At 69.6% G+C, this 55,369-nt stretch carries 58 protein-coding genes; 34 read left to right on the top strand and 24 right to left on the bottom strand.

Annotated features, from left to right (window positions below; genetic code table 11):
• Positions 1–135: 135 nt before the first annotated feature.
• Complete coding sequence (locus ABZ348_RS08135; protein WP_358930560.1) at positions 136–360, bottom strand: hypothetical protein; 225 nt, start codon at positions 358–360, stop codon at positions 136–138.
• A gap of 12 nt (positions 361–372) precedes the next feature.
• Complete coding sequence (locus tag ABZ348_RS08130; protein ID WP_358930558.1) at positions 373–1,638, bottom strand: inorganic phosphate transporter; 1,266 nt, start codon at positions 1,636–1,638, stop codon at positions 373–375.
• A gap of 269 nt (positions 1,639–1,907) precedes the next feature.
• Between ABZ348_RS08130 and ABZ348_RS08125 the strand changes: the two genes are divergently transcribed.
• The 3 genes from ABZ348_RS08125 (at position 1,908) to ABZ348_RS08115 (ending at position 6,037) form a co-directional block, all read left to right on the top strand.
• On the top strand, positions 1,908–2,570 hold the full coding sequence (locus ABZ348_RS08125; protein WP_358930556.1) for a class II aldolase/adducin family protein: 663 nt from the start codon (positions 1,908–1,910) through the stop codon (positions 2,568–2,570).
• A 674-nt stretch (positions 2,571–3,244) separates the two neighbouring features.
• Complete coding sequence (locus ABZ348_RS08120) at positions 3,245–4,372, top strand: alpha/beta hydrolase (RefSeq protein WP_358931064.1); 1,128 nt, start codon at positions 3,245–3,247, stop codon at positions 4,370–4,372.
• A 201-nt stretch (positions 4,373–4,573) separates the two neighbouring features.
• Positions 4,574–6,037: a hypothetical protein gene (locus ABZ348_RS08115; RefSeq protein WP_358931063.1), complete on the top strand. Its 1,464-nt coding sequence runs from the start codon at positions 4,574–4,576 to the stop codon at positions 6,035–6,037.
• 64 nt (positions 6,038–6,101) lie between these two features.
• Here the strand turns inward: ABZ348_RS08115 and ABZ348_RS08110 are convergent, their stop codons facing one another.
• Positions 6,102–6,512 (bottom strand): VOC family protein, encoded by a 411-nt coding sequence (locus ABZ348_RS08110; protein WP_358930554.1) that lies wholly within the window; start codon positions 6,510–6,512, stop codon positions 6,102–6,104.
• A gap of 331 nt (positions 6,513–6,843) precedes the next feature.
• Here ABZ348_RS08110 and ABZ348_RS08105 point away from each other — a divergent pair, with 331 nt between their 5' ends.
• The 3 genes from ABZ348_RS08105 (at position 6,844) to ABZ348_RS08095 (ending at position 10,106) form a co-directional block, all read left to right on the top strand.
• Positions 6,844–8,442 (top strand): ABC-F family ATP-binding cassette domain-containing protein, encoded by a 1,599-nt coding sequence (locus ABZ348_RS08105; protein ID WP_358930553.1) that lies wholly within the window; start codon positions 6,844–6,846, stop codon positions 8,440–8,442.
• Between the two features lie 499 nt (positions 8,443–8,941).
• The gene (locus ABZ348_RS08100) at positions 8,942–9,163 is read left to right on the top strand and encodes a helix-turn-helix domain-containing protein (RefSeq protein ID WP_009337982.1); all 222 of its coding nucleotides are present in this window, start codon (positions 8,942–8,944) and stop codon (positions 9,161–9,163) included.
• 139 nt (positions 9,164–9,302) lie between these two features.
• A complete protein-coding gene (locus ABZ348_RS08095) occupies positions 9,303–10,106 on the top strand; it encodes an enoyl-CoA hydratase/isomerase family protein (protein WP_358930551.1) in 804 nt (267 codons plus the stop codon).
• A 27-nt stretch (positions 10,107–10,133) separates the two neighbouring features.
• On the opposite strand, the gene ABZ348_RS08090 is transcribed toward ABZ348_RS08095, so the two are convergent.
• Positions 10,134–10,847: a hypothetical protein gene (locus tag ABZ348_RS08090; protein ID WP_358930549.1), complete on the bottom strand. Its 714-nt coding sequence runs from the start codon at positions 10,845–10,847 to the stop codon at positions 10,134–10,136.
• Positions 10,848–10,994: 147 nt separating this feature from the next.
• Here ABZ348_RS08090 and ABZ348_RS08085 point away from each other — a divergent pair, with 147 nt between their 5' ends.
• Genes ABZ348_RS08085 through amaP form a run of 5 tightly spaced genes read left to right on the top strand, consistent with a single transcriptional unit; the run spans position 10,995 to position 13,306 of the window.
• Positions 10,995–11,477 carry an Asp23/Gls24 family envelope stress response protein gene (locus ABZ348_RS08085; RefSeq protein WP_358930547.1) on the top strand — a complete coding sequence of 161 codons (483 nt, stop codon included), beginning with the start codon at positions 10,995–10,997 and terminating at the stop codon, positions 11,475–11,477.
• Positions 11,478–11,519: 42 nt separating this feature from the next.
• Positions 11,520–11,711, top strand: a complete 192-nt coding sequence (locus tag ABZ348_RS08080) for a hypothetical protein (protein WP_329016855.1) — start codon at positions 11,520–11,522, stop codon at positions 11,709–11,711.
• 6 nt (positions 11,712–11,717) lie between these two features.
• Positions 11,718–12,107: a hypothetical protein gene (locus tag ABZ348_RS08075; RefSeq protein WP_358930545.1), complete on the top strand. Its 390-nt coding sequence runs from the start codon at positions 11,718–11,720 to the stop codon at positions 12,105–12,107.
• A complete protein-coding gene (locus ABZ348_RS08070; RefSeq protein WP_358930543.1) occupies positions 12,104–12,721 on the top strand; it encodes a DUF6286 domain-containing protein in 618 nt (205 codons plus the stop codon). The genes ABZ348_RS08075 and ABZ348_RS08070 overlap by 4 nt, the downstream gene beginning before the upstream one ends.
• 6 nt (positions 12,722–12,727) lie before the next feature.
• On the top strand, positions 12,728–13,306 hold the full coding sequence (gene amaP, locus ABZ348_RS08065; protein WP_358930541.1) for an alkaline shock response membrane anchor protein AmaP: 579 nt from the start codon (positions 12,728–12,730) through the stop codon (positions 13,304–13,306).
• Between the two features lie 57 nt (positions 13,307–13,363).
• On the opposite strand, the gene ABZ348_RS08060 is transcribed toward amaP, so the two are convergent.
• The 5 genes from ABZ348_RS08060 to ABZ348_RS08040 all read right to left on the bottom strand — a co-directional run bounded on the left by ABZ348_RS08060 (position 13,364) and on the right by ABZ348_RS08040 (position 18,238).
• Complete coding sequence (locus ABZ348_RS08060; RefSeq protein WP_358930539.1) at positions 13,364–14,119, bottom strand: SDR family oxidoreductase; 756 nt, start codon at positions 14,117–14,119, stop codon at positions 13,364–13,366.
• A gap of 4 nt (positions 14,120–14,123) precedes the next feature.
• Entirely contained in the window at positions 14,124–15,917 is a 1,794-nt protein-coding gene (locus ABZ348_RS08055; RefSeq protein ID WP_358930537.1) for a glycoside hydrolase family 15 protein, read from the bottom strand.
• A 113-nt stretch (positions 15,918–16,030) separates the two neighbouring features.
• Complete coding sequence (locus ABZ348_RS08050) at positions 16,031–16,846, bottom strand: SURF1 family protein (RefSeq protein WP_358930535.1); 816 nt, start codon at positions 16,844–16,846, stop codon at positions 16,031–16,033.
• 102 nt (positions 16,847–16,948) lie between these two features.
• Complete coding sequence (locus ABZ348_RS08045) at positions 16,949–17,182, bottom strand: hypothetical protein (protein ID WP_250921879.1); 234 nt, start codon at positions 17,180–17,182, stop codon at positions 16,949–16,951.
• Positions 17,183–17,236: 54 nt separating this feature from the next.
• Positions 17,237–18,238, bottom strand: a complete 1,002-nt coding sequence (locus ABZ348_RS08040) for a DEDDh family exonuclease (protein ID WP_358930533.1) — start codon at positions 18,236–18,238, stop codon at positions 17,237–17,239.
• 389 nt (positions 18,239–18,627) lie between these two features.
• Between ABZ348_RS08040 and ABZ348_RS08035 the strand changes: the two genes are divergently transcribed.
• The 3 genes from ABZ348_RS08035 to ABZ348_RS08025 all read left to right on the top strand — a co-directional run bounded on the left by ABZ348_RS08035 (position 18,628) and on the right by ABZ348_RS08025 (position 21,101).
• Positions 18,628–19,299 carry a VIT family protein gene (locus ABZ348_RS08035; protein ID WP_358931061.1) on the top strand — a complete coding sequence of 224 codons (672 nt, stop codon included), beginning with the start codon at positions 18,628–18,630 and terminating at the stop codon, positions 19,297–19,299.
• A 168-nt stretch (positions 19,300–19,467) separates the two neighbouring features.
• Positions 19,468–20,412, top strand: a complete 945-nt coding sequence (locus ABZ348_RS08030; RefSeq protein ID WP_358930531.1) for a sterol desaturase family protein — start codon at positions 19,468–19,470, stop codon at positions 20,410–20,412.
• Positions 20,413–20,456: 44 nt separating this feature from the next.
• Complete coding sequence (locus tag ABZ348_RS08025; RefSeq protein ID WP_358931060.1) at positions 20,457–21,101, top strand: lysoplasmalogenase; 645 nt, start codon at positions 20,457–20,459, stop codon at positions 21,099–21,101.
• A 158-nt stretch (positions 21,102–21,259) separates the two neighbouring features.
• Here the strand turns inward: ABZ348_RS08025 and ABZ348_RS08020 are convergent, their stop codons facing one another.
• On the bottom strand, positions 21,260–22,792 hold the full coding sequence (locus ABZ348_RS08020; protein ID WP_358930529.1) for a S8 family serine peptidase: 1,533 nt from the start codon (positions 22,790–22,792) through the stop codon (positions 21,260–21,262).
• Between the two features lie 275 nt (positions 22,793–23,067).
• Between ABZ348_RS08020 and ABZ348_RS08015 the strand changes: the two genes are divergently transcribed.
• From ABZ348_RS08015 to moaA, 3 genes are all read left to right on the top strand, one after another.
• Positions 23,068–23,448: a DUF485 domain-containing protein gene (locus tag ABZ348_RS08015; RefSeq protein WP_358930527.1), complete on the top strand. Its 381-nt coding sequence runs from the start codon at positions 23,068–23,070 to the stop codon at positions 23,446–23,448.
• The gene (locus ABZ348_RS08010; RefSeq protein WP_358930525.1) at positions 23,445–25,082 is read left to right on the top strand and encodes a cation acetate symporter; all 1,638 of its coding nucleotides are present in this window, start codon (positions 23,445–23,447) and stop codon (positions 25,080–25,082) included. Before ABZ348_RS08015 ends, ABZ348_RS08010 begins: the two co-directional genes overlap by 4 nt.
• A gap of 256 nt (positions 25,083–25,338) precedes the next feature.
• On the top strand, positions 25,339–26,328 hold the full coding sequence (gene moaA, locus ABZ348_RS08005; protein WP_358930523.1) for a GTP 3',8-cyclase MoaA: 990 nt from the start codon (positions 25,339–25,341) through the stop codon (positions 26,326–26,328).
• Positions 26,329–26,368: 40 nt separating this feature from the next.
• On the opposite strand, the gene ABZ348_RS08000 is transcribed toward moaA, so the two are convergent.
• The gene (locus ABZ348_RS08000) at positions 26,369–26,602 is read right to left on the bottom strand and encodes a hypothetical protein (protein ID WP_358931058.1); all 234 of its coding nucleotides are present in this window, start codon (positions 26,600–26,602) and stop codon (positions 26,369–26,371) included.
• Positions 26,603–26,813: 211 nt separating this feature from the next.
• Positions 26,814–27,188, bottom strand: coding sequence for a DUF3099 domain-containing protein (locus ABZ348_RS07995; protein ID WP_358930521.1), 375 nt, complete (start codon positions 27,186–27,188; stop codon positions 26,814–26,816).
• Between the two features lie 214 nt (positions 27,189–27,402).
• Between ABZ348_RS07995 and ABZ348_RS07990 the strand changes: the two genes are divergently transcribed.
• A complete protein-coding gene (locus ABZ348_RS07990) occupies positions 27,403–27,678 on the top strand; it encodes a GlsB/YeaQ/YmgE family stress response membrane protein (protein WP_358930519.1) in 276 nt (91 codons plus the stop codon).
• A 133-nt stretch (positions 27,679–27,811) separates the two neighbouring features.
• On the opposite strand, the gene tyrS is transcribed toward ABZ348_RS07990, so the two are convergent.
• The 3 genes from tyrS to ABZ348_RS07975 are packed head-to-tail and all read right to left on the bottom strand — an operon-like array spanning position 27,812 to position 32,045.
• Positions 27,812–29,074, bottom strand: a complete 1,263-nt coding sequence (tyrS, locus tag ABZ348_RS07985; protein WP_358930517.1) for a tyrosine--tRNA ligase — start codon at positions 29,072–29,074, stop codon at positions 27,812–27,814.
• Positions 29,075–29,130: 56 nt separating this feature from the next.
• On the bottom strand, positions 29,131–30,525 hold the full coding sequence (locus tag ABZ348_RS07980) for a metallopeptidase TldD-related protein (RefSeq protein ID WP_358930516.1): 1,395 nt from the start codon (positions 30,523–30,525) through the stop codon (positions 29,131–29,133).
• Positions 30,522–32,045, bottom strand: coding sequence for a TldD/PmbA family protein (locus ABZ348_RS07975; RefSeq protein WP_358930514.1), 1,524 nt, complete (start codon positions 32,043–32,045; stop codon positions 30,522–30,524). The genes ABZ348_RS07980 and ABZ348_RS07975 overlap by 4 nt, the downstream gene beginning before the upstream one ends.
• A gap of 231 nt (positions 32,046–32,276) precedes the next feature.
• Here ABZ348_RS07975 and fabG point away from each other — a divergent pair, with 231 nt between their 5' ends.
• From fabG to ABZ348_RS07960, 3 genes are all read left to right on the top strand, one after another.
• Positions 32,277–32,996, top strand: a complete 720-nt coding sequence (gene fabG, locus ABZ348_RS07970; protein ID WP_358877587.1) for a 3-oxoacyl-[acyl-carrier-protein] reductase — start codon at positions 32,277–32,279, stop codon at positions 32,994–32,996.
• Positions 32,997–33,001: 5 nt separating this feature from the next.
• On the top strand, positions 33,002–33,775 hold the full coding sequence (fabI, locus tag ABZ348_RS07965) for an enoyl-ACP reductase FabI (protein WP_358930512.1): 774 nt from the start codon (positions 33,002–33,004) through the stop codon (positions 33,773–33,775).
• Between the two features lie 206 nt (positions 33,776–33,981).
• Complete coding sequence (locus ABZ348_RS07960; protein ID WP_358930510.1) at positions 33,982–34,329, top strand: hypothetical protein; 348 nt, start codon at positions 33,982–33,984, stop codon at positions 34,327–34,329.
• Positions 34,330–34,352: 23 nt separating this feature from the next.
• On the opposite strand, the gene ABZ348_RS07955 is transcribed toward ABZ348_RS07960, so the two are convergent.
• A complete protein-coding gene (locus ABZ348_RS07955; protein ID WP_358930508.1) occupies positions 34,353–35,027 on the bottom strand; it encodes a FadR/GntR family transcriptional regulator in 675 nt (224 codons plus the stop codon).
• A 98-nt stretch (positions 35,028–35,125) separates the two neighbouring features.
• Here ABZ348_RS07955 and ABZ348_RS07950 point away from each other — a divergent pair, with 98 nt between their 5' ends.
• The 4 genes from ABZ348_RS07950 to ABZ348_RS07935 all read left to right on the top strand — a co-directional run bounded on the left by ABZ348_RS07950 (position 35,126) and on the right by ABZ348_RS07935 (position 37,789).
• Positions 35,126–36,490: an MFS transporter gene (locus ABZ348_RS07950; protein WP_358930506.1), complete on the top strand. Its 1,365-nt coding sequence runs from the start codon at positions 35,126–35,128 to the stop codon at positions 36,488–36,490.
• Between the two features lie 4 nt (positions 36,491–36,494).
• Entirely contained in the window at positions 36,495–36,614 is a 120-nt protein-coding gene (locus ABZ348_RS07945; RefSeq protein WP_358930504.1) for an SGM_5486 family transporter-associated protein, read from the top strand.
• A gap of 155 nt (positions 36,615–36,769) precedes the next feature.
• Complete coding sequence (locus ABZ348_RS07940; protein ID WP_358930502.1) at positions 36,770–36,970, top strand: hypothetical protein; 201 nt, start codon at positions 36,770–36,772, stop codon at positions 36,968–36,970.
• A gap of 258 nt (positions 36,971–37,228) precedes the next feature.
• Positions 37,229–37,789: a histidine phosphatase family protein gene (locus tag ABZ348_RS07935; RefSeq protein WP_358930501.1), complete on the top strand. Its 561-nt coding sequence runs from the start codon at positions 37,229–37,231 to the stop codon at positions 37,787–37,789.
• A 121-nt stretch (positions 37,790–37,910) separates the two neighbouring features.
• Here the strand turns inward: ABZ348_RS07935 and serB are convergent, their stop codons facing one another.
• Entirely contained in the window at positions 37,911–39,137 is a 1,227-nt protein-coding gene (gene serB / locus ABZ348_RS07930) for a phosphoserine phosphatase SerB (RefSeq protein WP_358930499.1), read from the bottom strand.
• A gap of 403 nt (positions 39,138–39,540) precedes the next feature.
• Here serB and ABZ348_RS07925 point away from each other — a divergent pair, with 403 nt between their 5' ends.
• Complete coding sequence (locus ABZ348_RS07925; protein WP_358930497.1) at positions 39,541–42,054, top strand: FHA domain-containing protein; 2,514 nt, start codon at positions 39,541–39,543, stop codon at positions 42,052–42,054.
• Positions 42,055–42,142: 88 nt separating this feature from the next.
• Here the strand turns inward: ABZ348_RS07925 and ABZ348_RS07920 are convergent, their stop codons facing one another.
• The 3 genes from ABZ348_RS07920 to ABZ348_RS07910 form a co-directional block, all read right to left on the bottom strand.
• A complete protein-coding gene (locus ABZ348_RS07920; RefSeq protein WP_358930495.1) occupies positions 42,143–42,880 on the bottom strand; it encodes a transglycosylase SLT domain-containing protein in 738 nt (245 codons plus the stop codon).
• 244 nt (positions 42,881–43,124) lie between these two features.
• Positions 43,125–44,276: an S-adenosylmethionine:tRNA ribosyltransferase-isomerase gene (locus ABZ348_RS07915; RefSeq protein WP_358930493.1), complete on the bottom strand. Its 1,152-nt coding sequence runs from the start codon at positions 44,274–44,276 to the stop codon at positions 43,125–43,127.
• Positions 44,277–44,461: 185 nt separating this feature from the next.
• Complete coding sequence (locus tag ABZ348_RS07910) at positions 44,462–45,157, bottom strand: SDR family oxidoreductase (protein WP_358930491.1); 696 nt, start codon at positions 45,155–45,157, stop codon at positions 44,462–44,464.
• 201 nt (positions 45,158–45,358) lie between these two features.
• Here ABZ348_RS07910 and ABZ348_RS07905 point away from each other — a divergent pair, with 201 nt between their 5' ends.
• The 3 genes from ABZ348_RS07905 (at position 45,359) to ABZ348_RS07895 (ending at position 47,569) form a co-directional block, all read left to right on the top strand.
• Positions 45,359–46,504 (top strand): GAF domain-containing sensor histidine kinase, encoded by a 1,146-nt coding sequence (locus ABZ348_RS07905; RefSeq protein WP_358930490.1) that lies wholly within the window; start codon positions 45,359–45,361, stop codon positions 46,502–46,504.
• Positions 46,497–47,141: a response regulator transcription factor gene (locus tag ABZ348_RS07900; protein WP_358930488.1), complete on the top strand. Its 645-nt coding sequence runs from the start codon at positions 46,497–46,499 to the stop codon at positions 47,139–47,141. The genes ABZ348_RS07905 and ABZ348_RS07900 overlap by 8 nt, the downstream gene beginning before the upstream one ends.
• 182 nt (positions 47,142–47,323) lie before the next feature.
• Complete coding sequence (locus ABZ348_RS07895; RefSeq protein WP_358930486.1) at positions 47,324–47,569, top strand: chaplin; 246 nt, start codon at positions 47,324–47,326, stop codon at positions 47,567–47,569.
• 200 nt (positions 47,570–47,769) lie between these two features.
• On the opposite strand, the gene ABZ348_RS07890 is transcribed toward ABZ348_RS07895, so the two are convergent.
• Entirely contained in the window at positions 47,770–48,576 is an 807-nt protein-coding gene (locus ABZ348_RS07890; RefSeq protein WP_358930484.1) for a hypothetical protein, read from the bottom strand.
• A 135-nt stretch (positions 48,577–48,711) separates the two neighbouring features.
• On the opposite strand from ABZ348_RS07890, the gene ABZ348_RS07885 reads away from it, so the two are divergent.
• The 4 genes from ABZ348_RS07885 to ABZ348_RS07870 all read left to right on the top strand — a co-directional run bounded on the left by ABZ348_RS07885 (position 48,712) and on the right by ABZ348_RS07870 (position 52,155).
• Positions 48,712–49,503, top strand: coding sequence for an ABC transporter ATP-binding protein (locus ABZ348_RS07885; RefSeq protein ID WP_358930482.1), 792 nt, complete (start codon positions 48,712–48,714; stop codon positions 49,501–49,503).
• A gap of 273 nt (positions 49,504–49,776) precedes the next feature.
• Entirely contained in the window at positions 49,777–50,205 is a 429-nt protein-coding gene (locus tag ABZ348_RS07880; RefSeq protein ID WP_358930480.1) for an NfeD family protein, read from the top strand.
• A 136-nt stretch (positions 50,206–50,341) separates the two neighbouring features.
• The gene (locus ABZ348_RS07875; protein WP_358930478.1) at positions 50,342–51,316 is read left to right on the top strand and encodes an SPFH domain-containing protein; all 975 of its coding nucleotides are present in this window, start codon (positions 50,342–50,344) and stop codon (positions 51,314–51,316) included.
• Between the two features lie 59 nt (positions 51,317–51,375).
• Positions 51,376–52,155: a sulfite exporter TauE/SafE family protein gene (locus ABZ348_RS07870; RefSeq protein WP_358930476.1), complete on the top strand. Its 780-nt coding sequence runs from the start codon at positions 51,376–51,378 to the stop codon at positions 52,153–52,155.
• 52 nt (positions 52,156–52,207) lie between these two features.
• Here ABZ348_RS07870 and ABZ348_RS07865 read toward each other — a convergent pair whose 3' ends face one another.
• The 3 genes from ABZ348_RS07865 to ABZ348_RS07855 form a co-directional block, all read right to left on the bottom strand.
• The gene (locus ABZ348_RS07865) at positions 52,208–52,717 is read right to left on the bottom strand and encodes an HNH endonuclease (protein WP_358930474.1); all 510 of its coding nucleotides are present in this window, start codon (positions 52,715–52,717) and stop codon (positions 52,208–52,210) included.
• A gap of 189 nt (positions 52,718–52,906) precedes the next feature.
• Positions 52,907–53,443: a YbhB/YbcL family Raf kinase inhibitor-like protein gene (locus ABZ348_RS07860; protein ID WP_358930472.1), complete on the bottom strand. Its 537-nt coding sequence runs from the start codon at positions 53,441–53,443 to the stop codon at positions 52,907–52,909.
• 52 nt (positions 53,444–53,495) lie between these two features.
• Positions 53,496–54,278 (bottom strand): sporulation protein, encoded by a 783-nt coding sequence (locus ABZ348_RS07855; RefSeq protein WP_358930470.1) that lies wholly within the window; start codon positions 54,276–54,278, stop codon positions 53,496–53,498.
• 85 nt (positions 54,279–54,363) lie between these two features.
• On the opposite strand from ABZ348_RS07855, the gene ABZ348_RS07850 reads away from it, so the two are divergent.
• Positions 54,364–55,005 carry a DNA-3-methyladenine glycosylase gene (locus ABZ348_RS07850; RefSeq protein ID WP_358930468.1) on the top strand — a complete coding sequence of 214 codons (642 nt, stop codon included), beginning with the start codon at positions 54,364–54,366 and terminating at the stop codon, positions 55,003–55,005.
• The last annotated feature ends 364 nt before the right edge of the window (positions 55,006–55,369 follow it).

The following is a 55,369-nucleotide window of genomic DNA, read 5'->3' as shown; positions in this document are numbered from 1 at the left end:
CCCGATGGCTCCCACTGGTCATGCAGGCAGGAAGAGGCACAGTCACGCAGACGCACGGACACACAGCAGCCGGGCCGGAGATCTCGAAAGATCTCCGGCCCGGCCGGTGAACGACTGCGGTGAGGCGGTGCGGCCTCAGGTGACGATCAGGAATATGCCGTAGCTGATCGCCGCCATGCAGAGGGCGAAGCAGGTGTAGGCGCCGATCCGGGGGAGGACCACCGAGCCGGTGCCGGAGGCGGTCGTCGCCCCCTGCTTGCTCAGACCGATGATGCCCAGGGTGAACAGACCCACCAGGGCGATGGTCGCGACGAGACTCACGCCGAAGACGGAGCCGAGGGCTACCCAGTCGATTTTCATGGTCTTCAGTCCTTACACCGCGGCCGGGCTTGCGGGACCGGCTTCGGGGGTCGCGGCATTGCGGGCCGTAATGGTCGTCTTGAGGTCGTCCAGCGAGGTGTCCATCGATGTGCCGGCCGGGGGCGGGGTGACGGCGGCGATGGCTGCGGTCACGACGCCTGCGGGCTCGGCGTCCTCGCCGGTGTCGTTGACGTTGGTGTGGTCGACGACCTGGCGGCGGGAGATGAACCAGATCGCGGCCGAGGAGACGACCAGGAAGGTGGCGACGACCGCCACGCCCCAGTCACCCTGCTTGGTGATGTACTCGGAGCCGGCGGCCACCAGACCGGCGGCAGGCAGGGTCAGACCCCAGGCCACGAACATCCGGGTGGCGGTCGACCAGCGGACCACGCCGCCCTTGCGGCCCAGACCGGCACCCATGACCGCACCGGAGCACGAGTGGGTGGTGGAGAGGGAGAAGCCGAGGTTCGACGAGGCGAGGATGACGCTGGCCGCACTGGTCTGGGCGGCGAAGCCCTGCTGCGGCTGGAGGTCGGTGAGGCCCTTGCCCATGGTGCGGATGATGCGCCAGCCACCGAGGTAGGTGCCCAGGGCGATCGCGATGCCAGCGGAGGCGATGACCCACATCGGGGGGTTGGAGCCGGGGACGAGCACTCCACCGGCGACGAGCGCGAGGGTGATGACACCCATGGTCTTCTGGGCGTCGTTGGTGCCGTGGGCCAGGGACACGAGCCCGGCCGAGGCTATCTGGCCGGCGCGGTAACCCTTGGCGGTCGACTTCGGGTCGGTGTTCCGGCCGAGGCGGTAGGTCAGCCGGGACGCGAGGTAGGCGGCGATGCCCGCGACCAGCGGGGCTGCGATCGCGGGGATGAGCACCTTGGTGACCACGGTGCCGCCGTTGACCCCGCTGATGCCGACCGATGCGATGGTCGCACCGATCAGACCGCCCATGAGGGCGTGCGAGGAGCTGGACGGCAGACCGATCAGCCAGGTCAGCAGATTCCAGAGGATGGCGCCGACGAGCGCCGCGAAGATCACTTCAGGGGTGATGCCTGACTCGTTGACGATGCCGCTGGAGATCGTTTTGGCGACCTCCACCGAAAGGAATGCGCCGACGAGGTTGAGCACCGCGGACATGGCGACCGCGGCCTTGGGCTTCATCGCGCCGGTCGAGATGGTCGTCGCCATCGCATTGGCCGTGTCGTGGAAACCGTTCGTGAAATCGAACACGAGAGCCGTCACGATCACAATCGCGAGCAGCAGCGTGATGTGTTCCATTTACCCAGGCAATCTATCGACGTCAGTGACATCGCGAACGTAGATAACCTGGGTGAACGGAAGGTGAACTGAGGCGAGATTCGCGATGTCTCCAAGTGAGGTTCGAGATTCCACTTGTGCCCTGAGTGATCTCTTCGGGTCGTCTGCGTGGCCGTGCTTCCGGGCCTACACCGGTCGCCACGCCCACAAGGTGGCGTTTGCACCCTTTGTGGTGATCTGCATCACGGGATGGCCTGTTGCCTTCCGGCCATGCCTGACAGGATCGATCCATGGCCGAACGCATGTCCAAGAAGTCCATCGAACACGTGTGGCGGGACGTCGTGACCACCGCCCGCAGAACGGCCGCCGATGGCCTGGTGGTGGGTACGTCCGGCAATGTCTCGGCGCGGGTCGGCGACCTCGTCGTCGTCACCCCCAGCGGAGTGCCCTACGAACGTCTGCCGACCGAGGAACCCGTGGTCGTCGACCTCTCCGGACGACAGATAGCCGGAGACCTCAAGCCGACCAGCGAACTCCCCCTCCACCTGCAGGTTTACCGTACCTCCGACGCCGGGGCCGTCGTCCACACCCATGCGGTCCACGCCACGGCCGTCTCCACGCTCGTCGACGAACTGCCGCCCGTGCACTACATGACGGCCGACCTCGGCGGACCCGTCCGCGTGGCTCCCTACGCCCTCTACGGTACGGAGGAGCTCGCCCGGAACATGAACCTCGCCCTGGACGGCCGCAGCGCCTGTCTGCTGCGCAACCACGGCACGATCGCCCATGCCGATTCGTTGGACCGCGCCTACGACCGCACCGCCCAGCTGGAGTGGATGTGCCAGGTCTGGCTCGCAGCGTCGTCGGTGCCTGGTCGACAGCCGTCCCTGCTCTCACCGGCCGAACTCGACGAGGTGGCGGTCCAGCTGCGCGGGTACGGCCAACGCCCCTGACGACGCGTTCCGCTTAGGCCCGTGGCACCCCGCAACCAGGCCCCCAGCAGCGCTTTCCATGTGATGGCCAACCATCGTGGCCGCGGAACCTCGTGAAAGTGCGGACCCGGCCATTCCTCGACGGGGGTGCAAACGGGTCCGGGGCATCGGCTCGCACCACGACGACAGGGAGCGCCCCGCCCGTCGTCGGGTCGGCCGGGACGGCCGTCCCGCGGATGGGAACGAGCCAGTGAAGTCGCGATGAACACACGATTTCCGGCCCGTGGGCGCCAGGACGCTCCCGGGGTTCACTGGCTGGATTTCGACGACGGGTCGAACACGGCGCCGTGGAGCACCGCAGGGCTGACCGACCGCTCCCCACCCCGGAGGGGTAAGGGCCCGGACGGCTCAACCCGACGTGCCGGATGTCGACAGGCCGCCGGGACGGGGCGCCGGGTGCGCACCCGGCGCGGGAGGGCACCGCGGCGACGCCCCGGCCCGGACGGCTGTCGGAGGAGCGCTAGCGGCGTCTCCCGGGACTTCGGCGCACCCGGACAGTCGACACCGGCAGTGCGGTGGCGGTGCGCCGGCGATGCCCTGCGCCGTCGGCACGCCCTGGGCACGGTTGCCCCGTGGCGGAGCCGGAAGCCCCTCGCCCACTGGCAGGGCTGCTCCGCCATACCGACACTGGGATGGTGCGCCCCGTTACTGCGACGGCAGCGGCCGTCACCACGCTCATCGGCATCGGTGCGGCTGCCCTCGCGGCCGGACGGTACGCCGGCGACGCCGCCCTCAAGACCACCACCGGCCGACCCCTCCCCGGCGATCCCCGGCTCACCGTGCACGCCACGGCCGCCGGTCAGATCACTCTCACCCGCAGCCTCGCCTCCCGGCGGCCCGGCATCTACGGACTCGACGGCCCCGACGTCCACGCCGTCGTCGGTCCGGCGCTGGACGGGGTGCAGCACCCCGCAGACACCGTGGTGCGACGGTTGGAGAGCGTCAGCCACGGCACCCTGGACCCCGGGACCAGGGTTCGGCTCACACCACAACTCCACACCGGCGACCCGACGAGTGCCCTCGGCATTGAGCACGTGGACGTCAGCGTGCCCGGCGAGCTCGGCCCGCTGCCGGCCTGGTACGTCCCGGGGGCGCGTGAGACCTGGGTGATCGCCGTCCACGGTCTCGGAGCCACTCGCGAACACCCCTTGAATCTGTTGCCGTTCCTCCACGGGCTGCGGATGCCGGTCCTGGGCCTCGGCTACCGGGGCGATCCCGATGCGCCCCGCTCACCCGACGGGACCGGCCACCTCGGCTACACCGAGTGGCGCGACCTCGATGCCGCCCTCCGCTTCGCCGTTCGCAACGGGGCGAACCAGGTCGTTCTCCACGGCTGGTCCACCGGAGCCACCATGGCTCTGCACGCTGCCGCGAACTCGGCCCTGCGCGAACGGATCAACGGTCTCGTCCTGGACTCCCCGGTACTCGACCGGGAAGCCACCCTGCGGGCCCTGGCCGCGACCCGGCATCTCCCGACCCCCCTGTTGCCGCTGGCCGTCAAGGCGGCCCAGAGCAAGGCGGGGCTCCTCGGCGACCAGCCGTTCGCCGCGGGGGACACCCAGCTCCCCGAGGTGCCGACCTTGATCATTCACGGGCCCGACGACACCGTCGCGCCCTGGCGGTCCTCGCGTGACCTCGCCGTCCGCCGTCCCGATCTGATCCAGCTCCACACCGTGCGCAACGCTCCCCACGCGGCGATGTGGAACGCGGACCCCGCCCGATACGAAGAGGCCCTCCGTCGGTTCCTCACCCCTTTGATGTAGTCCCCACCATCCGGTTGACGGCATCGGCCGGCTTCCCCGGGAGTCGCCCGAACCTGCGGTTCATCGGGTTCCGTTTGGGCTTTCGGGCTGTCAGCGGGAAGACTGGACCCTGTGACGTCCCGAAAGCCTGATGAGCAATTGGCGCGCAACTCCAGACTTCGTCTTGTCCGCCCGCGACCACTGGCGACCGCCCGGCGGGCCGTGACGACCCGGCGCACCCGTCCAGCACCGAGGCCCCCCGAGGGCACACCTCCGCCGGCAGAGCTCGCGCGTCAGGCGCGTGGGGTCCTCGCCGATGCCGTACGCGTCGCCCGTTGGGCGGCCGTGGAGCGCGATCCCCGCGCCCAACCACTCGCTGAACAGGCCCGTGAAAGGGCCGCCGCCGCACTGGAACTGACCCCGCTACAGGTGCGGTCCGCCTGGGACCGCGCCAGACTCGCGGGCCTCGTCGAGATCCACGGCGAAACCGCCCGTCCCGGCTGGCGACTGCGGGCCTGGGACCGCGACGACATGGCCGTGCTCCGCGGCTGGGTCGCCCTCTTCGACGCCTGGTCGCTCGCCCACCCGGCGCCCGGCGACATCGCTCCCACCTCGGTGGCCGAGGTCGTCGAAGCCGTCCCCCAACTCCTCTCCCTCCTCCAGCTCTCCGCCGGCCCCGTGCTGCTGCCCGCACTGCTCGACCTGCTGGAACAGCGCGTCGCGGAGTTGCGCGAAGAGCGCTGCGAAGTGCCGTACGGACCGCAGCACCCACTGTCCGCCGCCCCCGGGGAGAACCCAACTGCGCCGGACACGACGGATGCGCCTGCCGCGGACACCGACACCGAAACCGTGTCGACTGAAACGGCGTCGACCGAAACCGATGGCGCCGGCGCCGACGCTCTGATTCCCGTCCCCACCGGCCGGCGCCCCCTGGCAGAGCCCGCGTCGAACGGTCGGGTCGACTCTCTCTCCCCCCTCCTCAACTGGGCACTCGCCGGGCTCGCTTCGGTCGGAGCGCTCACCCTCGACCCGGGCCACTCGGCCACCTTGACCCCCCTCGGCAACTGGGCGGTCTGGGTCAAGCTGGAGCAGATCTGCGTCGCGGCCCAGAGCCCGGCCGGGAACATCGAACAGCCCGCCGACGACATGCTCCGGGGCTGTGCCCGCCTCACCCCGGGTCCCGCCCGCGCCGAGTACCGCGCCTGGCTAGCCGCCCGTACCGTTTCCAGCGCGGTCGCCGAACTGCTCGACGTCGCCCGTGGCGACGATGCGCTGCTGCGCGGGCTGGCCTTCGAGGCACTCCGCGTCGTCGGTGCGCCCGCCGAGGCGGAGGTCCGCGCCGTCGCCGGGGAACTCACCCTGCGGCCCTACGCGCTGTTGTGGATCGCCGAGTACGAAGGAGCGGACCCCGAGGACGCCCATGACGTCCTCACCCGTGAGGAATCGACGTGGCTCTGGGTGGACACCGCCGCCGCCGTCGCGGACCACGGAGAGCCCCAACTGCTCCTGCGCCACCTCGACTCGGCGGTCCAGGGCACCGTCCCCGCACTGCTCGATGCCGTCCGCTCGGGACGCCATCCGCGTACGGTCCAGGTCCTGGTCGCCCTGGCCGCCGCCCATCCCGACCCGGCCTTGGCGAAAGCCGTGCGACGGGCCGCGTTCCAAGTGCACACCGGCGGCGCATGACCCCGCGCGTCGGGGGCTTCCCCAAGGCCCCCGGCGGCGCAGCGCCCGGCACGGACGGACCCCTTCAGCTGCTTCCCGGCTGATAGGTGCCGAAGCTCCACACGTTCCCCTCGTGGTCCCGCACCAGATAGTCCCGCGCCCCGTAGTCCTGGTCCGTGGGAGTGGACATCACATCCGCCCGGTGCTCCACTGCCCGTGCGTAGTGGGCATCGACATCGTCGACATGGACGAAGACACCCGTCGATCCGCCCACGGCCATCAGTTCGTCGAACTTCCCGCCCGTGCCCCGACTGCCCAGCATCACCATGCCGTTGCCATGGGTGAGCTCGGCGTGGACGACACGGCCCTCGTCGTCCTCGTACACCGCGTGCTCGGTGAAGCCGAACGCCTCCGTCAGCTGTTGGATGGCACCCTTGGCATCCTGGTAGAGAATCGTCGGGCAGATGCTCGGTGTCGGTGTCGGTGTCGGTGTCATGACCGGTACTCCCTCCGTCTACGGATGGAAATGTGAGCTGCGTCTCAGTCTGGCACTCGCCACTGACAACGCCCTTCGGGCGCCCCGGCTCGGCGGTGGCCGCAGCTTTGCGCCGAGTATCGATCACTCTGGTGCGACCCGCCCTTTTTGCTCCTCCGTGGTGGCGAGCGACCCCGGCGAGCCCGATGCCCCATCTGCCGGGACGCATCGGATAAACCACTTGCGCACCCCCGTTAGACTGGCCCTTATGGCCACTCTCCTTGCGCATTAGGCGGCGTCGAAGCTTCCACGCCCCACCCTTCCGCCGTCCATACCGCCTTGGAGTCCGTCCGTGATCACCGCTTCCGGCATCGAGTTGCGCGCCGGTGCTCGCATCCTCATCGAGTCCGCTTCCTTCCGCATCGCCAAGGGCGACCGCATCGGCCTGGTCGGTCGCAACGGAGCGGGGAAGACCACCCTCACCAAGTGCCTCGCGGGCGAGGGCGTTCCCGCCGCCGGCACCATCATCCGCTCAGGTGAGGTGGGCTACCTCCCCCAGGACCCGCGCACCGGTGACCTCGACATCCTGGCCCGCGACCGCATCCTGTCCGCGCGCAACCTCGACACCGTGCTCAAGAAGATGCGGGAGAACGAGGACCGGATGGCGAACGGGCAGGGCGCCACCCGCGAAAAGGCCATGAAGAAGTACGAGCGCCTGGAGACGGAGTTCCTGACCAAGGGCGGGTACGCCGCCGAGGCCGAGGCCGCCACCATCGCCGCCGCACTGGGCCTGCCCGATCGGGTGCTCGGTCAGCCGCTGCACACGCTCTCCGGCGGTCAGCGCCGGCGGGTCGAGTTGGCCCGCATCCTGTTCTCGGACGCCGACACCCTGCTGCTCGACGAGCCCACCAACCACCTCGACGCGGACTCCATCGTCTGGCTGCGCGACTACCTCAAGACCTACCGCGGCGGCTTCATCGTGATCTCCCACGACGTCGATCTCGTCGAGACCGTGGTGAACAAGGTCTTCTACCTCGATGCCAACCGGTCCCAGATCGACATCTACAACATGGGCTGGAAGCTGTACCAGCAGCAGCGCGAGGCCGATGAGAAGCGCCGCAAGCGCGAGCGGCAGAACGCCGAGAAGAAGGCCGCCGCACTGAACTCGCAGGCCGACAAGATGCGGGCCAAGGCCACCAAGACCGTCGCCGCGCAGAACATGGCCCGGCGCGCCGAGCGTCTGCTCGCCGGTCTGGAGGACGTGCGCGCGGCCGACAAGGTCGCCAAGCTGCGCTTCCCCGAGCCCGCGCCCTGCGGGAAGACGCCCCTGACCGCGGAGGGGCTGTCCAAGTCGTACGGGTCGCTGGAGATCTTCACCGATGTGGACCTCGCCATCGACAAGGGTTCCCGCGTCGTCATCCTCGGTCTGAACGGCGCCGGCAAGACGACCCTGCTGCGGCTGCTCGCCGGGGTGGAGAAGGCGGACACCGGTACGGTCACTCCGGGACACGGGCTGAAGCTCGGCTACTACGCGCAGGAGCACGAGACCCTGGACCCGGAGCGCACGGTCCTGGAGAACATGCGTTCCTCCGCCCCCGACCTGGATCTGGTGGAGGTCCGCAAGACGCTCGGCTCGTTCCTGTTCTCGGGTGACGACGTCGACAAGCCGGCCGGGGTGCTCTCCGGTGGTGAGAAGACCCGATTGGCCCTGGCCACCCTGGTCGTCTCCGCCGCCAATGTGCTGCTGCTCGACGAGCCCACCAACAACCTCGACCCCGCCAGCCGGGCGGAGATCCTGGGTGCGCTGCGCACGTACAAGGGCGCGGTCATCCTGGTCACCCATGACGAGGGGGCCGTCGAGGCGCTGGAGCCGGAGCGGATCATCCTGCTGCCCGACGGGGTCGAGGACCTGTGGGGTGCGGACTACGCGGATCTGGTCGCCCTCGCCTGAGCCGAAGGCCGCCCGCACGGTGGCGGCCCGGCGAAGCGCGTTCTCTCCGATCACCCCTTCTCGACCGGCGCGGCCGGCCGGGAGGAGTCAATCGGATGAGTCGATCGGAGGAGCAGCCGCGCCAAGGCGCTCAGGTGCCCCGAGCTTCCGGGCCTGGGACCCGCTGATCCACTTCGTATGGATCATTCGGCTCACGGGTGATCCATCATCTGAGTGAGTGTGTCTCATCCCGTGGCGCGGCATCTGTTGAGTGCGCGCCACCCATGCACCGGCGTGCGCCCTGACGGCGCACTTTTCCGCACCAGTGCTGACCAGCCAGTTCCTGGAGCGAGTGATTCCAACCTGCACACAGTGCAAAGTGGAATCGATCATTCCGGGTGTGTTGGTCGTACTGCACGCGCCAAAGCCGCGTGCACGGACCTTGTCGAATGGGTGGCCAGGAAGCGCGTAAGGGGTGATCATGAGAAGTCCAGAGCGCACTTCCCATGAGGAGGCACGGGTGGCCGAGACTCTGAAGAAGGGCAGCCGGGTGACCGGCGCCGCGCGCGACAAGCTCGCGGCAGACCTGAAGAAGAAGTACGACTCCGGTGCGAGCATCCGGGCGCTGGCCGAAGAGACCGGCCGGTCCTACGGGTTCGTTCACCGGATGCTCAGCGAGTCCGGAGTGACGCTGCGGGGACGCGGCGGAGCGACGCGAGGCAAGAAGGCCACATCGGCCTGACGGTCTGAGGGTCGTGGTTCGCCATCGGTCTGCGAGGTGGCCATCCGGTCGATCTGGCGGTCGATCGGGTGGTTGCCCCGGGATGGTTACCGTGCAGTAGCTTTAGCTGCATCGATGCCGTCCTGACCGGAGGTGCCCCATGACTTCGCTCGACCCTGCTCGTGACTTCGTGCTGGACAAGGACGGCGTACGACTCACCGTCGAGGACGCGGTCGCCACCGTGACCCTGACCAACCCGGGAAAGCTCAACGCCCAGACTCCCGCTCTGTGGCGGGCGTTGGCGCAAGCGGGTCGGTCGCTACCGGGTTCGGTGCGGATCGTGGTGCTCCGCGGTGAGGGCAAGTCATTCTCCGCTGGGCTCGACCGGCAGGCATTCACACCGGAGGGCTTCGACGGCGAGCCGTCGTTCTTCGATCTGGCACGCAGCTCCGATGCGGAACTCGACGCTGCCATCGCCGAGTACCAGGAGGCTTTCACCTGGTGGCGACGGAGCGACATCATTACGATCGCCGCCGTTCACGGACATGCGATCGGTGCGGGCTTCCAGCTCGCTCTGGCCTGCGATCTGCGGGTCGTGGCGAGCGATGTCCAGTTCGCCATGCGCGAGACCAGTCTGGGGCTCGTCCCCGATCTCACGGGGACCCACCCCCTGGTGTCGCTCGTGGGATATGCACGTGCACTGGAGATCTGCGCGACCGGTCGCTCCGTCCATGCCGAGGAAGCCGAGCGCACGGGCCTGGCCAATCTGGTCGTGCCCCGGGACGAGCTCGACGATGCGGTACGGGACCTGGCGTCTGCGCTCCTCGCCGCCCCCAGGGACGCGGTCATCGAGACCAAGGCCCTGCTCCGGGGGGCTTCGTCGCGCTCCTACGAGGAACAGCGCACGGCGGAACGAGCGGCACAGGCGCGACGGCTGCGTGATCTCGCAGGAATCGGCGACTGATCGTTCGCACGCTCCTCGGCGTGCCGGTCAGCCTTCGGCGGGCTGCTCCGCCGTGCCCACGGCCGTCACCAGGACCACCACCGGCCGGCCGTCGTTCCCCAGCGCACCGCGTACCGACTCGCGCACCGCGCCCACCACGGCCAGCGGGCGGTGCCCGGCGGCCGTCGCCACTTCGACCCGGATGTGATCCGACGCGAGGTGTACGGGGTCCCCGAGGGTCGACGCCAGATGCGCCACACCCGGGGCGGCGGACGCAGCCAGGGCCGCAGGTCCCTGCGGTTGGGCGGGGCGTCCCCCGGGTGGGCGAGCGGCGGTCATGTCTTTTTCCCGGGGGTGGCCGGCCGGTCCTGCCGGGGCGTCCGACAGTCCGCTCACGCCCAGGTCCGTCTCCTCGATCACCAGGTCGAGACCGTGCGTCGCCGTGCTCCAGAGCAGTTCGCGGAGCTCTGAGGCGACCGTGGGCAGCGGTCGATCCGCAGGAGCGGTGAAGTCCGCCTCGATGCGCAGGGCCCCGGGCGGCAGGGCGCTGGGTGGTGGCGGAACCGTGGGGGCAGCTGCCTCCGCAGGGTCGGCCAGTGACACCCTCACCCGCCCGAGCGTCACCGCGGGCAGTCGTTGCACGGCGGTCCGCAGCACCAGTACGGCCGCCTCCTCCGTCAGCCACGCCCCGTCCGTCGCAACCCCCAGGGGCAACAGCCTCCCGAGGCCGAGCCGATTGCGTACCGCATCACCTGTGGTCATGGCTCCAGCGTGCCCCATCCCCGGCGCAAGAGTGGGAAACCATGCTTAATGTGGGCACAAGGGGTGTTCTTAGGGGCCCGCAGTAGTCGAGCAGGGCCGATGGGCACTCGCCAGGGGGGTGCTACCGCTCGGAAAGGACGCACGACGATGAGCGAGTCAGCCCCGAGGAACCGGACCGATGCGGGCCATGAGCCATCCGGCGATGACCTGAGGAAGACGCCGTCCAGCAAGCGCGGCGATCCGGCCACCCGCGGTCGGACCACCATCGCCGATGGCGTCGTGGAGAAGATCGCCGGACTCGCCGCCCGCGATGTGCTGGGTGTGCACGCCATGGGCAGCGGACTGTCCCGCACCTTCGGGGCGGTACGCGACCGGGTGCCCGGCGGCAGCAAGTCGAGCGCCACCCGAGGAGTGAAGGCCGAGGTCGGCGAGGTCCAGACCGCACTCGACCTGGAGATCGTCGTCGACTACGGCGTCTCCATCGCCGATGTCGCCCGCGCGGTGCGGGAGAACGTCGTCTCCGCGGTGGAACGGATGACCGGCCTTGAGGTCGTCGAGGTCAACATCGCGGTGAGCGACGTGAAGCTGCCCGATGAGGAGGACGACGAGCCGGAGTCGCGCCTCCAGTAAGTCCGGGACCTTCCCGCCCCCAAGACCGTAGAGGAGCACACGATGGGCATGGCTGTGGTCGGCCTCGTGGCCGGCATGGCGCTCGGTTTCGCCGGATACTTCGGCGGGTTCGGCGCATTCCTTCTGGTCGCCGCATTGGGGGCGGTCGGCTTCGTGGTGGGCCGCTTCCTCGACGGCGACCTGGAACCCGGCGACTTCTTCCGTGGCCGCGAGCGCGGCGATCGGCGGCGGTGACACCGAGTGGCAGCGGAGCACCGTACGAAGTCGAAGGGCACCGGCGACGGCCGGGTCGCCCCCTCCGAACGCGGCGCGACTTTCATCGCCGACCGCGTCGTGGCCAAGATCGCGGCGCAAGCCGCGCGGGAGGCGCTCGACGGGTCGCCCAAGGACGGCGGGGCGCCCCACGCCACGGTGGCCGTGCGCCGTGACGTCGCCCGGGTGCGCATCAGCCTGGAACTCGACTACCCCACCGACATCGGCCTCAAGTGCGGAGCCGTCCGTCGCCGGGTGTCCGAAAGGGTTCGCACCCTGGCCGGCATGGATGTGCCCGAGGTGGCGGTACTCGTCGAACGGCTCCGACCGGCCCCCGCCCCACAGGTGCGCGGCCAGGTGCAGGAGGCGGCGACATGACCGAGCCCGCCCCGCCCGGGGAGGAGAGGGCACCCGAAGCCAAGGCACCGCCCGCCGGCAAGGCCGTCAAGGCGGGCCGGTTCTGGTCGTTCCGCAGGGTGCCGGCCGCGATCCTGGCCCTGGTGGTGCTCGGCGGCGCGGGCCTGCTGCTCTACGACGTCGCCGCGGTACGCGCGGACCGACCGGCCATGCAGTGGCGCCGCACCACCGCCGACCACCTCGCACGCTGGCGCGTCGACGAGCCCTGGGTCCTCGTCGTGGCCGCCGCCGTGGCCCTGCTGGGTCTGCTCCTGCTGGTCCTCGCACTCACTCCCGGCCTGCGCGCCCTGCTGCCCATGCGCCGCGACCAGCCCAACGTCCGCGCGGGACTGGACCGGCAGGCGGCCGCACTGGTGCTGCGCGACCGGGCGATGGAGGTCCCCGGGGTCCAGTCCGTGCGGGTGCGGCTGCGCCGCAAGAAGGCGGCCGTGCGCGCCCGTTCCCACTTCCGGGAGCTCGACGACGTCCACACGGACCTGGACGCCGCACTCGGCGCCGCCGTCGGCGAACTCGGCCTGGCCAAGCCACCCACGCTGAACGTGCAGGTCGCACGGCCCTCGGCGAAGAAGGGATGAACCGCGATGCTGCGGACCGTCAATCGTGTGCTGCTCGGCCTCGCCGGACTGGTGCTGATCTGTCTGGGGGGCGGGGTGCTCGCGGCAGGTGCCGGGCTGGACGTGCCCTCGTGGTGGCCCTGGGACGGACAGCGCGATGTGCTGCTGAGCACGGCGGACCGTGAACGCTGGCGGGACGAGGGGTGGTGGTGGCCGGTGGTCATCGCCGTACTGGCGTTGCTGGTCCTGTCTGCGCTCTGGCTGCTCAGCGCCCAACTGCGCCGGTCCCGGCTGACGGAGGTGCTGGTCGACAGCGGTGACGGGGACGGTGCCCGGGTGCGCGGCCGGGCCTTGGAGGGCGCGGTCGAGGCGGAGGCGCAGTCGCTCGACGGGGTGTCCCGGGCCCGGATCAGACTGACGGGGCGTCGGGGCGAGCCCACGGCCCGGGTCCGGCTGCTGCTGGAGCCCCACGCCTCACCTGCGGCGACGCTCCACCGCCTCACCTCCCAGGCCGTCGCCCACGCCCGCGAATCGGCCGGGCTGGCCGCCCTGCCGACCGAAGCCCGCCTCGCCGCAGCGAAACACGACGCCACCAAGGTCAACTAGAACCGCTCCCCGAGGCCGTCCATGTGATCGGCCTCGGCTCGGCGCCCGGGCGCGGGTTCAGAACGCGTGGCGTGCGCCGCCGTCGACCGGGACCATCACTCCCGTCAGATAGGAGGCGGCCGGGGACAGCGCGAAGGCCGCCACCGTCCCGAACTCCTCGGGGGTGCCGTACCTGCGCAGCGGGATGCGGGATTCCGATCCGGCGCGTGCGGCGTCCGCGTCGCCCGACAACGCGTCCAACTCCCGGACCCGGTCGGTGTCCATCCGCCCGGGCAGCAGTCCGACCACGCGGATGCCCTGGGGGCCTAGTTCGATCGAGAGCGACTTGGCGAACCCCGCGAGCCCCGGCCGCAGACCGTTGGAGATCGTCAGACCCGGGATCGGCTCGTAGACCGATCCGGAGAGCACGAATCCGATTACCCCGCCCTCCTGGAGGGCGGCGGCGGCCGTGCGCGCCATCCGCACGGCGCCCAGGAACACCGACTCGAAGGCCGTCCGCCACTGTTCGTCGGTGTTGTCGGCGGCGAATCCGGGTGCCGGTCCGCCCACGCTGATCAGCACGCCGTCGAACCGTCCGTAGTGCGCCCTGGCCATCGCGATCAGTCGCTCGGCGGCCTCCGGGTCGGCGTTGTCCACGGCCGCGCCGATCGCCCCGGCGCCCAACTCGGCGGCGGCGTCCGTCACCGTCTTCTCGTCGCGCCCGCTGATCACGGTCTTCGCGCCTTCGGCGACCAGGGCGCGCGCCGCGGCGTTCCCCAATCCTCGCGAGGCGCCGGTCACCACGTAGACGCGGTCCTTGAGTCCAAGATCCATGGGTCTATCCTGCCTCCTCCTCACGACCCAGCGCGAGAGCCGTGGTCACGAGCGCGATATGGCTGAACGCCTGGGGGAAGTTCCCGAGCTGACGCCCGGCCACCGGGTCGTACTCCTCCGCGAGCAGACCGACGTCATTGCGCAGGGTCAGCAACCGTTCGAACAGTTCCCGGCCCTCTCTGACCCGACCGGTCATCCGCAGGGCGTCCGCCAGCCAGAACGAGCAGGCCAGAAAGGCTCCTTCCTGGCCGGGCAGACCGTCCACCGCCGCGCCCTCGGTGCTGTAGCGGCGCACCAGACCGCCCGGGGTGCCGAGCCCGTCCCGGATCGCGTCCACGGTGCCGATCACCCGCGGGTCGTCGGGCGGGAGGAAACCGACCCGGGGAATCAGCAGGGTCGCCGCGTCGAGTTCTTCGGAGCCGTAGGACTGGGTGAAGGTGTTCCGCTGGGGGTCGAAGCCCTTCTCGCAGACCTCCCGGTGCACCTCGTCCCGCATGGCGCGCCACCGTCCGGCGTCGCCCCGCAGTGAGGGGTCCGACTCCAGGGTGCGCACCGCACGGTCGGCCGCCACCCACGCCATGACCTTGGAGTGGACGAAGTGGCGGCGCGGTCCCCGCACCTCCCAGAGCCCCTCGTCGGGCTCCCGCCACTTCGACTCCAGGAATCCGAGCAGGCTCAACTGGAGGTACCAGGCGTGTTGCTGGGCGGGCAGTCCCGCCTCCTTGGCCAGGAACAGCGAGTCCATGACCTCGCCGTACACATCGAGTTGGAGCTGTTCCACGGCGGCGTTGCCGGTGCGTACGGGTGCGGAGCCCGCGTATCCCCGCAGCCAGGGCAGTACGGTTTCGGGCAGCCGTCGTTCCCCGGCCAGGCCGTACATGATCTGGAGGTCGGCCGGATCACCGGCGACGGCCCGCAGGAGCCAGTCGCGCCAGGCGGACGCCTCCTCCTGGTAGCCGGCGTCCAGCAGGGCGTCCAGGGTGAGGGTGGAGTCCCGCAGCCAGCAGAAGCGGTAGTCCCAGTTCCGTACGCCGCCGAGTTCCTCGGGCAATGAGGTGGTGGGGGCGGCGACGATTCCACCGGTCGGTCCGTAGGTCAGCGCCTTCAGGGTGATCAGGGAACGGACGACCGGCTCCCGGTAGGGACTGCCGGGACTGGTCCGACAGCGCGCGGCCCACTCCTGCCAGTCCCGCAGACTCGTGTCCAACGCCTCGAAGGGGTCGACGCACTCGGGTCTCGGACGGTGGGAGGGGTGCCAGGTGAGGACGAACGCCACCTTCTCGCCGGCACCGACCGTGAAGGACGACACGGTGCTGAACTGCTGGCCCCACGTCTTGACCTGCGGTTCGCTGCGCAGCCACACCGAATCCGGGCCCGCGATCGCCACCCGGTGGCCGTCCGCGCGGCGCATCCAGGGCACGACCGAGCCGTAGTCGAAGCGCAGCCGCAGGACCCCTTCCATCTCGACCGAGCCGCTGATGCCCTCCACGATCCGCGTGACGGCGGGTGCCTCGTCGCGCTGTGGCATGAAGTCGATGACCTTGACGCTGCCGGTACGGGTGGCCCACACGGTCTCAAGGACCAGCGAATCGTCCAGATAGCGCCGACTGCTGCACAGGTCCGCACCCTTGGGGGCGAGGCGCCAGTGTCCGTTGTCCTTGCTGCCGAGGATCGCGGCGAAGCAGGCCGCCGAGTCGAACCGCGGGAGGCACAGCCAGTCGATGGAACCGTCGGTGCCGACCAGTGCCGCGGTCTGGAGATCGCCGATGAGGGCGTAGTCCTCGATGCGTAGGGTCACGCCTTGGCCTGTTCCCGTCGGCCGCGCAGACTAAGCAACCGGACGACCAAGCGGGTGCGAATGCCGGATTCGCCCGGACGGTCAGTGGGCAGGGGCCCCGGGCGCGCGGACGGTCAGACGTTCACCGGCGTTGTGGAAGAGTCGGGACTGTCGGCAGCGGAGGAAGCGTTTGCGGAGGCCGCCGCCCGTCGATCGCGGACCTCACGGCGAACGAGGATCACCCAACCGATGGGCACCCCGGTCGTGAACAGCCACCACTGGATCGCGTACGCCATGTGCGCACCGATCGAGTCGTGGTCGGGCTCGCGGATCTGCTCCGGTGTGTCGCCCGCGGGCTGCGGTGCGGTCATCTCCAGATAGCCGCCGACGACGGGCATCCCGAGCGCCTTCGACTGTTGGGAGCTGTTGATCAGCATCACCTGGCGGGGCGGCAGCCCGGAGCGCTCCTTGATGCCGCTGCCCCGTGCGGTCTCGTCGGCCTTCAACCGGCCGGTGACCGTCACCGTGCCCCGGGGCGCGGGCGGCACGTCGGGGAAGGCGTGCTGGTCGCCGCGGTCATTGGGCACCCAGCCGCGGTTCACGAGCACCGCGCGACCGTCGGCCAGGACCAGGGGGGTCAGTACGTGGAAGCCGACCCGGTCGTCGGAGTTGGTGCGCAGCCGGACCACGACTTCCTTGTCCGTGGCGAAGGTGCCCGTGGCCGTCACACGCCGCCAGTAGTCGGAGCGGGGCACGGTGTGGCCCTCGGAGGTGAGCTCGGTCACGGGGACCGGCTTCGCCGCCAGGTTCCGCGCGATCAGCTCGTTCTGCACGACCCGGCGCTCATGGCGGTGGAACTGCCAGAAACCCAGCTCGATCATCGTGGGGATGAGAACGAGGCCGATGAGGGTGAGGATCACCCACTGCCGGGACAACAGGAAGCGGTACACGGCTTCGACCGTACCTGCTGGGTCCCACCGTCCCGGCGCCGGGTCCACCACAACCGTTCCGCGCCCGGCGGCAACAGAGTCCCGGAGCCGGACGGGTCGGCGTCACACCCGGTCGACGATCCCCACCCTGCCCTCCGCGCGGGCGCAGTGCGCCCCGCAGTACCAGTGGCCCTCGACCTCGACGCCCTGGCCGATGATCTGGACCCGACAGTGCTCGCAGATGGGCGCCATGCGGTGGATGGCGCAGGAGAAGCAGTCGAAGACGTGCACCGCGCCTTGCGCGTGCACCTCGAACGACATGCCGTACTCGTTTCCGCAGACCTCACAACGTGCCATGCGCCACAGGGTGCGGCCACGTCCACCGGTCTTCGGCGGCGGCACGCCCGGCCGTCACCCGTCTGCCGGGGTCACGTCCCTGAGCAACTGGGTGAAGCCGGCCTCGTCGACGATCGGCGTGCCGTACTGCTTCGCCTTCAGCGACTTCGAGGTGGCGGCGTCCGGATCGTTGGTCACCAGGAGGCTCGTCAGCCGTGACACGCTCGTGGCGACGTGCAGCCCGGCCTCGATCGCACGGTCCTCCAGCAGCTCGCGATCGACGGAGGTGTCCCCCGAGAAGGCCACCCGCATCCCCTGCCGCAGCGTGGAGCCCACCTCGTACCGCCCCGGGTTGGGGTAGGGACACGCCGGCCGTTTGCGCGCGGGCCGCCAGCTGCCGGCACCGTACCGTCCGTACGACGCCGAGCGGCCGTACGAGGACTGCTGGCCGACGCGGGGCGTCGAGGTCGCGGTGTCGACCCACTCGGTCAGCGGACGGCACTCCAGGAGCGGCAGCCGCAGCCCGTCCTTGGCCGCCGCCCGGAGACTGGGCCGGAACGCCTCGGCCAGCACCCGTGCGTCGTCCAACGCGTGGTGCGCGCGCTGCTGGACCACGCCGAAGTGCGCGGCGAGGGATTCGAGCTTGTGGTTGGTCAGCGGCAGCCGCAGTTCCTTGGCGAGCGCGATCGTGCACAGGCGCTGTTGGACCGGTGCGGTGCGGCCGGCCCGTGCGTACTCCCGGGAGATCATCGACCAGTCGAAGAGGGCGTTGTGGGCGACGAGCACCCGTCCGTCCAGACGCTCCGAGAAGGCATCGACGATCTCACCGAAGAGGGGGGCGCCTTCGAGCACCTCGCTGGTGAGGCCGTGGATCCACACCGGCCCCGGGTCGCGCTCGGGGTTCACCAGCGTGTACCAGTGGTCCTGGACGTCACCCCGGGTGTCGAGGCGGTAGACGGCAGCAGAGACTATCCGGTCGTCCCGAGCGAGTCCGGTGGTCTCCACATCGACGACCGCATACCCCTGGGGATACGCGGTCGGCCATGTCGTTGCTGCTGTCGTGCTGTCGTCGAGCATGGTCACAGAGAATACGGGCCGCCTGAGACAGCGTCCGATCCCCCTGCCCGGTACGCTCCTTGTGGCCCTTTGCGCCCCCTACGCGCCCCCTCGGGCGAGGGATGTCGTACCTCCGGTCGTACCTCCGGTCGATTTGGCGGTCGATCTGGCGGTCGTTCAACCACGCCCCGGGCGCGGCCGAAAGGGCCTGCGCGTACGGGCACCGCAGCTGACGGCCCGCCAGCTGCTCGGGCGTCGCGGGCGGGTCGATCCGCGCCCGCGCGTCTCCCCGATGAGACCCTCCCGGGGTGAGTGCTGACGAACCGCAGGACGCGCCCCGCCCGCTCCCGGGCGACCGCCCTGACGACCCGTCCACCGCGTCCCCGGGACACGAGCCCCACGGCAACGCCCTGGGCACCCGGCTGAACTGGCTGCGGGCCGCGGTCCTCGGCGCCAACGACGGTGTCGTCTCCACCGCCGGTCTCGTGGTGGGCGTCGCGGGAGCCACCGGGGACCGCGACGCACTGCTGACCGCCGGGCTCGCCGGACTGCTCGCCGGCTCGATGTCCATGGCCGCCGGCGAGTACGTCTCCGTATCCACCCAGCGGGACTCCGAACAGGCCGCCCTGGCCGTCGAGCGCAGGGAGTTGCGGGAGCAGCCCGAGGCCGAACTCGACGAACTCACCGATCTCCTGGCAGAACGGGGACTGTCCGCACAGGTGGCCAGGGAGGCCGCGGTCCAACTCACGGAGCGCGACGCGCTGCGCGCCCATGCCCGGGTCGAGCTCGGCATCAACCCGGACGCCCTGGCCAATCCGTGGCACGCGGCCGGCGCCAGCTGCCTCGCCTTCACGGTCGGTGCGCTGCTGCCGCTCCTGGCGATCGTGCTGCCGCCCGCTTCGGTGCGGCTGTGGGTCACGGTCCTGTCCGTACTGGCGGCCCTCGCGATGACGGGGTGGTGGAGCGCGCGACTGGGTGCGGCGCTGGTGCCGCGCGCGGTGCTGCGCAACGTCGGCGGGGGAGCACTGGCGATGGGCGTCACCTACGCGGCCGGGTCCCTGCTGGGGGCTGCCGGAGTCTGACGGAACTCCCTGATCGGGGATGCGGTCGGGTCCGACGATGGGTCGGCGCGTTCCCTTCGTGGGACGCCCGTTTGGCAGAAGTCACCAAAAGTTGCTGACAAACTGTCTTGCATACTTGTCGGTAACACCGTCTAGCCCTGCCCGCCGAACCGCCTCTACCGTGCCAACATGCCCAATCCACCCGATGTCGTGCTGTGGTCCCTGCCCGCATTCGCGCTGCTCACCGTCGTGGAGATGGTCAGCCATCGACTCCGCCCCGACGAAGGGACAGCGGGGTACGACACCCGGGACACCGCCACCAGCCTCGCGATGGGGCTGGGCAGCCTGTTCACCGACCTCCTGTGGAAGATCCCCATCCTGATGATCTACACGGCGGTGTACGAGCTCACCCCCGCCAGGATCCCCCTCGTCTGGTGGACCCTGCCGCTGCTGCTCCTGGCGCAGGACTTCCTCTACTACTGGTCCCACCGCGGACACCACGTCGTCCGGGTCCTGTGGGCCACGCACGTGGTCCACCACTCCAGCCGGAAGTTCAACCTCACCACCGCGCTGCGCCAGCCCTGGACCACCTGGACGGTCTGGCCGTTCTACCTGCCGCTCATCGCCATCGGAGTGCATCCCGCGGCCGTCGCCTTCTGCTCGTCCCTCAACCTCGTCTACCAGTTCTGGGTGCACACCGAACGGATCGGCACCCTGCCGCGCCCCGTGGAGTACCTCCTGAACACCCCCTCCCACCACCGGGTGCACCACGCATCCCAAGGCGGCTACCTCGACCGCAACTTCGGCGGCATCCTCATCGTGTGGGACCGCCTCTTCGGGTCGTTCGCGGCGGAGCGGGAACGACCGGTCTTCGGGCTCACCAAGAACATCACCACCCACAATCCGCTGCGGGTGGCGACCCACGAGTACGTTGCCATCGCGCGGGACGTCCGGGCGGCCGAAGGCTGGCGCGAGCGTGCGGGCCGGGTCTTCGGCCGACCGGGGTGGGAGCCGCGCAAGCACGGGCGCCCCACCGGAGCCCTGGACTCACCCCCGGCCGCTCAGCCCGCTTGCCAGACCGTGTGCCCGACTGACTCCCGAGCTGTTTCCCCGGTCGTGGGAGGCACCCCGTGAACACGCAGCACGACATCGCACCGTCCGCCGGCGCCCCGTGGAACCTGCCCCGACCCGGACCGCTCCTCCCTCCGGGCACGCTCGCCCGGGCCCTCCTGGTCGCCTTCGGACTGGCGCTGCTCGCCGATCTCGGTTCCCTGCTCGCCGACGCCGAACTCGGCCACCGCATCGCCAAGCCGCTGCTGATGCCCCTGCTCGTCGCCCATGTGATCGTCCGCCGCGGCCCCCTGCTGTTGGTGGCCGCCCTCGTCTGCGGCTGGGGCGGCGATGTGTTCCTGCTCGCCGACTCCGACACGGCGTTCCTGGCGGGCATGGGGTCCTTCGCCCTCGGCCACCTGTGCTACCTGGCTCTGTTCGGCCGCGCCCGGACCCCCCGGGGCTCGGTCATCGTCTACGGAGTGGCGCTGGTCGGCGCGGTCGCCGCCCTCTGGCCCGGTCTGCCCGCCGAACTGCGGGTGCCCGTCGCCGGTTATTCGCTCCTGCTCACCGCCATGGCGTGGCGATCGACCGCGCTGGGCGTCGCGGCCGGTGCCGGTGGAGCACTCTTCCTGATCTCGGACCTGCTCATCGCCACCGGGGTCGCCGACTGGCCCCAACCACCCGCACCCGACTTCTGGATCATGCTCCTGTACGGGGTGGGGCAACTGCTCCTGACCCTCGGGGTGCTGTCCCGGCAACAGCGCCGCTGAGTGCGGACGGGCAACCGGGGTCGGTCACGGCAACGGGGGCCGGACGCGTGTTCCGCGTCCGACCCCCGTTGCGTGCGCCGTGCCGCGATCGCGTCCGGTCACCGCCCCTTCGCGGGGTCGCTGCCGGCCGTCCGTCGCGCTTCGGCGCCGGTCACGGCCTACCGGCGTACGGCGTCGAGGGCGTCGGCGACGCCCTCACCGTAGAAGCCGTTCTTGGCCTTCCCGCCCTCGCACACCGCATCGACGACACCGTCGCCGTTGATGTCGTACGGGTTGGTGCACGCCCGGTTGTCGGCCTGTGCGTAGAGCAGGGCCTTCACCGCGGCCGGGGAGGCCTGCGGGTGCTTCGACTTGATGAGTGCCACCACGCCGGCGACGTGCGGTGACGCCATCGACGTACCGGCCTTGTAGCCGTACTTGTTGTTCGGCAGCGTGGACAGGATGCGGCCGTCGGTCGCCGGGGCGTCCGGCTTCTGGAGCGCGGTGCTGTCGCCGCCGGGGGCCGAGATGTCGACCACGCCGTCGCCGTAGTTCGAGAACGACGACTTCAGCCCCTTCGCGCCGAGGGAGGAGGTGGTGACGACGCCCGGCAGTTGGGTCGGGATGTCGAGGCACACGCTCGGGTCGATGACACGGTCCACCGGGGTGGTGTCGTTGGGGCTGCTGTTGTCGCTCACCTGGTCGGCCGCGAGGTCGGTCCGGCTGTTGCCCGCCGCCGCCACGTTCACGGAGCCCTTGCGCTCTGCGTACCGGGTCGCCCGGGTGACGGCCTCGACGAGGGCCGTCTGGTCCGGGTCGTTCGTGCAGTTGAACAGCCACGGGTCCACGTAGTAGCTGTTGTTGGTCACCTCGACGCCGCGCTCGGCCGCCCAGATGAAGCCGCAGACGACGGCCTCGGTGTAGAAGAAGCCATCGGGCGTCGACACCTTGATGCCGGAGACCTTGACGCCCGGCGCCACTCCGGTGACGCCGACGCCGTTCTTGGCCGCCGCTATGGTGCCCGCGACGTGCGTGCCGTGGTCGCTCTCGCCGACGGCGGGCCGCCAGGAGCCGGCCGTGGTGTCCGGCTTGCCGGTGACGCAGTTCGCGGAGGCGGCCTGGTCGAAGTTGGGCGCGAGGTCGGGGTGGGTGTCGTCCACGCCCGTGTCGATCACGGCGACCGTGACCTTCTTGCTGCCCAGCGACCTCTTGTGCGCCTGGTCCGCCTTGATGGCCGGCAGGCTCCACTGGAGGGGTTCGAGCGGGTCCTGCTCGTCCTGGGCGGTGGCCGCTGCGGACTTCGCCTCCTGGGCGGTCAGCGGGCGTTCCGAGGCGATCGACGTGTCCGTCGCGGTCGTCAGCGGGGCGGTCCTGGTGGCGCCGGCCGACACCACTCCGCGGGCCTTCCTGATCTCCGTACCGAAGTCGGGGTTCTGCGAGTGGACGACGATGACACCTATCTGGTCATAGGCGATCACCACCGTTCCGCCCGCTCTCGCTATCGCCTTCTTCACCGAGGCGGCCGTGTGGGAGCCGCTCGCGACGTTCACCACGTACGACAGCTTCGGGCCGTCCGCCACCACTGCGGCGGGCGCTTCGGCCGGGGTGAGGGCCGAGGCAGCTCCCGCGGGCAGGAAGCCGAGCGAGGCCGTGAGCGCCAGACCCGCAGGCAGCGCGATCGCCCGACGCCGCTTGGACAGCAGATGAGCCATGGGTTCTCCACATCATCCGTGACAACCGTCCAGGCACGGGGTGCGCTTGGACGCGTACATGACCAGCGAAGCTATCGCCGATCTTGATCGCCATCAATGTCCGAGCGGAAACCGTCACCAAAAAAGGCCGATGTTGAACCGGTCCGGCGTGCTCTCCGTGCCGTTGTCAGGAGGTGGAGCACCATCACAACCCTCCAGTGCCTCCTGAAAAGCGAAGGTAATCCCCCTTGACCACCACGCCCGTCCCCACCCCTCCCGCGTCACCAGGAGAAGCCGTGGCAACCGACGCAGCGCCGCCGCCCCAGGGCGAGACCGGCACGACCCCCGCCCAGCCCACCACCGAGCAGTTCATCGCGGTGCAGGAGAGCGCGGAGTTCGGCGAACTGCGCAGCACCTACCGCTCGTTCGCCTTCCCCCTGACCGTCGCCTTCATCGCCTGGTACCTGCTGTACGTCCTGCTGTCGAACTACGCGGGCGGCTTCATGGGCACCAAGGTCTTCGGCAACATCAACGTGGCGCTGGTCTTCGGTCTCGCCCAGTTCGCCACCACCTTCCTCATCGCCTGGCTCTACTCCCGCCACGCGGCGGCGAAGCTCGACCCCAAGGCCGAGGCGATCAAGTCCCGCATGGAATCCCGTACGGAGGCGGGCGGATGAGCGACACCCTGCACCTGGCCGTGACCGGGCTGGCGGCCGAGAACGCCACCACCGAACACCGGCCCCTCATCATCACCCTGTTCGCGGCCTTCGTCGTGGCCACCCTGTTCATCACGGTGTGGGCCGGACGACAGACCCGCAGCGCCGCCGACTTCTACGCGGGCGGACGCCAATTCACCGGCTTCCAGAACGGCTTGGCGATCTCGGGCGACTACATGTCCGCCGCCTCGTTCCTCGGCATCGCCGGCGCCATCGCCCTCTTCGGCTACGACGGCTTCCTCTACTCCATCGGCTTCCTCGTCGCCTGGCTGGTCGCCCTGCTCCTGGTCGCCGAACCCCTGCGCAACTCGGGCCGCTTCACGATGGGCGACGTCCTCGCCTACCGGATGCGCCAACGCCCCGTGCGCACCGCCGCCGGCACCTCCACCATCGTCGTCTCGATCTTCTACCTCCTCGCGCAGATGGCCGGTGCGGGCGTCCTGGTCTCCCTGCTGCTCGGCATCACCAACGACGGCGGCAAGATCCTCATCGTCGCCCTCGTCGGTCTGCTGATGATCCTCTACGTCACCATCGGCGGGATGAAGGGCACCACCTGGGTGCAGATGGTCAAGGCCGTCCTACTGATCGCGGGCACCTTGCTCATCACCTTCCTGGTGCTGCTCAAGTTCAACTTCAACATCTCCGAACTCCTCGGCACCGCCGCCGAGAAGAGCGGTCACGGAGCAGCCTTCCTGGAGCCCGGACTGAAGTACGGGGCGACCGGCACCTCCAAGTTGGACTTCATCTCCCTGGGCATCGCGCTGGTCCTCGGCACCGCCGGACTGCCGCACATCCTCATCCGCTTCTACACCGTCCCCACATCCCAGGCCGCCCGCAAGTCGGTCAACTGGGCGATCGGGATCATCGGCGGGTTCTATCTGATGACGATCGCCCTCGGCTTCGGGGCCGCGGCCATCGTCGGACAGACCGAGATCTCCGAGTCCAACAAGGCGGGCAACACCGCGGCGCCCCTGCTCGCCCTCCACATCGGCGGTACGGACTCGGCCGGCGGGGCGATCCTGCTCGCCGTCATCTCGGCCGTCGCCTTCGCCACGATCCTCGCGGTGGTCGCCGGGCTCACCCTCGCCTCCTCGTCGTCCTTCGCGCACGACATCTACGCGAACGTCATCCGCCGCGGCCAGGCCACCGAGAAGGAGGAGGTCCGGGCCGCCCGCTGGGCGACCGTCGCCATCGGCGTCGTCTCCATCGGGCTCGGAGCACTCGCCCGGGACCTCAACGTGGCCGGCCTGGTCGCCCTCGCCTTCGCGGTCGCCGCATCGGCGAACCTGCCGACCATCCTGTACAGCCTGTTCTGGAAGCGGTTCACCACCCAGGGCGCCCTGTGGTCCATCTACGGCGGACTGATTTCCTCCGTGGTGCTGGTGCTGTTCTCGCCTGTCGTCTCCGGCAAGCCGACATCGATGTTCAAGGACCTGGACTTCTACTGGTTCCCCCTGGAGAACCCCGGCATCGTCTCCATCCCGCTCGGCTTTCTCCTCGGCTGGCTCGGTTCACTGCTGGGCAAGGAGGAGCCGGACCGCGGCAAGTACGCGGAACTGGAGGTCAAGTCCCTCACCGGTACCGGAGCCCACTGAGCCGCACGGGCACGGTACGGGGGCCAGGGCGTAGGAAGCCGCCGCCCTGGCCCCCTCATTCTTGTCCCCCTGCTCCGGGCGCCCTGCTCCGGGCGCACCCTGCCCGGGCACCGACACGGTCGATCGTCAGACCGCTGACGTAGGCTCGACAGCAGCAAGGAGCGTCGTCGGGCGTCCGGCGCCGGCGGCCCCTCGCTGATCGCACGCGTACGTTCGTCCGATCCGCTGGGATGTTCGCCGGGAAAGGGGGCTCGCGGTGCTCGTCGATACCTATGGCCGGGTCGCCACCGACCTCCGTGTGTCGCTGACCGACCGATGCAATCTCCGGTGCACGTACTGCATGCCGGAGGAGGGCCTCCAATGGCTGGCCAAACCGGATCTGCTCAGCGATGACGAGATCGTACGGCTGGTGGAGATCGCCGTCTCCAGGCTGGGCGTCACCGAAGTCCGCTTCACCGGCGGAGAGCCGCTGCTGAGGCCGGGACTGACCGGCATCGTGGAGCGCTGTGCTGCGCTCGCACCCGCCCCCCGGCTCTCCCTCACCACCAACGGCATCGGCCTCAAACGCACCGCAGCCGCCCTCCGGGCCGCAGGTCTCCACCGGGTCAACGTCTCCCTCGACACCCTCCGCCCGGACGTCTTCAAGACGCTCACCCGACGCGATCGCCACCGCGATGTGCTCGCCGGGCTGGAGGCCGCATCGGAAGCCGGCCTCACCCCCGTGAAGATCAACACGGTTCTGATGCCCGGCCTCAATGACGACGAGGCACCGCAGATGCTCGCCTGGGCCATCGACCACGCCTACGAACTGCGCTTCATCGAGCAGATGCCCCTCGACGCCCAACACGGGTGGACGCGCGACGGCATGATCACAGCAGGTGACATCCTCACCTCGCTGCGCACCCGCTTCACGCTCACTCCCGAAGGGGACGACCGGCGCGGATCGGCACCCGCCGAGCGCTGGATCGTGGACGGCGGGCCCCATCGGGTCGGAGTGATCGCCTCGGTCACCCGCCCGTTCTGCCGCGCCTGCGACCGCACCCGGCTCACCGCCGACGGTCAGGTGCGCAACTGCCTGTTCGCCCGCGAGGAGACCGACCTACGGGCCGCCCTGCGCTCGGACGCCCCCGACGAGGAGATCGCCGCGTTGTGGCGGCAGGCGATGTGGGGCAAGAAGGCCGGCTCGGGCCTGGACGACCCCGAGTTCCTCCAGCCGGACCGTCCCATGTCGGCGATAGGCGGCTGAGCGACTCTCCTCCTGGGGCCGGACCGCCCCGGAGCTCCCCCTACTCTGCTGCGTTGCCTTGGCCCGATGCCTCCCACTCCTCCAGTGGTACGCAGTCCTTGAGGAACCCGCGGAGGCTGAGGAACTGGGAGAGGTGTTCCCGGTGTTCCTCGCACGCGACCCAGGTCTTGCGGCGCTCGGGAGTGTGCAGCTTCGGGTTGTTCCAGGCCAGGACCCAAACGGCCGGCGCACGGCAGCCCTTGGCGGAACAGATCGGGGTTTCTTCGCTCACCAGCACATTGTCCACAACAAACGACGCCGAGCAGCCACGGGGGGAGCTGCCCGGCGTCGGTCCGTCGCTCCGACGGGGGATGCGGAGCGCGTAGGCAGTATGTCACGCACCATGGGGTACGAGGCACTGGAACTTCATGATTGATCTGAGCTTTTCCTGAGGTTGGAAAGCGCCTCGTACCGGCGGTACGGAGCGTCGACCGCGCCCTCTCAGGTCAGGTGCCCTGCGGCCGGTGCGCGTCGGTTCCGAAGGCCGTTGCGTCCGACGGCGATTCCGGATCCCCTGACCGCTCCACGGGCGAGATCATCGGACGCACCGGAGTGGAGAGGAAGCTCGACGGCAACGAAGGAGCGTTCTCCCGGCCCGCGTTGGCGATCACCACGGCGATGTACGGGAGCAGGATGCCGAGGGCCAGGGCCACGATTGCCACATGCCGCTCCACGTTCCACAGCACGGCGCCCAGGACCACCGAAACAGTGCGCACCGACATGGAGATCACATAGCGACGCTGACGGGCCCGCACGTCGTCGGCGAGCCCCGCTCGCGCTCCCGTGATCCGGAAGACCTCCGCGTCTGCCTGCTTCCCCATCACGTTCCACCGCCCGTTTCCGCCGTCGGACACTCCCTGGTCCCAACCGCCTCCACCGTAGCCCGCCGGTGTGACGGCCACGAGAGGGGGGCGGGTGCGCTGCGTGATCACCCTGCGTCGCACCCCGTATGGCGCCGCCCGACATGCGCCGTACGGACTACGGGCTGACACTGACGACAGAACTGCTCACGCAGAGCCGTACGAGGAGGCAGCAATGGGCTGGTTGTGGGCGATCATCGTGGGATTCGTGCTGGCACTGATCGCCAAGGCGATCCTGCCCGGAAAGCAGCACCTTCCCTTGTGGCTGGCCACCATCTGCGGCATCGGCGGCGCGGTGCTCGGCAACTGGGCCGCAGGCGGGATGGGCATCGAGGAAACCCCCGGCTTCGACTGGGGGCGTCACGCACTCCAACTTGTCTTCGCCGTCGCCCTGGTCTTCCTGGGAGACCGGGCGTGGATCGCGATGAAGGGCAACAGGCAGAGAGCCTGAGCGAGCCCGGCCCCGGCACCGATCGGGGTCGGGTACGGGCGCGGCAACGAGACGGCGGCCACCCGGGTACTCCCGGATGGCCGCCGTCTCGTTGGCCTACCTCGTCCAACAGCGGATCGGCAGGCGAACCCGGTCAGCCCAGTTCGACGGCGGCCAGGTTCTTCTTGCCCCGCCGCAGCACCAGCCAGCGGCCGTGCAGCAGCTCCCCGGTGTCCGGGACCGCGTCCTCGGCGGTGATCTTGACGTTGTTCACGTACGCCCCGCCCTCCTTCACCGTGCGCCGGGCGGCCGACTTGCTCGCCGCCAGCCCCACCTCGGTGAACAGGTCGACGACCGGGGCCAGCTCGGAGACCTTGGCGTGCGGCAGCTCGGAGAGCGCGGCCCGCAGCGTCGGCTCGTCCAACTCCGCCAGCTCGCCCTGACCGAACAGCGCCTTCGACGCGTTCATCACGGCGGCGCACTCCTCGGCGCCGTGCACCAACGTCGTCAGCTCCTCGGCCAGCGCCCGCTGGGCGGCCCGCGCCTGCGGACGCTCCTCGGTCAGCCGCTCCAACTCCTCGATCTCCTCGCGCGAGGCGAAGCTGAAGATCCGCAGGAACTTGGAGACGTCCCGGTCGTCCGCGTTCAGCCAGAACTGGTAGAAGGCGTACGGGGTGGTCCGCTCGGGGTCCAGCCAGATCGTGCCGGACTCGGTCTTGCCGAACTTGGTGCCGTCGGCCTTGGTGATCAGCGGGGTCGCCAGCGCGTGCACCCCGGCGTCCGGCTCGACCCGATGGATCAGGTCCGTACCGGCCGTGAGATTGCCCCACTGGTCGCTGCCACCGGTCTGGAGCGTGCAGCCGTGCCGGCGGTACAGCTCCAGGTAGTCCATCCCCTGGAGGATCTGGTAACTGAACTCGGTGTAGCTGATCCCCGCGTCGGAGTTCAGCCGACGGGCGACTGCCTCCTTCGCGATCATCTTGTTGACCCGGAAGTACTTCCCCACATCACGGAGGAAGTCGATCGCCGACAGTCCCGATGTCCAGTCCAGGTTGTTGACCATGGTCGCCGCGTACGGGCCGTCGAAGTCCAGGAACCGCTCGACCTGGGCCCGCAGCCGCTCCACCCACTCGGCGACCGTCTCCGGGGCGTTCAGCGTCCGCTCGGAGTTGGGCTTGGGGTCCCCGATCAGCCCGGTCGCCCCGCCGACCAGCCCCAGCGGACGGTTCCCCGCCAGCTGGATGCGCCGCATCGTAAGGATCTGCACCAGATTGCCCAGGTGCAGACTGGGCGCGGTCGGGTCGAAGCCGCAATAGAACGTGACGGGACCGTCCGCGAACGCCTTCCGCAATGCGTCCTCGTCAGTGGACAGGGCGATCAGCCCGCGCCACTGCAGTTCGTCGACGATGTCCGTCACTTCTCTCGCATCTCCTTCAGAGTCATCACACGGCCCGGTGGTGGGCCCCTTCGAGGTTATACGCCCCGGCTGACCGAACTCATATTGAAATCGGGGACCCGAAGCGCCGGCATGGCGGCCCGGGTGAACCAGTCGCCCCATTCCCGGGGCAGGGTCTTCTGCGTCACGCCGGCCTCCGTCGCCCGCGAGAGGAGACCCACCGGTGACTCGTTGAACCGGAAGTTGTTCACCGCACCGACCACCTCCCCGCCCTCCACCAGATAGACGCCGTCCCTGGTCAGACCCGTCAGGAGCAGGGTCGCCGGATCCACCTCGCGGATGTACCAGAGACAGGTGAGCAGAAGCGCACGACCGCTCGTCGCCGCCACCATCTCCTCCAGCGAGCGCTCGTTGCCCCCGTCCAGGATGAGGTTCCCGGCGCCCGGTGCCACCGGCAGGCCCGTCAGCCCGGCACTGTGCCGGGTGGTCACCAACTGCTCCAGCTTCCCGCCGCGCACCCACTCGGTCGCCGACAGCGGCAGACCGTTGTCGAAGACGGACGCGTCATCGCCCGAGGAGTGCGCGATCACGAACGGAGCCGACTCCAGACCCGGCTCGTGGGGATCGCTGCGCAGCGTCAGCGGCAGCGGCGACAGCGTCTCGCCCACGCGGGTGCCGCCCCCCGGCTTGGAGAAGACCGTACGCCCCTCCGCCGCGTCCCGCGCCGCCGCCGACCACAGCTGGTAGATCAACAGATCGGCGACCGCCGTCGGCGGCAGCAACGTCTCGTACCGCCCGGCCGGCAACTCGATCCGACGCTCGGCCCACCCGAGCCGCTGCGCCAGTTCCGCATCGAGATCGGCCAGGTCCACGTCCTCGAAGTCGCGGGTGGCGACCCCCGCCCAGGCCGAGCGGGAACGGTCGGGGGACTTGGCGTTCAGCTCCAGCGTGCCGTTCGGCTGGTCGTGGCGCAGCCGTAGCCCGGTGGAGGTCCCCAGATAGGTCGAGGTCATCTCGTGGTTCGCGAAGCCGTACAGCTCCCGCCCGCCCGCCCTGGCTCGGGCGAACGCCTCCCCGAGCGCCGGTGCGAACTGCGCGAACACATCCGAGGAGGTCTCCGCGGGCGCGTCGCGGAAACCGGCCGTGGGCTCCGCGTCCCCGACCAGGGGCTGGGCGTCCTCGGCGGGGTCCGACTTCCTGGCTGCGGCCTCCGCGGCCCGCACCAGCGGCTCCAGTTCGTCGGCGGTCACCGCGGACCGCGACACCACCCCCGACGCGGTGCCCCGCGCGCCGTCGGCGGTCGCGATCACCGTGAGGGTGCGGCCCCGGGTGACCCCGTTGGTGGTCAGTGCGTTCCCCGCCCAGCGCAGATTGGCGGACGACTGCTCGTCCGCGATCACCATGCACCCGTCGGTCGAGGACAGCTCCAGCGCCCGTTCGACGATCTCGTACGGCTTGCTGCTACGGCTCATCGGCCGGCCTCCTGGGTGGTGTTGAGGATGTCCACACCGCGGAACAGCGCCGTGGGGCAGCCGTGGGAGACCGCTGCGACCTGTCCCGGCTGTGCCTTCCCGCAGTTGAACGCCCCGCCGAGCACATAGGTCTGCGGGCCGCCCACCTGCTCCATCGACCCCCAGAAGTCCGTGGTCGTCGCCTGGTACGCGACGTCCCGCAGCTGTCCGGCGAGCCGTCCGTTCTCGATCCGGAAGAACCGCTGTCCGGTGAACTGGAAGTTGTAGCGCTGCATGTCGATCGACCACGAACGGTCCCCGACCACGTAGATTCCGCGCTCGACGCCACCGATGAGGTCCTCGGTCGACAGGCCGCCCGCCACCGGCTGGAGCGAGACGTTCGCCATCCGCTGTACGGGCACATGGCTGGGGGAGTCCGCGTAGGCGCAGCCGTTGGACCGCCCGAGGCCGGTCAGTTTCGCGATCCGACGGTCCGTCTGGTAGCCCACCAGCGTCCCGTTCTTGATCAGGTCCCAGGACTGGGCCTTCACGCCCTCGTCGTCGTAGCCGATGGTGGCGAGCCCGTGCTCCGCGGTCCTGTCCCCGGTCACGTTCATCACCGACGCGCCGTACTCCAACTTGCCCAACTGGTCGAAGGTGGCGAACGAGGTGCCCGCGTACGCCGCTTCATAGCCCAGCGCCCGGTCCAGCTCGGTGGCGTGGCCGATCGACTCGTGGATGGTGAGCCACAGGTTCGACGGGTCCACCACCAGGTCGTAGCGACCGGCCTCGACGCTCGGGGCCCGCATCTTCTCGGCCAGCAGTTCCGGGATCTGCTCCAGTTCGCCCTCCCAGTCCCAGCCGGTGCCGGTCAGATACTCCCAGCCGCGGCCCGCGGGCGGGGCGATCGTCCGCATCGAGTCGAACTCGCCGGTCGTCTCGTCCACCGCGACCGCGCTGACCTGCGGATGCAGCCGCACCCGCTGCTGGGTGGTGACGGTGCCCGCGGTGTCCGCGTAGAACTTGTTCTCCTGCACGGTCAGCAGCGAGGCGTCCACGTGCGCGACCCCGCCGGCCGCGAGGAGCCGTGCACTCCACTCCGCGAGCAGCGCCGTCTTCTCCTCGTCGGCGACCTCGAACGGATTGATCCGGTACGAGGAGATCCAGGTCTTGTCCGCGTGCACGGGCTCGTGCGCCAACTCGACCCGCTCGTTCGAACCGGCCGCAGCGAGCACCTGGGCCGACAGCTTGGCCATGGCCACCGCCTGCCCCGCGACACGCGCAGCCGCATCCATCGTCATGTCCACGCCGGAAGCGAAGCCCCAGGCCCCGCCGTGGACCACCCGCACCGCATAACCCAGATCCGTGGTGTCCGACGACCCCGACGGCTTCGCGTCCCGCAACCGCCAGGCGGCGCTGCGCACCCGCTCGAAACGGAAGTCGGCGTGGTGGGCGCCCAGCGCGCGTGCTCGGGCGAGCGCCGCGTCGGCGAGCGCCCGCAGCGGCAGCGCCGTGAACGACGCGTCGATGGAATGGGCCACGGATGTCTCCTGTCGTATGAGCCCGGTCGCCCCGGTGGGCCGAGCCCGGTCGACCCGATCATGTCGCGCCGAAGCGCCCATTGCCCACCCTCTTTCGACGGCATTGCCCGGTGGCGTTCTGTAGAGACCCCACAGTGACGCGAGGAAGGCGCTGTCAGTGCCCGATTCTCCGGGAGACGTGCGGGACCGATAGTTTCGGAGGTACCAGACCGCTATCGAAAGGGTGATCCGTTGAGCCGCTCGGTTCTCGTCACCGGAGGAAACCGGGGCATCGGCCTCGCCATCGCCCGAGCCTTCGCCGACGCAGGCGACAAGGTTGCGATCACATACCGCTCCGGCGAGCCGCCCGAGGCCCTCACACAGGCCGGCTGCCTCGCCGTGCGCTGCGACATCACCGACACCGAGCAGGTGGAGCAGGCGTACAAGGAGATCGAGGAGAAGCACGGCCCGGTGGAGGTGCTCATCGCCAACGCCGGCATCACCAAGGACCAACTGCTGATGCGGATGTCCGAGGAGGACTTCGTCTCCGTCCTCGACACCAACCTCACCGGCACCTTCCGGGTCGTCAAGCGCGCCAACCGCGCGATGCTGCGCGCCAAGAAGGGCCGCGTCGTGCTGATCTCGTCCGTCGTGGGGCTGCTCGGCTCCGCCGGACAGGCCAACTACGCCGCCTCCAAGGCCGCGCTGGTCGGCTTCGCCCGCTCGCTCGCCCGTGAGCTCGGCTCGCGGAACATCACCTTCAACGTCGTGGCCCCCGGTTTCGTCGACACCGACATGACCAAGGCACTCACCGAGGAACAGCGCGCCGGCATCGTGGAACAGGTGCCGCTCGGCCGCTATGCGCAGCCGGAGGAGATCGCCGCCACCGTGCGCTTCCTCGCCTCCGACGACGCCTCGTACATCACTGGAGCCGTCATCCCCGTTGACGGCGGATTGGGAATGGGTCACTGATCGCCATGAGTGGAATTCTCGCCGGCAAGCGCATTCTCGTCACAGGCGTCCTCACCGACGCGTCCATCGCCTTCCACGCGGCCAAGGTCGCCCAGGAAGAAGGCGCGGAAGTCATCCTCACCGGCTTCGGCCGGCTCAGCCTGGTGGAGCGGATCTCCAAGCGGCTGCCCAAGGAAGCACCCGTCATCGAGTTGGACGTCACCAATCAGGAGCACCTGGACTCGCTCGCCGACAAGGTCCGTGAGCACTCCAGTGACGAGACCGGCCTCGACGGCATCGTGCACTCGATCGCCTTCGGCCCCCAGGGTGCGTTCAACTTCCTGGAGGCGAGCTGGGACGACGTCTCGACCGCCGTGCAGGTCTCCGCGTACTCCTACAAGTCGCTGGCGATGGCCTGCCTGCCGCTGATGGAGGAGCGCGGCGGCTCGATCGTCGGCCTCACCTTCGACGCACAGCTCGCCTGGCCCAAGTACAACTGGATGGGCGTGGCCAAGGCGGCCCTTGAGTCCACCAACCGGTACCTCGCCCGTGACCTCGGCCCGAAGAACGTCCGCTGCAACCTGATCTCTGCGGGCCCGCTCAAGTCGATGGCCGCCAAGTCCATCCCCGGCTTCGAGGAACTCGCGGACGTCTGGAACCACCGGGCGCCCATCGGCTGGGACCTGACCGACCCGGAGCCCACAGGACGCGGTGTCGTCGGACTGCTGTCGGACTTCTTCCCGCGCACGACCGGTGAGATCGTGCACGTCGACGGCGGTGTCCACATGATGGGTGCCTGAGCGCACCCGCACCGCTGCCGTCCGGCCTCGACGACGCCCCCGCTCCCGCACCGACGGGCGGGGGCGTCGTCGTGCGACCGGCGCCGGTAACCCGTTCGGCCCTCAAAGCTCGCGGCCGTGGCGACCGGCGGCCAGGCTGGGAGGCGATCCCCCCTTGTGGTGCAGCCGCGGCCACCTGCCGCAGTACGGCCGAGGAGGTCCAGCCCGTGCATGTGATCCGGTGCTCAGCGTCCGTACTGGCGGCGCTCTCAGCAGTCCTCTGCGCCGCCCCCGGGGCCCTCGGCGAGCCCCAGCACGACAAACCCGAACCACGGCGGTACGAGGCGTACTGCCGTACGGTCGTCGACGGCTCCAGCGCCACCGCCCACTGCAACAACCCCTACCCCGGCAGCGATCGGGTCCGCCTGCACATCGAGTGCGAGCGCTGGTGGGACCTCGACGTCGACAGTGCGCCCGTGCTGGTCGAACCGGCGGGCTATGTGGAGCTGACCGGCCGCTGCTGGAAGGAGATCGGCGCCGTCTGGATCAGCCACCAACCCCTGGCCTATCCATGACATGACGTCGCCCCTGACGGTGATCAGCCCTCGTCGACCGAGCACAGGAAGGGATAGGCCGCCGCCTCCGCGGACGCGCGATCCCCGTCCCCCGCCCGGATCGCCTCCACGAGCCGCGTGTGGTCCACGTACCGCTCCGGGCTGAGCTCCCGTCCGACGTCGGCACGGACCCAGTCACGCAACAGATGACCGAGGTCCGCGTACAACTCGATGAGCACCTCGTTGTGCGAAGCGCTCACCACCGCCAGGTGGAGGGCCACGTCGGCGGCGACGAAACGCTCCGCATCACCCGAGGCCCATGCCTCCTCGCGACGGGCCAGCAGGGTGTCCAACAGCCGTAGGTCCGCATCGGTGCGCCGCTGGGCCGCCCACTGCGCCGCCGACGACTCCAGGGTGGAGCGCACTTCGGCGATGTCACGGGGCAGCGCCCCGGCGAACCGCCGGTGCATGACCCCGGCCAGCTCACTGGTCGCGAGGACGTACGTCCCCGATCCCTGCCGGATGTCCAGCAGCCCGTTGTGCGCCAGGGCGCGGACGGCCTCGCGGACGGTGTTCCGTGCCACGCCCAGCAGCTCGACGAGCTCGGGCTCGGTCGGAATGCGCGTGCCCACGGGCCACTCGCCCGAGGTGATCTGGTGGCGCAGTTGGGCGATCACCTGGTCGGTGAGGCCCGAACGGCGGGGGGAGGTCAGCGGCATGGCGCTCCTCGCGCGGTGAGGTGGCGGGTCGGGACGGTCCGAAGCCTCGAACCGTCTACGGAAACGAACTAAACATCCAATGATTCTATGATGGGGCGATGCCCTCGAACAGAACCACCCAGGAACCGGGGACGGCCGTCCCCCGTCGCGCGGCCGACCGTACCGCCGAAGGGCCGGCCCGGTTCCACGGGGGCACCTGGACCGTACGGCTGATGACCGTGGGCATCGTGCTCGCGGCGCTCAACCTACGACCCGCCATCACGAGCCTCGGGGCGCTGCTGGAAGAGGTGCGGACCGGCCTGGGGATGAGCGGCGGCGTCGCGGGCCTCCTCACCGCCGTACCGCCCCTGTGCTTCGCCCTCTTCAGCCCTGCCGTGCCGTGGTTCTCCCGGCGCTTCGGTCCCGCGACCCTCGTCTGCGTGGGTATGGCGGCCGTCGCCGGCGGTCTTGCCCTGCGGCCGTTCTCCGACGGCACGACCGGCTTCCTGGCCGCCAGCGCACTCGCCCTGATGGGCATCGCCGTCACCAACGTGCTGATGCCGGTGCTCGTCAAGCGGTACTTCCCGGACCGGGTGGGCTCCATGACCGGGCTGTACTCCATGGCGCTCTCGCTGGGGACCGGTCTGGCCGCGGGGGCCACCGTGCCCCTCGCCGACGCACTCGGCGGCGGTTGGCGCATCGGCCTCTCGCTCTGGGCCGTCCTCGCGGCCGTCGCCGTACTGCCCTGGCTGGTGGTGCTGGGACCGCTGAGGGCCGCCGAGCGGAGGCCGACCGCGGAGCACGGGCTGCCGAGCCGCCCGAACCCACCGGTGGGAAGCTCCGCCCTCAGCGCCACCGCCGGCGAAGCCCGCCCCGCTGCCGCCCGCACGGGCGCCGGCCTGCTGCGCAGCCCCATCGCCTGGGCGCTGACCGGGTACTTCGGACTCCAGAGCGCCGGCGCCTACACCGTCATGGGCTGGATCCCGCAGATCTTCCGGGACGCCGGCGTCCCGGCCCGCACCGCCGGCCTGCTGCTCGCGGTGATCATGGCGCTCGGAGTGCCCCTCGCCTTCGCGATCCCACGGCTTGCCGCCCGTCTGCGCAACCAGGGGCCCATCGCCGTCGTGCTCGGGCTCTGCGGACTGGCCGGATACACGGGGCTGTTCTTCGCCCCTGCGGCCGGTGCGTGGGCCTGGGCCCTGCTGATAGGGCTCTCCAACTGTGCGTTCCCCCTCGTGCTGACCATGATCGGGATGCGGTCGAGGACCGCAGCCGGAGTGGTGCGGCTCTCCGCCTTCACCCAGTCCGCGGGGTATCTGATCGCCGTTCCGGTGCCGCTGCTGGTCGGGGTGCTCTACCAGCACGGCGGCGGCTGGGGGTTGCCGATCGGCCTGATGGCGGGGCTGCTCGTACCGCAGATCGCCCTGGGCGTCCTCGCAGGGAGGGACCGGACGATCGAGGACGAGATGGGGATGCGAGACTGAGGAGATGAAGCCAGTCCTCGATCCGAATCCCCAGAACGGCCAGAAGAAGCTTCTCCTGATCTTCGGCACGATGCTCGGTCTGTTCGTCGTGATGGGCATCATCGCGACGATCGCCTCTCCCTGATAGGCCCGCCGGGGGAGGGTGGGGCTAGCACCACCATCCCCTAGGGGGTCAGGTTCAGGGACAAGTGGGTGGGTCACCGGATGGGCCTGTCACCTCACGATCCGTAGGTTTTCCCGTAGCGGAGCAGACCAGCGGACGACCCAGAGGAGACGGCCATGTCGGCGCATTCGCCCACCCCTTCCCCCGCCGCAGGCGGCAGCGGTGTCCGGCTCCACTGGTGGGCGTTGGCCCTGCCGATGCTCGCCTTCGTCTTTCTGCTGCTGCTGATTGCGGATCCCGCCCAGGCGCAGCCCACCGGCGGGGAGAGCGGGATCGGTGACCTCGTCGCCCAACTGCGCCGCCTGCTGTTCCCCTGAGCCCCCGGCTGACGATCCGTCGAGGCCCCTGCCCGCTGACCTCCGCCGACCCGTCGGTGTCCGGTGACGCCCCCTCCCTCACCGGCGTCCCGCCCGTGCCCTCCGCCATCGCCGCAGCCTTGTCCACCTGGCCTTCGTCGGCTTCCTTGCCGCCCCTCGCCCGGGACGCCGTGAGCGTCGCGCCAGGGATTCGGCCGAGGGGGGTGAGCCCTTCAACACCCCGCGCCCGCCGGCACATTTCATGCGAAGCTGGGGTGCATGAGCGTCGCCACGTCTTCCGGAGGGACAGCCCCCGGATCGCCCGCATCTTCCGCAGCCCGCACGATCGTCCTCCTTCGACACTCCAAGGCCGAATGGTCGGACGAGTCCGACCACGAGCGCCCGCTCGCCGAGCGGGGCCGCAAGGACGCACCGGTGGTCGGCCGCCAGCTCGCCGGGACCGGCATTCCGATCGACCTCGCCATCTGTTCGACGGCCACCCGGACCCGCGAGACATGGAAGCTCGCCGTCCACGAGTTGCCGCAGCGCCCCCGGACGATCTACGAGGAGCGGCTCTACGAGGCGTCCCTGGGCGAGCTCATCGCCCTGCTGAGCGAGACCTCCGACGAGGTGAACAACGTTCTGGTCATCGGCCACAACCCCGGGATGCACGCCCTCGCCGATGCGCTCGCGGGCGAGACCGAGGGCGATCTCCTGCCCCGGATGAACCGCAGTGGCTTCCCGACCTCGGCCTACGCCGTCATCACCTTCAACGGCTCCTGGAAGTCACTGGAGCACGGAGTGGGCACCCTGCGTGACTTCTGGACTCCGCACTCCTGAGCCCGGGCCGCGGCCCGTGAGCCGCCGCCGACCGAGAACGTCCCTACGATCGGCACCTTGATCTTCGAGCGGTCGAAGAGGCCCCGGCGCGCGTGCGCCGGGGCCTCGATCGTGGAAGGGCTCAGGATTCAGTGGGCGCGTCGTCCTCGCCGTCCGCCGCTTCGACCTCTTCCCGGGTGATCCCGAGCAGATAGAGCACGGTGTCCAGGAAGGGCACGTTCACCGCGGTGTGCGCGGCCTCGCGCACGACGGGCTTGGCGTTGAACGCCACTCCGAGACCGGCCGCGTTGAGCATGTCCAGATCGTTCGCGCCATCGCCGATCGCCACCGTCTGAGCGAGCGGTACGCCCGCCTCCGCTGCGAAGCGGCGCAGCAGCCGCGCCTTGCCCGCCCGGTCCACGATCTCACCCGTGACCCGACCGGTGAGCTTTCCGTCCACGATCTCCAGCGTGTTCGCCGAGGCGAAGTCCAGCCCGAGCCGCTCCATGAGGTCATCCGTGACCTGTGTGAACCCGCCCGAGACCACACCCACTTGGAAACCGAGCCGCTTCAGCGTCCGGATGAGTGTCCGTGCGCCGGGGGTGAGCCGCACCTCCGCGCGCACCTTGTCCACCACCGATGCGTCCAACCCCGCGAGCAGGGCCACCCGTGCGTGGAGGGACTGCTCGAAGTCCAGATCGCCGCGCATCGCCGCCGCCGTCACTTCGGCGACCTTGTCCTCACACCCCGCGTGGGCGGCGAACAACTCGATGACCTCGTCCTGGATGAGCGTGGAGTCCACGTCCATCACCACCAGCCGTTGTGCCCGCCGGTGTAGTCCCGCCGAGACCACGGCCACATCCACGCCGATCGCCGATGACTGGGTGGCCAGCGCCGTCCGCAACTGCTCGGTCTCGGCGCCCGACACCGCGAACTCGACCGCGGTCACCGGATACTTGGCCAGCCGGAAGATGCGGTCGATGTTGCCGCCGACCGAGGTGATGCGGGCCGTTATGGCCGCGGTCGCCTCCGCGGTCAGCGGATGCCCCAGCACGGTGACGTGGGAGCGGCCACTGCCGCGCGGCCTGTTGTCGCCCGTACCCGAGATGATCTCGGCCTGGAGCTTCAGGTCCTCGGCCCAGCTGTGGATGGTGGCTCGGAGGTCGCCTTCGTCGGCCCCGGCCGATGTGGGTGCGGTGACCAGGGCGCACAGCACGAGCCTGCCCCGGGAGACGACCTGTTCGATGTCGATGACGTCGACGGAGTAGGCGGCGAGAGTGTCAAAGAGTCCGGCGGTGATCCCGGGGCGGTCCTTCCCGAAGATCTTGACGAGAAGGGTACGTACGTCGGAGGTCTGCGAAGCGCTCATGGTTCCTCCACCGTATCCGGCGGGCCCGGACCGAGACGCACCGTCCCGATGGGCGGACATCGGCCGCACTCGCCACCGTACGCCGAGGTGGTGCGGTTCGCCCGCGGCCGTCCTCCCGCCGGGCAGCCGGGCGGTCCTCCTGTCATCCCGGCCGCCGGGCGGGGTCACTCCCATACCCACGGGACCCCACCGGCGAAGCCCTTCATGGCTCGATATCGATGGCGAGAGGGCGCTCGTACCCCCGCGGCCGGGCTCCGGAATCGCTGTTCCGCCGCCCGTGGCCTCCCCTTCCCGGGTCTTCACGAGGCCCGACTTCCGCAGATACAGCCGAGCCTGAAATAGTTCCTCACGATGTTCGCCATCCCTAGACTCCCTGCGACGGGGGTAATTCGGGGGACAAGTAGTGGGGCATGGAGTGCGGGAACTCGTACTGGAATTGAACGGAAGGACCTGGGCCCTTGATCCGTCCAGGTCGTACACCCTGGGGCGGGATCCACAGGGGGACATGGTGGTGGAGGACGCCAGGGTCTCCTGGCGACACGCCAGCGTCAGCTGGGGCGGCCACACCTGGGTGATCGAGGATCACGGCAGCACGAACGGCACCTATGTACAGGGCCAGCGCATCCAGCGGACGGAGATAGGCCCGGGCTCGGCCGTCCACCTGGGCAACGCCACCGACGGACCGCGGCTCGTCCTGTCCACCGCGACCGCCGATGCGCACGGCGGCGGGGCCTCCGGGCAGGTCGGCGGGCGGCATCACCAACACCAGGCGCCCGAACCGCCGCCCGAGGCCCTGCATAACTGGCCGGAGCCCGCGGTCGGCCAGGGCTGGCCGCAGCAGTCGGGCTTGTCCGCCCCCCAGCAGGGCGAACGACAGCACGTCGGAGCGCCTCCGGCCCACGGCGACCGCAGCCCGACCACCTTCTACCAACTCTCGCTCGGCCGGGTGATGCGCATCGGCCGCGCCCTGGAGAACGAGCTGGTCGTCTCCGACCTGCAAGTCTCCCGCTACCACGCCGAGTTCACCGCCACCCCCGACGGCCGCTTCCAGATCCGCGACCTCGGGTCCCACAACGGCACGTACGTCAACGGCCAGCCGATCACCAAGTCGGGCACCGTCAACATCGGCCCCAACGACATCGTGGGCGTCGGCCACTCCACCTTCCGGATCGTCGGCGACCGGCTCGAAGAGTTCGTCGACACCGGAGAGGTCTCCTTCTCCGCACGCCACCTCACGGTCACCGTCGACGGCGGTAAGCAGATCCTGCGGGACGTGTCCTTCGGGGTGCCGGAGAAGTCCCTCATCGGGGTCATCGGCCCGTCGGGCTCGGGCAAGTCCACCCTGCTCAAGGCCCTCACCGGCTATCGGCCCGCCAACCAGGGCGATGTGCTCTACGACAACCGCAGCCTCTACAAGCAGTTCGCCGAACTGCGCCAGCGCATCGGTCTGGTCCCGCAGGACGACATCCTGCACAAGGAGCTGACCGTACGGAAGGCACTGAAGTACGCCGCGAAACTCCGCTTCCCCGGTGACACCGCCGAGAGCGAGCGCGAGGCCCGCATCGGCGAGGTGCTGCGCGAGCTCAAGCTCGACATCCACAAGGACAAGAAGATCACCTCGCTCTCCGGTGGTCAGCGCAAGCGCGTGTCCGTGGCCCTGGAACTGCTCACCAAGCCCTCGTTGATCTTCCTCGACGAGCCCACGTCGGGACTCGACCCCGGCATGGACCGCGATGTGATGCAGCTACTGCGCGGGCTCGCCGACGACGGCCGCACCGTGCTCGTCGTCACCCACTCCGTCGCCGAACTCCAACTCTGCGACAAACTGCTGGTCATGGCTCCCGGCGGTTCGGTGGCCTACTTCGGCCCGCCGGAGGAGGCCCTCAACTTCTTCGGCTACACCACCTGGGCCGATGTGTTCTCCGCGTTCGAGAACTACCGCGACTACGACTGGGCGGGCCGCTGGCGCGGCTCCCAGCACTACCAGATGTACGCGGCGGACATCGACGCCGTCGCCCCGCAGTCCGTGAACATGCCCTCGCCCCAACAACTGCGACCGCCGAAGCCGCAGAGCTGGGGCTCCCAACTCTGGACCCTGATGCGCCGGTACGTGTCCGTCATCGCGTCCGACAAGGGCTTCATGGGCCTGATGGTGATCCTGCCCGCCGTCCTCGGGCTGGTGAGCGTGGTCATCCCGGCCGACTTCGGCCTCGCCGCCCCCAATGACGGCAGGTCCAAGTTCAACGGCGACGCCGGCACGATCATGCTGATCCTCGCCGTCGGAATCTGCTTCTCCGGTGCCGCCAACTCCGTACGAGAACTGATCAAGGAACGGGTCATCTACGAACGGGAGCGGGCCACCGGGCTCTCCCGCTCGGCGTACCTGATGTCCAAGGTGATCGTCCTCGGCATGATCACCGCCGTTCAGGCGATCATCATCTGTGGCATCGGCTTCGCGCCCCGCAGGCTGCCCGAAGAGGGCCTGCTGATGCCTCCCGCGGTCGAACTCTGTCTGGTGGTCACCGCACTGGGCTTCACCTCGATGATGTTCGGCCTGGTCATCTCCTCGCTGGTGAAGACCGCCGAGAAGACCATGCCGCTGCTCGTGATGTTCGCGATCGTCCAGGTCGTCTTCACCGGCATCCTCTTCAAGGTGTACGGATCACCCGGTCTGGAGCAGTTCGCCTGGTTGATGCCCTCCCGCTGGGCCATTGCCGGCGCCGGGTCCACCCTGGACCTCGGCCGGCTGATGCCCCCGTGGGACCACAAGAACCCGGACGACCTGGACCCCCTGTGGGAGAACACGGTCGCCCAGTGGGGCATCAACATCACCGTTCTGCTCGCGATCGGCGTCTTCTGCGGCTTCGTCGTGGCCCGACTGCTGCGCCGCCACGAGCCCGAGGTCATGCGCAAGTAGCGGCCACCGGCCAAGCACGTTCGAAGGGCGGCACCCGCAGTGGGGTGCCGCCCTTCGGCGTGCTCGGCGCTGATCGGCCCGTGACGGCTCAGTAGGCGCCGTTGACGTTGTCGATGGTGCCGTAGCGGTCGGCGGCGTAGTTGGCCGCGGCCACGATGTTGGCGACCGGGTGGTACAGGTCGTGCGGGGTACCGGCCACGTGGTACGCGTTGAACGTCGGCTGGATGACCTGGAGCAGGCCCTTCGACGGCACGCCGTTGATCGCGTTGATGTCCCAGTTGTTGATGGCCCGCGGGTTACCGCTGGACTCCCGCATGATGTTGCGGTGCAGACCGTCGTACGAGCCCGGGATGTCGTGCTTCTTCATGATGTCGAGGGACTGGCGGATCCAGCCGTCGAGGTTGTTCGTGTAGACGGGCTTGCGGGCGGCCTCCGCGGCACGGCTGGCAGACGCCTGCTCGGCAGCGCGCTTCTTGGCGGCGGCCTCGACCGCGGCCTGCTTCGCGGCTGCGGCGAGCTTCGCCTTCTGGGCCGCGGCGGCCTTGACGTCGGCCTTGGCCTTGGCGGCGGCCTTCGCGGCGGCCTCGACCTGGGTCTCGATCGCCGACTGCTGCTTGGTGAGGTGGGCGTGGACCGGCACGGTCTTCACACTGGCGGCATCGGCCTGCCAGGCGACCGGAACGGCCGGAGCCACGGTGGCGGCCTCGGCCTCGGCGGTACCGGCGCCGGGAACGAGGGAGAGGGTGATGGCTGCGACACCGGCGGCGGCGATACCGGCGATCGAGGCCCGGTGGACCTTGGTCAGTCGGGTGCTGGACGCGGACATACAGTCGTACCTCTTCGAATAGCGGATGTCGCATCAGGCCGGGGAGGCGGCGCTGCGCTCCTACGGCGGGCGACTCGGCAATTCTTAGCGGCAGCAAAATGTCCTGGCAAAGGTGTGACGTACGACCCGGATTAGTTGATAACCGACCGGGAGAAACTGCTTTCCCTTTACTTATCAGCCGTTCACATGCCCTTGCTTCGACCACTAAACAGGTTCGTAAGTGACCTGCGTCCTATGTGCGGGCTCACATCGGGTGCGGTTCGGTTTCACTGAATGTTGCGCCAGCAATGCAATGTGTGGGTATCTCGTCCGGGAGGAGGAGATGCACGTCCCCGAACTCGTGCCACAGGTAGAGGCGGCGCAGCGCCTCGGCGTAGGCGCGGCCCAGGGACTCCCGGCCCGCGATGGCCTCCAGCATCAGCAGATGCGAGGCCGCGGGCTCGTGCAGGCCGGTCAGCAGCCCGTCCACGACCCGCACCCCGCGCCCGGCGGTCACGACCAGATCGGTCCACCCCGACACGGGACGCACCACCCCGCTCCCGTCCGCCGCCGACTCCAGCGCCCGGACCGCCGTCGTCCCGACCGCGATGATCCGGCCGCCACCGGCCCGTGCCGCATTCACCAGCCACGCCGTCGCCGCGGGCACCGCGAAGCGCTCCGGGTACGGCGGCTCGTGCGCCTCTGCGGACGCCACCCCCGTGTGCAGGACCACCGGCGCGAACTGCACCCCCCGACTCACCAGCTCCGCCACCATCGCCTCGGTGAACGGCCGAGCCGCACTCGGCATCTCCGCCGAACCCGTGCCATCGGGAGTGGGGAGCGCGAAGACCGTCTGGTACGCGGAGAGCGGCTGGTCATGGGTCGTGTACGCATAGCGAATGGGCCGCCCGTAGCGCCGCAGCAGCTCCGGCACGGCACTGGACACCGAAGCCCACCACAGCCGGTCCGCCCCCGGGGCCAACGGGCCCTCCAGGACCAGTCGGGCCCCGCCCGGCAGCCGTACCACCGCACCCCGGGGGCCGCCGGGACGGGGTGCGGTACTCCCCGCGCCGTCCGGGCGCCGCAGTTCCACGGCCCACCGGCCGTCATCCCCGCAGGTCGAGAAGTGCACCACCACGGCCTCGCCGCCGACTCGGCCGTTCACGGCCGCCGGCAGGGTGGGAGAGGTGTTCACCACCAGGACGTCACCGGCCCTCAGCCGGCCCGGGAGCTCCCTGAACGGGTGGTGGGAGACCAGCGGCCCCCGCGACACCATCAGCCGCACATCGTCCCGGCCGTGGCCCCGTACCTCGGCGGGCAGCCGCGCGGAGAGCTCCGGCGGCACCCGGAGACCGTCCAGGGAGGCCGCAGCCCCGCCGCCCGGGCCCCGGGCGGCTTCCTCATGGTCCTGTGCCATCACGCACGCCTCCATCCCCTCCGTTACCTCATCGCCACCTCACGCCGTCGCGCCCCCCGGGGCCCTCGGCTCCGGCGGGACGCTCCACCACCGGGGCATCCGTCCGCTGCCAGTCCAGGCACGGCAGCGAGCGGACCCCGGCGGTCGTCGCCCCGGAGGCGTCAGCAACCCCTCAGTCCACGGGCCTACAGACCGCCCAGCAGCGCCTGCGCCCCGTACCGGCCGCTCATCGGCCGCTCGTCCAGCAACCGGAGGAAGCCGGGCACCACCGTCTGCGGCGACGGCCGGGGCTCGTCGGCCACCGGGACGGCAGCCGTGTAGAGATCGGTGTCCATGTCACCCGGATCCACCGCCCACACCCGCAGCTCGGGCTCCTCCACCGCCAGCACGGCCGCCAGCTGGTCCAGCGCCGCCTTCGCGGCCCCGTACCCGCCCCATGTCTCGTACGCCTCGGCCGCGGCATCCGAGCTCAACGCGATCACGGTGCCCGCCCCGCTGGCCCGCAGCAGCGGCAGCGCCTCCTGCACGAGACCCAGCGCGGCCACCACATTGGTCTCCAGCGCCGTGCGCAGACCCTCCAGGGGCAGCACGTCCAGCCGCACCAAGGGCTCGGCGCCCAACGCACTGGCATTGCTCACCAACAGGTCGAGGCCGCCCAGCTCGCGCGCAGCCGCCACCAGCTCGCGCCGGTGCCCGGCGTCGTTGACGTCCCCCGGTACCGCCACCACCCGCGTCCCGTGGGACCGGACGACGTCCGCGGTCCGCGCCAGCACCTCGGCGGTCCTGGCCCCGAGCACCAGATCCCACCCCCGCCCGGCCAGCGCCTCGGCGAGCGCCCGTCCGAGCCCCTTCGAAGCCCCCGTGATCACCGCAACCGGCATCGCATCCATCCCCTTCAGCACTCAGCACCCGACGCGCCACTGACCGTCCGCGCCGACGCACCCACCGTAGGAACGGCACCCGGCCGACCGCCTCGTCCGCGGGACCCCACCCCGAAGGCACTTCGACCTAGTCCCCGAGCCCTAAGCGAGGGCCGTCCCCGGCCCGATACACGGCGTCACGACCGCCGGTACCGTGAGTTCATGAGTCAGCAACCGAGCACCGGACTCGCCGCCGTGAGCACCGCCCTGCTCGCCATGAGCAGGCATCTTGAGGTGCGTGACGTGCTGAAGACGATCGTCGCCTCGGCCCGCGAACTGCTCGACGCCCAGTACGCGGCACTCGGCGTCCCCGACGATCACGGCGGCTTCGCCCAGTTCGTCGTCGACGGGATCAGCGACGCCCAGTGGAAGGCCATCGGACCGCTGCCCCGTCAGCACGGCATCCTGGCCGCCATGCTCCACGACGCGAAGCCCGAGCGGCTGGCCGACGTCCGCAAGGACCCGCGCTTCGAGGGCTGGCCGGCCGAGCACCCCGAGATGTCCGACTTCCTCGGGTTGCCCGTCAAGGACGGCGACGAGATCATCGGCGCCCTCTTCCTCGCCAACAAGCGCTGCGCCAAACCGCAGGGCGACTGCGGATTCACCGAGGAGGACGAGGAACTCCTGTCGATCCTCGCCCAGCACGCGGCGATCGCCCTCACCAATGCCCGGCTCTACGAGCGCAGCCGCGAACTCACCATCGCCGAGGAACGGTCCCGCCTCGCCCACGAACTGCACGACGCCGTCAGCCAGAAGCTGTTCTCCCTGCGGCTGACCGCCCAAGCCGCGGCGGCCCTCGTCGACCGCGACCCGGCACGTGCCAAGGGCGAGCTCCAGCAGGTGGCCGCGCTCGCCGCCGAGGCCACGGAGGAACTGCGCGCAGCCGTCGTCGAACTCCGACCCGCCGCACTGGACGAGGACGGACTCATCAACACCCTGCGGACCCAGATCCACGTCCTGGACCGGGCGCACAGTGCCACCGTCACCTTCGACACCTGCGGAGTGAAGGCGCTGCCCGCGGCGCAGGAGGAAGCCCTGCTCAGGGTTGCGCAGGAGGCGCTCCACAATGCGCTGCGCCACTCCGGCGCGGACAAGGTCGACGTGGTCCTCGCCCGCCGCGGACAGGGCGCGGTCCTCAGCATCACCGACAGCGGCAAGGGGTTCGAACCTCGCGACGTCCGCCGGGCGGGTCGCCATCTGGGACTCGTCTCGATGCGCGACCGCGCGAGCGGAGTCGGCGGTCGGCTCCGCGTGGTGTCCGCGCCCGGCAAGGGCACGACGATCGAGATGGAGGTCCCCGGTGGGTGACAAGACGGTTCGGGTCCTACTGGTCGACGACCACCAGGTCGTACGGCGGGGGCTGCGCACCTTCCTGGAGATCCAGGACGACATCGAGGTCGTCGGGGAGGCGGGCGACGGAGACGAGGGGGTCGCCCGCGCCCAGGAGCTGATGCCCGACGTCGTTCTGATGGACGTGAAGATGCCCGGCACGGACGGCATCGAGGCACTGCGCAAGCTGCGGGAGCTGTCCAATCCCGCCAAGGTGCTGATCGTCACCAGCTTCACCGAGCAGCGCACGGTGGTGCCCGCCCTGCGCGCCGGTGCTTCCGGGTACGTGTACAAGGACGTGGACCCCGAGGCGCTGGCCGGTGCGATCCGCTCGGTCCACGCAGGTCATGTGCTCCTCCAGGCCGAGGTGGCGGTCGCCCTGCTGTCCCAGGACGAGCCCGGCAGCGGCTCGGGACGTGGCACCTCCCTGACGGAACGGGAGCGCGAGGTACTCGGCCTCATCGCTGACGGACGCTCCAACCGGGAGATCGCCAGGGCTCTCGTCCTCTCGGAGAAGACCGTCAAGACGCATGTGTCGAACATCCTGATGAAGCTCGATCTGGCGGACCGAACCCAGGCGGCCCTGTGGGCGGTACGGCACGGACTGACCGACTAACCGACTAACCGACCGGCTGGAGTGCCTCATTAGCTCAGGAGTTCACTGACGGTTCCGCTCCGGTCTGAGATTCATACTGTCGGGTGTATGTCACCCGGACGGCGCATCCTCCGCGCCGTCCGGCCGTTCTCCAGGGCGAGCCGCGGCGATTGGTCGCGGCGAACGCCAGGAGGAGTTCAAAAGTGAAGAACCTGAAGAAGGCCGCCGCCCTCACCATGATCACCGGCAGCCTCATCGCCGCGGGTGCGGGCATGGCCTCCGCCACCACGGGCGCGCACGCCGGCGGCCACGCCGTGGGCTCGCCGGGCGTCGGCTCGGGCAACCTCGTCCAGGCACCGATCCACGTTCCGGTCAACGTCGTCGGCAACACGGTGAACGTCGTCGGCCTGCTGAACCCCGCGTTCGGCAACCTGGGCATCAACGGCTGACGCTTGCCCCACCCCGCCCGGGCATCCGAAACCTCCTCCCCACGAGCCAGGTCCGGATGCCCGGGCATCGCCGTTCCCCGGTCACCCGTGACGGGCGCCAGAACCCCGCAGGACACGGCAAGCAGCCGCGCGCAGAAAGCCCCGGGCAGGTGGCACGTACTCCCCACCCGGGGCTCCGACCCCGCACCGAGGCCCTCCCGTCAGGACGCGCCCCGCTCCCGTTCCTCCACGAACGCGTTGTACGCGGCCACCTGCGCCCTTCGTGCCACCCGCTCCACGGGCCGGAGCACCTCCCCGCGTGCGCCGATCTGTGACGCGCTCACCGCGCCGCCGAGTCGGGCCCCGCCGCCGTCCATGGCCACCGCGACTAGCAGGGCCACCCGTTGGGCGAGCTCCAACACACGCACCGCACGCGGTGGATATCCGGGAGCCAGCGCCTCCCGGCCGTGCTCGGCGCGCGCCCGGTAGGCGTCCAACGCGGCCTCCGCCACCGGACCCGACGCCGCGACGTCGAGCCGGGTCAGGGCCTCCGTGGCCGCCCTGAGTGCCTCCGCGAGCTCCCGTTCGGCCTCGCCCAGCGACGGCACGTCGGCCGGCGGTGCCTCGCGCACCGACAGGCAGTGCCAGACCACCTCCGTGTGCACGTCGGCCGGGTCCCCCGGGTGGCCGGCTTCCCTGATCTCCGGCACCAACCCGTACGGCGCCCCGTAGCCGACCACGGCCTCCTGCGCCTCCAAGGCGCGGGCATTGAAGTCGGGCGGGCCGCTGAGACCGAGCGGATGCCCCGGCACCGGCAACGCGAGCCGCCAGCCGGTCACCCCCAGCACCCTCAGCCGACCCAGCGCGAGGGTGAGGCCCACCGGCCCCGCCTCACCCGGCAGCCCCTCGACCCGATGCACGGCGTCGTCACCGACGATGGCCAGCACTGCTTCGTCGGGCGACACCAAATGACCCAGGAGGGAGTTCCCCCATGCGGCCAGACGTCCTGAACGCGGTTCCACAAGCATGGCCCCAGCCTAAGGATCGGACCGGGGGACGGGGTTGCTCGGTCGGTGGCGTAGGTTTTCCCATGGGGCTGTGCCCACAGGCACACAACGCCTCCACACAACCTCAAGACGATTGCATGGGGAGACAACGCGCTCATGAGCGATGTACTGGAGCTGGTGGACGTATCCGTGGTCCGCGACGGACGCGCTCTAGTGGACGACGTCTCCTGGTCGGTCAAGGAGGGAGAGCGCTGGATCATCCTCGGCCCGAACGGCGCCGGCAAGACCACGCTCCTCAACCTCGCGTCCAGCTACCTCTTCCCCACCGGCGGCGAGGTCACGATCCTCGGCGAGCGCCTCGGCCGGGTCGACGTCTTTGACCTCCGCCCCCGCATCGGCATGGCCGGCATCGCCATGGCGGAGAAGCTGCCCAAGCGCCAGACCGTCCTCCAAACGGTCCTCACCGCCGCGTACGGCATGACCGCGACCTGGCACGAGAACTACGACCAGGTCGACGAGGACCGCGCCCGCGCCTTCCTCGACCGCCTCGGCATGACCGACTACCTGCACCGCCGGTTCGGCACCCTCTCCGAGGGGGAGCGCAAGCGCACGCTGATCGCGCGGGCCATGATGACCGACCCGGAACTGCTGCTCCTCGACGAGCCCGCGGCAGGACTCGACCTCGGCGGCCGTGAGGACCTGGTGCGCCGTCTCGGCCGGCTCGCCCGCGACCCGATCGCCCCCTCCATGATCATGGTCACCCACCACGTCGAGGAGATCCCGCCCGGCTTCACCCATGTGCTGATGATCAGACAGGGCAGGGTGCTCGCCGCCGGTCCCGTGGAGACCGAGCTGACCTCTCGCAACCTCTCCCTCTGTTTCGGACTGCCCCTGGTGGTCGAACGCAACGGCGCCCGCTGGACCGCACAGGGCCTCCCGCTCCGCTGACCCGCCCCAAGACCGCCGTACACGCATGCGCACATGGGCTCCAGCGCGCCTCAACGTGCGCCGATGTGTGCCGACATGCGTCGACGCACCGCAACAACACAGACGGTGTCATTTCACCGTGGACCTCTCAGAACTCCCGGTTGACCCCGGAAACCCCAGGAGAGATCACCAGTCACACCTGACCCATGGAGGGAGCCGATGACCCCTCCTCGTGCGCGCTGAGCCCTCCTTGCCCCCTGTCGTGACCCCGACCGGCAGACCTACCATGGAGGCGTGGAAATCGACGCGTGGGTGTGGTGGCTGATCGTCGCGGTCGGCCTGGGGATTCCGCTCGTCCTCACGGCGATGCCGGAGTTCGGGATGTTCTCCGCAGGAGCGGTCGGGGGCGCCATCGTCGCGGCGCTGGGCGGGGGCGTGGTCGCCCAAGTGCTCGTGTTTGTGGTGGTGTCCGTCGCCCTCATCGCCGTCGTCCGGCCCATCGCCACCCGACATCGCGCCGGACGCCCCCAGTTCGCCAGCGGAGTTGACGCCCTGAAGGGACGTCAAGCCGTCGTGCTGGAGCGGGTGGACGGCAGCGGAGGGCGCATCAAACTCGCAGGCGAGATCTGGTCCGCCCGCGCACTCGACGCCGACATGGCCTTCGAAGTCGGCCAACAGGTCGACGTCGTGGAGATCGAAGGAGCCACCGCGGTCGTCATGTGACCGGAGGATCGACGCCACAACGACTCACAGAACCCACTGAAGTGAGACAACAGACCGGAACGCTCCCCATACAAGCCCATGGTCTGGGAAACTCGATCATCAAAATCACTCGGCAGCGAAGGACACGGGGAACTCGATGCAACCGATCATCATCGTCCTGATCATTCTGGTGGTGTTGGTCTTCATCGCCCTGATCAAGACGATCCAGGTCATCCCACAGGCCAGCGCCGCCATCGTCGAGCGGTTCGGGCGCTACACCCGCACCCTGAACGCCGGACTGAACATCGTCGTCCCGTTCATCGACTCCATCCGCAACCGCATCGACCTCCGCGAGCAGGTCGTGCCCTTCCCGCCCCAGCCGGTGATCACCCAGGACAACCTGGTCGTCAACATCGACACCGTCATCTACTACCAGGTCACCGATGCCAGGGCAGCGACCTACGAGGTCGCCAGCTACATCCAGGCCATCGAGCAGCTCACCGTCACCACACTGCGCAACATCATCGGTGGCATGGACCTGGAGCGGACCCTCACCTCCCGCGAGGAGATCAACGCCGCCCTGCGCGGGGTGCTCGACGAGGCCACCGGCAAGTGGGGCATCCGCGTCAACCGTGTCGAGCTCAAGGCCATCGAGCCGCCCACCTCCATCCAGGACTCGATGGAGAAGCAGATGCGCGCCGACCGCGACAAGCGGGCCGCCATCCTCACCGCCGAAGGCATCCGCCAGTCCCAGATCCTCACCGCCGAGGGCGAGAAGCAGTCCGCCATCCTCCGCGCCGAGGGCGAGGCCAAGGCGGCAGCCCTGCGCGCCGAAGGTGAAGCACAGGCCATCCGCACCGTCTTCGAGTCCATCCACGCAGGCGACCCGGACCAGAAGCTGCTCTCCTACCAGTACCTCCAGATGCTCCCGAAGATCGCCGAGGGCGACGCCAACAAGCTCTGGATCGTGCCCAGCGAGATCGGGGACGCACTCAAGGGCCTCTCCGGAGCCTTCGGCAACCTCGGCGGCGGTGTCCCCGGCTTCAACACCGGCGGCAACGGCGGCGGCAACCACGGGGGCAACCACGGCGGCGGCCCGGTCGAGCGCCGCGAAGAGCCCCCCGTCACCTGACCCCTCCACCGGATCGGGCATGATCGGTGCATTCGGCACCGATCATCGAGGGGCACAGCGTGACGATCTGGGAGATGCTCGCCGTCTTCATCGCGGGCATCAGCGCCGGCGCCATCAACAGCGTGGTCGGCTCGGGCACGCTGATCACCTTCCCCGTGCTCCTCGCCACCGGCCTGTCACCCGTCACCGCGACCGTCTCCAACGCACTCGGCCTCGTATCCGGGGCCGTCAGCGGCGCCATCGGATACCGGCACGAACTCGCCGGCCAACGCGACCGGATCATCAAGCTCAGCATCGTCGCCGCGGTCGGCGGCATCAGCGGCGCCGTACTGCTGCTCACCCTGCCGCCGACCGCCTTCGAGACCATCGTCCCCGTACTCGTTGCGCTCGCCCTCGTGCTGGTCGTCCTCCAGCCGCGCATCGCCCGCGCCGTCCAGAGCCGCCGCGCCGCCAATGGCACCACGGACGCCCACCCCGACGGCGGTCCGCTCCTCATCGTCGGACTGCTCGCCGCCAGCATCTACGGCGGCTACTTCACGGCCGCCCAGGGCATCCTCTACGTCGCCCTGATGGGGATGCTCCTCAACGAGAGCATGCAGCGGATCAACGCCGTCAAGAACGTCCTCGCCGCGGTGGTCAACTCCATCGCAGCGATCTTCTTCATCATCGTCGCCGAGCCCGACTGGACCGCCGTCGTCCTGATCGCGATCGGTTCCGCCATCGGCGGCCATGTGGGCGCCAAGTACGGCCGCAAGCTCTCGCCCACGGCACTGCGCATCTTCATCGTCGTGGTGGGCACGGTCGCCATCGTCCAACTGCTGCTCCGCCGCTACGGCTGACAGCACGAGGCCCGCCCCTGATCCAACTCAAGGACGGGCCGGAGGCATGACGCTAGGCCGCTTGCCGGGCGAGCAACCACTGCGGCAACTCGGAGCGCTCACCCGCCCTCAACCCCAGCAACATCGCATCGGCAGGCGACGGTACGAATGGCTCCCGCAGCAACGGCATCCCCGCCTGCTCCGGCGTACGGTCCGCCTTGCGGTGATTGTCCTCCGCGCAGGAAGCCACGGTGTTCAGCCAGGTGTCCCCACCACCGTGGGAACGCGGCACGACATGGTCCACGGTCGTCGCGCGTTTGCCGCAGTACGCGCACCGGTACTGGTCCCGCACCAGTACCCCCCGCCGTGACCAGGGTGCCTGTCTTCGAAACGGCACCCGTACGTATCTGCACAACCTGATCACCCGCGGTACCGGAAGTTCCACGGTGGCGGCACGCACCCGAAGTCCGGGATGGGCCTGCTCGACGACGGCCTTGTCCTGGAGGACCAGCACGACCGCACGGTTCAACGACACCGTCGACAGCGGCTCGAAGCTCGCATTCAGCACCAGCGTGTCGCGCATCACGCCCACCTCCGTATCCCGGCCCCACCCGTGATCGGGCTCGCGGCTCGGATCAACTCTGGCTGGGCGCGCCGAGATGGACAACGCAATATCCGCCGCCCTCCCGGGGCTTTCCCCGGGCCCGGAAAAGAAAAAGTGCCCTGCTCTGATCTCTCCAAGACCAGAGCAGGGCAAACAACGGACGAACGGTCAGTGAGCAGAAGGACCTTCGTACTCCCCGATCAGCGAGGCACGCGCGAGCGTGTGGAACCGCAGATTGAAGCCCACGACCGCAGGCGAGGCATCCTCGTCGGGTCCGAGTTCCGCCGTGTCCACGGCATAGATGGTGAACACATAGCGGTGGTTCTCACCCGCGGGAGGAGCGGCTCCGCCGAAGTCCTTCGTCCCGTAGTCGTTCCGGGCGTGGACGGCACCCTTGGGCAAACCCTGGAAGGCTCCGCTCCCTGCTCCTGCGGCCAACTCGGTCACGGAGGCGGGGATGTCGAAGAGCACCCAGTGCCAGAATCCGCTGCCCGTGGGGGCGTCCGGATCGAAGCACGTGACGGCGAAGCTCTTGGTCTCCGGAGGGAACCCTTCCCACCGCAAGTGCGGCGAGACATTGCCCTCGGCATGGACCTGTGCGTCCTTCAGGGCCGATCCCGCTGTGACGTCGTCGCTCACCACCGTGAACGACGGCACCGGCGGATGGAAGTCATGGGGAAGGGGTGCCTTCGTGGACTCGGTCACGGCTGTACCTCCGGCTCGGCTGTTGGTGACTGCTTGCCTACCGTTCCGGAGCCTAGAGCCAGTTCCGGCGACCACCGACATCGGCGAGCCACTGGTTGAGGTACGCACCCCAGTCGGTCGACTGGAAGTCGTGGTGCCCCACCGTGAACGCCTTGTACGAGTCGCTTCCCTCGCTGAACAGTCCGGGCTTCTTGTCCATCTCCACGATGACGTCCATCTCGCGCGCATCCGCGATGAAGGTCAACTCCACCTGGTGCAGACCCCGGTACTGGCTGGGCGGCAGGAACTCGATCTCCTGGTAGAACGGCAGCCGCTGCCGTGTTCCGCGGATGTGCCCGCGCTCCATGTCCGCGCTCTTGAAACGGAATCCCAAGTGGAGGAAGGCATCGAGGATCGCCTGCTGGGACGGGAGCGGATGCACGTTGATCGCGTCCAGATCGCTGGAGTCCACCGCGCGTGCGATCTCCAGTTCCGTGGTGACGCCGATGTTCATCCCGCGCAGCTGCTGCCCGGCGATGCTGGTCACCGGGGTCTCCCAGGGGATCTCCAGGCCGAAGGGCACGACGTGGACCGCTCCTGCCTTCACTTCGAGGGCGCCGCCGAGCCGCTGCTTGACGAACTCAAGGTCCTGCTTGAACTCGCCGTCGCCACTCTCCACCTCGACCCGCGCCTGAAGGCCGACGGACAGCCCCTCGATCTTCTGGTCGACGGAGCCACCCTCGATGCGGACCTCACCCTGCACCACACCACCGGGTACGACGTTCTCCTCGGTGAGCACCGTCTCCACGGAGGCCCCACCGGCTCCCAGACTCGCCAGTAGCTTCTTGAAACCCATGTCCACTCCTTCTTGCTTCTGCTCGGGGCTTGACCCCTACTTACGCACCTCAAGGGTCACCGGTTCCCCGCTACCCTCAGACGGCATGACCGAGACCTCCGACCGTACGCCGTTGTCGCGGGAGTTCTTCGACCGCCCCGTTCTGGAGGTGGCGCCACAGCTCCTCGGCTGCACCCTGGTACGCCGTACGGCCGAGGGCACGATGGAACTGCGGATCACCGAGGTCGAGGCGTACGCGGGCGAGGTCGACCCCGGCTCGCACGCCTATCGGGGCCGCACCGCGCGGAACGAGGTGATGTTCGGTCCGCCGGGTCACGCCTACGTCTACTTCACATACGGAATGTGGCACTGCCTCAACGCCGTATGCGGCCCGGAGGGGCGTGCCAGCGGGGTCCTTCTCCGAGCGGGTGAGATCCGGGTAGGCGCAGACCTCGCCCGCAAACGTCGATTCTCAGCCCGTCATGACAGAGAACTGGCCAAAGGGCCGGCACGACTCGCCACGGCCCTCGATGTGGACCGTGCCTTGAACGGTACGGACCTCTGCGCTGACAGCACGGCGCCCCTGTCACTGCTCCCGGGCCTCGCCCCCAGCGCTGAGCTGGTACGCAACGGTCCGCGTACGGGAGTGGGAGGCGGGGGAGCCCATCAACCCTGGCGCTACTGGATCGACGGCGACCCGACGGTCAGTCCCTACCGGCCGCACGCACCGCGCCGAAGGTCAACTTGACTCGGCACCGGGAGCCGCCTAACGTAGCCCGAGCCGCTTGAGCCGGGCCTGCTGTTCAGCACCCCGGAAGCGGCCATCCACTACACCTCGCAAAACCCAATCGGGTTCTATTTCGGCGTGCCGGAATTCATCCCGATGAACTCGATTATGAGTTGCACTGGGCATCAGCTAACGTAGTGGACACGCCGAAAGGCGAAAAGCCCTTCCAATCGGGTGCTGGATCGAATTCGAATTCCGGAAACGGAGTGAGAAAAAGGTCTGGTAAGGTTGGAAACGCAAGACCGGAGGGAAAAGCCCGGAGAGTCCTGAGAGGGATTTGAAGGAAGCGTCCGTTCCTTGAGAACTCAACAGCGTGCCAAAAGTC

This window comes from Streptomyces sp. NPDC005963, assembly GCF_040638655.1.
Classification (GTDB): domain Bacteria; phylum Actinomycetota; class Actinomycetes; order Streptomycetales; family Streptomycetaceae; genus Streptomyces.
Note: the sequence above shows the minus strand (reverse complement) of the source record. Positions and strands in the feature narration are given on the sequence as shown.

Bases quoted from the DNA above. Each gene is read 5' to 3' on its own strand.
- ABZ348_RS07945 (WP_358930504.1), top strand. From the start codon at position 36,495: ATGAAGCCAGTCCTCGATCCGAATCCCCAGAACGGCCAGAAGAAGCTT.
- ABZ348_RS08060 (WP_358930539.1), bottom strand. From the start codon at position 14,119: ATGGATCTTGGACTCAAGGACCGCGTCTACGTGGTGACCGGCGCCTCG.
- ABZ348_RS08110 (WP_358930554.1), bottom strand. From the start codon at position 6,512: ATGACACCGACACCGACACCGACACCGAGCATCTGCCCGACGATTCTC.
- ABZ348_RS08045 (WP_250921879.1), bottom strand. From the start codon at position 17,182: ATGGCACGTTGTGAGGTCTGCGGAAACGAGTACGGCATGTCGTTCGAG.
- serB (WP_358930499.1), bottom strand. From the start codon at position 39,137: ATGAGCGCTTCGCAGACCTCCGACGTACGTACCCTTCTCGTCAAGATC.
- ABZ348_RS07865 (WP_358930474.1), bottom strand. From the start codon at position 52,717: ATGCGCGACACGCTGGTGCTGAATGCGAGCTTCGAGCCGCTGTCGACG.
- ABZ348_RS07905 (WP_358930490.1), top strand. From the start codon at position 45,359: ATGAGTCAGCAACCGAGCACCGGACTCGCCGCCGTGAGCACCGCCCTG.
- ABZ348_RS08135 (WP_358930560.1), bottom strand. From the start codon at position 360: ATGAAAATCGACTGGGTAGCCCTCGGCTCCGTCTTCGGCGTGAGTCTC.
- ABZ348_RS08040 (WP_358930533.1), bottom strand. From the start codon at position 18,238: ATGCTCGACGACAGCACGACAGCAGCAACGACATGGCCGACCGCGTAT.
- ABZ348_RS07910 (WP_358930491.1), bottom strand. From the start codon at position 45,157: ATGCCGGTTGCGGTGATCACGGGGGCTTCGAAGGGGCTCGGACGGGCG.
- ABZ348_RS07995 (WP_358930521.1), bottom strand. From the start codon at position 27,188: ATGGGGAAGCAGGCAGACGCGGAGGTCTTCCGGATCACGGGAGCGCGA.
- ABZ348_RS08070 (WP_358930543.1), top strand. From the start codon at position 12,104: ATGACCGAGCCCGCCCCGCCCGGGGAGGAGAGGGCACCCGAAGCCAAG.
- ABZ348_RS08080 (WP_329016855.1), top strand. From the start codon at position 11,520: ATGGGCATGGCTGTGGTCGGCCTCGTGGCCGGCATGGCGCTCGGTTTC.
- ABZ348_RS08010 (WP_358930525.1), top strand. From the start codon at position 23,445: ATGAGCGACACCCTGCACCTGGCCGTGACCGGGCTGGCGGCCGAGAAC.
- ABZ348_RS08030 (WP_358930531.1), top strand. From the start codon at position 19,468: ATGCCCAATCCACCCGATGTCGTGCTGTGGTCCCTGCCCGCATTCGCG.
- ABZ348_RS07980 (WP_358930516.1), bottom strand. From the start codon at position 30,525: ATGAGCCGTAGCAGCAAGCCGTACGAGATCGTCGAACGGGCGCTGGAG.
- ABZ348_RS07875 (WP_358930478.1), top strand. From the start codon at position 50,342: ATGCAACCGATCATCATCGTCCTGATCATTCTGGTGGTGTTGGTCTTC.
- ABZ348_RS08095 (WP_358930551.1), top strand. From the start codon at position 9,303: ATGACTTCGCTCGACCCTGCTCGTGACTTCGTGCTGGACAAGGACGGC.
- ABZ348_RS07935 (WP_358930501.1), top strand. From the start codon at position 37,229: ATGAGCGTCGCCACGTCTTCCGGAGGGACAGCCCCCGGATCGCCCGCA.
- ABZ348_RS08125 (WP_358930556.1), top strand. From the start codon at position 1,908: ATGGCCGAACGCATGTCCAAGAAGTCCATCGAACACGTGTGGCGGGAC.
- ABZ348_RS07955 (WP_358930508.1), bottom strand. From the start codon at position 35,027: ATGCCGCTGACCTCCCCCCGCCGTTCGGGCCTCACCGACCAGGTGATC.
- ABZ348_RS07890 (WP_358930484.1), bottom strand. From the start codon at position 48,576: ATGCTTGTGGAACCGCGTTCAGGACGTCTGGCCGCATGGGGGAACTCC.
- ABZ348_RS08085 (WP_358930547.1), top strand. From the start codon at position 10,995: ATGAGCGAGTCAGCCCCGAGGAACCGGACCGATGCGGGCCATGAGCCA.
- ABZ348_RS07915 (WP_358930493.1), bottom strand. From the start codon at position 44,276: ATGGCACAGGACCATGAGGAAGCCGCCCGGGGCCCGGGCGGCGGGGCT.
- ABZ348_RS07885 (WP_358930482.1), top strand. From the start codon at position 48,712: ATGAGCGATGTACTGGAGCTGGTGGACGTATCCGTGGTCCGCGACGGA.
- ABZ348_RS07990 (WP_358930519.1), top strand. From the start codon at position 27,403: ATGGGCTGGTTGTGGGCGATCATCGTGGGATTCGTGCTGGCACTGATC.
- ABZ348_RS07855 (WP_358930470.1), bottom strand. From the start codon at position 54,278: ATGGGTTTCAAGAAGCTACTGGCGAGTCTGGGAGCCGGTGGGGCCTCC.
- ABZ348_RS07950 (WP_358930506.1), top strand. From the start codon at position 35,126: ATGCCCTCGAACAGAACCACCCAGGAACCGGGGACGGCCGTCCCCCGT.
- ABZ348_RS07940 (WP_358930502.1), top strand. From the start codon at position 36,770: ATGTCGGCGCATTCGCCCACCCCTTCCCCCGCCGCAGGCGGCAGCGGT.
- ABZ348_RS08020 (WP_358930529.1), bottom strand. From the start codon at position 22,792: ATGGCTCATCTGCTGTCCAAGCGGCGTCGGGCGATCGCGCTGCCTGCG.
- ABZ348_RS08090 (WP_358930549.1), bottom strand. From the start codon at position 10,847: ATGACCACAGGTGATGCGGTACGCAATCGGCTCGGCCTCGGGAGGCTG.
- fabI (WP_358930512.1), top strand. From the start codon at position 33,002: ATGAGTGGAATTCTCGCCGGCAAGCGCATTCTCGTCACAGGCGTCCTC.
- ABZ348_RS07850 (WP_358930468.1), top strand. From the start codon at position 54,364: ATGACCGAGACCTCCGACCGTACGCCGTTGTCGCGGGAGTTCTTCGAC.
- ABZ348_RS07920 (WP_358930495.1), bottom strand. From the start codon at position 42,880: ATGTCCGCGTCCAGCACCCGACTGACCAAGGTCCACCGGGCCTCGATC.
- ABZ348_RS08130 (WP_358930558.1), bottom strand. From the start codon at position 1,638: ATGGAACACATCACGCTGCTGCTCGCGATTGTGATCGTGACGGCTCTC.
- amaP (WP_358930541.1), top strand. From the start codon at position 12,728: ATGCTGCGGACCGTCAATCGTGTGCTGCTCGGCCTCGCCGGACTGGTG.